The sequence below is a fragment of the Methylibium sp. Pch-M genome, from assembly GCF_004136295.1.
Lineage (GTDB): Bacteria > Pseudomonadota > Gammaproteobacteria > Burkholderiales > Burkholderiaceae_C > Methylibium > Methylibium petroleiphilum.
The window spans coordinates 3,344,010-3,401,086 of sequence record NZ_CP029606.1 but is presented as its reverse complement, the minus strand read 5'-3'; the positions used below and the strand labels follow the sequence as shown (position 1 = coordinate 3,401,086).

General features: G+C 69.7%; 47 protein-coding genes and 1 other RNA gene (1 of these 48 only partly in view). 24 read left to right on the top strand and 24 right to left on the bottom strand.

Features of this window, described 5'->3' with window-relative positions:
- Positions 1–38: 38 nt before the first annotated feature.
- Positions 39–1,529, bottom strand: a complete 1,491-nt coding sequence (locus tag C1M51_RS16375; protein WP_129451466.1) for a YHS domain-containing protein — start codon at positions 1,527–1,529, stop codon at positions 39–41.
- A gap of 260 nt (positions 1,530–1,789) precedes the next feature.
- On the opposite strand from C1M51_RS16375, the gene C1M51_RS16370 reads away from it, so the two are divergent.
- Together C1M51_RS16370 and C1M51_RS16365 are read left to right on the top strand one after the other, a co-directional pair.
- Complete coding sequence (locus tag C1M51_RS16370) at positions 1,790–4,711, top strand: ATP-binding protein (RefSeq protein ID WP_129451465.1); 2,922 nt, start codon at positions 1,790–1,792, stop codon at positions 4,709–4,711.
- Positions 4,711–5,325: a response regulator transcription factor gene (locus C1M51_RS16365; RefSeq protein ID WP_051511930.1), complete on the top strand. Its 615-nt coding sequence runs from the start codon at positions 4,711–4,713 to the stop codon at positions 5,323–5,325. The genes C1M51_RS16370 and C1M51_RS16365 overlap by 1 nt, the downstream gene beginning before the upstream one ends.
- An 85-nt stretch (positions 5,326–5,410) precedes the next feature.
- Here C1M51_RS16365 and ffs read toward each other — a convergent pair.
- An RNA gene (gene ffs, locus C1M51_RS16360) (signal recognition particle sRNA small type) lies at positions 5,411–5,508 on the bottom strand.
- Positions 5,509–5,563: 55 nt separating this feature from the next.
- Positions 5,564–6,679, bottom strand: a complete 1,116-nt coding sequence (locus C1M51_RS16355; protein WP_129451463.1) for an AIR synthase-related protein — start codon at positions 6,677–6,679, stop codon at positions 5,564–5,566.
- 120 nt (positions 6,680–6,799) lie between these two features.
- Here C1M51_RS16355 and dnaX point away from each other — a divergent pair, with 120 nt between their 5' ends.
- From dnaX to C1M51_RS16335, 4 genes are all read left to right on the top strand, one after another.
- Positions 6,800–8,644, top strand: a complete 1,845-nt coding sequence (gene dnaX / locus C1M51_RS16350) for a DNA polymerase III subunit gamma/tau (RefSeq protein ID WP_129451461.1) — start codon at positions 6,800–6,802, stop codon at positions 8,642–8,644.
- A gap of 25 nt (positions 8,645–8,669) precedes the next feature.
- On the top strand, positions 8,670–8,996 hold the full coding sequence (locus C1M51_RS16345) for a YbaB/EbfC family nucleoid-associated protein (protein WP_011830121.1): 327 nt from the start codon (positions 8,670–8,672) through the stop codon (positions 8,994–8,996).
- 152 nt (positions 8,997–9,148) lie between these two features.
- Positions 9,149–9,739, top strand: coding sequence for a recombination mediator RecR (gene recR, locus C1M51_RS16340; RefSeq protein WP_129451459.1), 591 nt, complete (start codon positions 9,149–9,151; stop codon positions 9,737–9,739).
- Positions 9,740–9,777: 38 nt separating this feature from the next.
- The gene (locus C1M51_RS16335; protein WP_129451457.1) at positions 9,778–10,179 is read left to right on the top strand and encodes an MAPEG family protein; all 402 of its coding nucleotides are present in this window, start codon (positions 9,778–9,780) and stop codon (positions 10,177–10,179) included.
- 24 nt (positions 10,180–10,203) lie between these two features.
- On the opposite strand, the gene C1M51_RS16330 is transcribed toward C1M51_RS16335, so the two are convergent.
- Together C1M51_RS16330 and gloB are read right to left on the bottom strand one after the other, a co-directional pair.
- Complete coding sequence (locus C1M51_RS16330) at positions 10,204–11,847, bottom strand: transglycosylase SLT domain-containing protein (protein ID WP_129451455.1); 1,644 nt, start codon at positions 11,845–11,847, stop codon at positions 10,204–10,206.
- Positions 11,844–12,623, bottom strand: a complete 780-nt coding sequence (gene gloB, locus C1M51_RS16325) for a hydroxyacylglutathione hydrolase (RefSeq protein WP_036234713.1) — start codon at positions 12,621–12,623, stop codon at positions 11,844–11,846. The genes C1M51_RS16330 and gloB overlap by 4 nt, the downstream gene beginning before the upstream one ends.
- Between gloB and C1M51_RS16320 the strand changes: the two genes are divergently transcribed.
- Positions 12,622–13,470 (top strand): class I SAM-dependent methyltransferase, encoded by an 849-nt coding sequence (locus tag C1M51_RS16320; RefSeq protein ID WP_129451453.1) that lies wholly within the window; start codon positions 12,622–12,624, stop codon positions 13,468–13,470. The two genes, gloB and C1M51_RS16320, sit on opposite strands and share 2 nt — an antisense overlap.
- A complete protein-coding gene (locus tag C1M51_RS16315; protein ID WP_129451451.1) occupies positions 13,467–13,919 on the top strand; it encodes a ribonuclease H in 453 nt (150 codons plus the stop codon). Before C1M51_RS16320 ends, C1M51_RS16315 begins: the two co-directional genes overlap by 4 nt.
- Positions 13,920–13,940: 21 nt before the next feature.
- On the opposite strand, the gene chrA is transcribed toward C1M51_RS16315, so the two are convergent.
- The 8 genes from chrA to C1M51_RS16275 all read right to left on the bottom strand — a co-directional run bounded on the left by chrA (position 13,941) and on the right by C1M51_RS16275 (position 22,029).
- The gene (gene chrA, locus C1M51_RS16310; RefSeq protein ID WP_129451449.1) at positions 13,941–15,278 is read right to left on the bottom strand and encodes a chromate efflux transporter; all 1,338 of its coding nucleotides are present in this window, start codon (positions 15,276–15,278) and stop codon (positions 13,941–13,943) included.
- Positions 15,279–15,343: 65 nt separating this feature from the next.
- A complete protein-coding gene (locus C1M51_RS19290; protein WP_242500056.1) occupies positions 15,344–15,796 on the bottom strand; it encodes a cytochrome c in 453 nt (150 codons plus the stop codon).
- A gap of 364 nt (positions 15,797–16,160) precedes the next feature.
- Positions 16,161–17,606: a dihydrolipoyl dehydrogenase gene (locus C1M51_RS16300; protein ID WP_129451447.1), complete on the bottom strand. Its 1,446-nt coding sequence runs from the start codon at positions 17,604–17,606 to the stop codon at positions 16,161–16,163.
- A gap of 58 nt (positions 17,607–17,664) precedes the next feature.
- Entirely contained in the window at positions 17,665–18,966 is a 1,302-nt protein-coding gene (gene glp, locus C1M51_RS16295; RefSeq protein ID WP_129451445.1) for a gephyrin-like molybdotransferase Glp, read from the bottom strand.
- Between the two features lie 16 nt (positions 18,967–18,982).
- Positions 18,983–19,564: a GNAT family N-acetyltransferase gene (locus C1M51_RS16290; RefSeq protein ID WP_129451443.1), complete on the bottom strand. Its 582-nt coding sequence runs from the start codon at positions 19,562–19,564 to the stop codon at positions 18,983–18,985.
- Positions 19,557–20,168, bottom strand: a complete 612-nt coding sequence (mobA, locus tag C1M51_RS16285) for a molybdenum cofactor guanylyltransferase MobA (protein ID WP_129451441.1) — start codon at positions 20,166–20,168, stop codon at positions 19,557–19,559. The genes C1M51_RS16290 and mobA overlap by 8 nt, the downstream gene beginning before the upstream one ends.
- Before the next feature lie 12 nt (positions 20,169–20,180).
- A complete protein-coding gene (gene moaA / locus C1M51_RS16280; protein ID WP_129451439.1) occupies positions 20,181–21,308 on the bottom strand; it encodes a GTP 3',8-cyclase MoaA in 1,128 nt (375 codons plus the stop codon).
- A gap of 43 nt (positions 21,309–21,351) precedes the next feature.
- Positions 21,352–22,029 carry a C40 family peptidase gene (locus C1M51_RS16275; RefSeq protein ID WP_129451438.1) on the bottom strand — a complete coding sequence of 226 codons (678 nt, stop codon included), beginning with the start codon at positions 22,027–22,029 and terminating at the stop codon, positions 21,352–21,354.
- 159 nt (positions 22,030–22,188) lie between these two features.
- Here C1M51_RS16275 and C1M51_RS16270 point away from each other — a divergent pair, with 159 nt between their 5' ends.
- Positions 22,189–22,854, top strand: a complete 666-nt coding sequence (locus C1M51_RS16270; RefSeq protein WP_129451436.1) for a TetR/AcrR family transcriptional regulator — start codon at positions 22,189–22,191, stop codon at positions 22,852–22,854.
- Between the two features lie 44 nt (positions 22,855–22,898).
- Complete coding sequence (locus C1M51_RS16265; protein WP_129451434.1) at positions 22,899–23,879, top strand: MDR family oxidoreductase; 981 nt, start codon at positions 22,899–22,901, stop codon at positions 23,877–23,879.
- Positions 23,880–23,889: 10 nt separating this feature from the next.
- Here the strand turns inward: C1M51_RS16265 and C1M51_RS16260 are convergent, their stop codons facing one another.
- Complete coding sequence (locus C1M51_RS16260) at positions 23,890–25,518, bottom strand: 4-hydroxyphenylacetate 3-hydroxylase family protein (RefSeq protein ID WP_129451432.1); 1,629 nt, start codon at positions 25,516–25,518, stop codon at positions 23,890–23,892.
- Positions 25,519–25,594: 76 nt separating this feature from the next.
- Here C1M51_RS16260 and C1M51_RS16255 point away from each other — a divergent pair, with 76 nt between their 5' ends.
- Genes C1M51_RS16255 through C1M51_RS16245 form a run of 3 tightly spaced genes read left to right on the top strand, consistent with a single transcriptional unit; the run spans position 25,595 to position 28,764 of the window.
- Positions 25,595–26,266: a TetR/AcrR family transcriptional regulator gene (locus tag C1M51_RS16255; RefSeq protein WP_129451431.1), complete on the top strand. Its 672-nt coding sequence runs from the start codon at positions 25,595–25,597 to the stop codon at positions 26,264–26,266.
- Positions 26,266–26,826 (top strand): isochorismatase family protein, encoded by a 561-nt coding sequence (locus tag C1M51_RS16250; protein ID WP_129452235.1) that lies wholly within the window; start codon positions 26,266–26,268, stop codon positions 26,824–26,826. Before C1M51_RS16255 ends, C1M51_RS16250 begins: the two co-directional genes overlap by 1 nt.
- Before the next feature lie 42 nt (positions 26,827–26,868).
- Positions 26,869–28,764: a propionate--CoA ligase gene (locus tag C1M51_RS16245; protein ID WP_129451429.1), complete on the top strand. Its 1,896-nt coding sequence runs from the start codon at positions 26,869–26,871 to the stop codon at positions 28,762–28,764.
- Positions 28,765–28,786: 22 nt separating this feature from the next.
- Here the strand turns inward: C1M51_RS16245 and C1M51_RS16240 are convergent, their stop codons facing one another.
- Entirely contained in the window at positions 28,787–29,416 is a 630-nt protein-coding gene (locus tag C1M51_RS16240; RefSeq protein ID WP_129451427.1) for a LysE family transporter, read from the bottom strand.
- 118 nt (positions 29,417–29,534) lie between these two features.
- On the opposite strand from C1M51_RS16240, the gene C1M51_RS16235 reads away from it, so the two are divergent.
- From C1M51_RS16235 to kdpE, 10 genes are all read left to right on the top strand, one after another.
- Positions 29,535–30,875 (top strand): HD-GYP domain-containing protein, encoded by a 1,341-nt coding sequence (locus C1M51_RS16235; RefSeq protein ID WP_129451425.1) that lies wholly within the window; start codon positions 29,535–29,537, stop codon positions 30,873–30,875.
- Positions 30,872–33,352 carry an EAL domain-containing protein gene (locus C1M51_RS16230; protein ID WP_129451423.1) on the top strand — a complete coding sequence of 827 codons (2,481 nt, stop codon included), beginning with the start codon at positions 30,872–30,874 and terminating at the stop codon, positions 33,350–33,352. Before C1M51_RS16235 ends, C1M51_RS16230 begins: the two co-directional genes overlap by 4 nt.
- A 43-nt stretch (positions 33,353–33,395) precedes the next feature.
- Entirely contained in the window at positions 33,396–34,496 is a 1,101-nt protein-coding gene (locus C1M51_RS16225) for a PA0069 family radical SAM protein (RefSeq protein WP_129451422.1), read from the top strand.
- Positions 34,497–34,702: 206 nt separating this feature from the next.
- Entirely contained in the window at positions 34,703–34,792 is a 90-nt protein-coding gene (gene kdpF / locus C1M51_RS16220) for a K(+)-transporting ATPase subunit F (RefSeq protein WP_129451420.1), read from the top strand.
- Positions 34,792–36,522 carry a potassium-transporting ATPase subunit KdpA gene (gene kdpA, locus C1M51_RS16215; protein ID WP_129451418.1) on the top strand — a complete coding sequence of 577 codons (1,731 nt, stop codon included), beginning with the start codon at positions 34,792–34,794 and terminating at the stop codon, positions 36,520–36,522. The genes kdpF and kdpA overlap by 1 nt, the downstream gene beginning before the upstream one ends.
- A 16-nt stretch (positions 36,523–36,538) precedes the next feature.
- Positions 36,539–38,635, top strand: a complete 2,097-nt coding sequence (gene kdpB / locus C1M51_RS16210) for a potassium-transporting ATPase subunit KdpB (protein ID WP_129451416.1) — start codon at positions 36,539–36,541, stop codon at positions 38,633–38,635.
- 15 nt (positions 38,636–38,650) lie between these two features.
- Positions 38,651–39,226 (top strand): potassium-transporting ATPase subunit KdpC, encoded by a 576-nt coding sequence (kdpC, locus tag C1M51_RS16205; protein ID WP_129451415.1) that lies wholly within the window; start codon positions 38,651–38,653, stop codon positions 39,224–39,226.
- 41 nt (positions 39,227–39,267) lie between these two features.
- Complete coding sequence (gene corA / locus C1M51_RS16200; protein WP_129451413.1) at positions 39,268–40,233, top strand: magnesium/cobalt transporter CorA; 966 nt, start codon at positions 39,268–39,270, stop codon at positions 40,231–40,233.
- A gap of 117 nt (positions 40,234–40,350) precedes the next feature.
- Positions 40,351–43,071 carry a two-component system sensor histidine kinase KdpD gene (gene kdpD / locus C1M51_RS16195; protein WP_129451411.1) on the top strand — a complete coding sequence of 907 codons (2,721 nt, stop codon included), beginning with the start codon at positions 40,351–40,353 and terminating at the stop codon, positions 43,069–43,071.
- A complete protein-coding gene (gene kdpE / locus C1M51_RS16190; RefSeq protein WP_129451409.1) occupies positions 43,068–43,772 on the top strand; it encodes a two-component system response regulator KdpE in 705 nt (234 codons plus the stop codon). Before kdpD ends, kdpE begins: the two co-directional genes overlap by 4 nt.
- Positions 43,773–43,782: 10 nt before the next feature.
- Here kdpE and C1M51_RS16185 read toward each other — a convergent pair whose 3' ends face one another.
- The 8 genes from C1M51_RS16185 to C1M51_RS16150 all read right to left on the bottom strand — a co-directional run bounded on the left by C1M51_RS16185 (position 43,783) and on the right by C1M51_RS16150 (position 55,694).
- Positions 43,783–44,502 carry a phosphatase PAP2 family protein gene (locus C1M51_RS16185; protein WP_242499800.1) on the bottom strand — a complete coding sequence of 240 codons (720 nt, stop codon included), beginning with the start codon at positions 44,500–44,502 and terminating at the stop codon, positions 43,783–43,785.
- Positions 44,489–46,210, bottom strand: coding sequence for a phosphoethanolamine transferase (locus C1M51_RS16180; protein ID WP_129451407.1), 1,722 nt, complete (start codon positions 46,208–46,210; stop codon positions 44,489–44,491). Before C1M51_RS16180 ends, C1M51_RS16185 begins: the two co-directional genes overlap by 14 nt.
- A gap of 85 nt (positions 46,211–46,295) precedes the next feature.
- A complete protein-coding gene (gene dnaJ, locus C1M51_RS16175) occupies positions 46,296–47,438 on the bottom strand; it encodes a molecular chaperone DnaJ (RefSeq protein WP_011830087.1) in 1,143 nt (380 codons plus the stop codon).
- 79 nt (positions 47,439–47,517) lie between these two features.
- Positions 47,518–49,479: a molecular chaperone DnaK gene (dnaK, locus tag C1M51_RS16170; RefSeq protein WP_129451405.1), complete on the bottom strand. Its 1,962-nt coding sequence runs from the start codon at positions 49,477–49,479 to the stop codon at positions 47,518–47,520.
- Positions 49,480–49,555: 76 nt separating this feature from the next.
- Positions 49,556–50,104, bottom strand: a complete 549-nt coding sequence (gene grpE, locus C1M51_RS16165) for a nucleotide exchange factor GrpE (RefSeq protein WP_129451403.1) — start codon at positions 50,102–50,104, stop codon at positions 49,556–49,558.
- 138 nt (positions 50,105–50,242) lie between these two features.
- The gene (locus C1M51_RS16160) at positions 50,243–50,656 is read right to left on the bottom strand and encodes an RNA-binding S4 domain-containing protein (protein WP_129451401.1); all 414 of its coding nucleotides are present in this window, start codon (positions 50,654–50,656) and stop codon (positions 50,243–50,245) included.
- Positions 50,653–51,744, bottom strand: a complete 1,092-nt coding sequence (gene hemH, locus C1M51_RS16155) for a ferrochelatase (RefSeq protein WP_129451399.1) — start codon at positions 51,742–51,744, stop codon at positions 50,653–50,655. Before hemH ends, C1M51_RS16160 begins: the two co-directional genes overlap by 4 nt.
- Positions 51,741–55,694, bottom strand: a complete 3,954-nt coding sequence (locus tag C1M51_RS16150) for a PAS domain S-box protein (RefSeq protein ID WP_129451397.1) — start codon at positions 55,692–55,694, stop codon at positions 51,741–51,743. Before C1M51_RS16150 ends, hemH begins: the two co-directional genes overlap by 4 nt.
- A gap of 127 nt (positions 55,695–55,821) precedes the next feature.
- On the opposite strand from C1M51_RS16150, the gene C1M51_RS16145 reads away from it, so the two are divergent.
- Entirely contained in the window at positions 55,822–56,529 is a 708-nt protein-coding gene (locus C1M51_RS16145; RefSeq protein ID WP_129451395.1) for an HAD family hydrolase, read from the top strand.
- A gap of 5 nt (positions 56,530–56,534) precedes the next feature.
- Here C1M51_RS16145 and C1M51_RS16140 read toward each other — a convergent pair whose 3' ends face one another.
- Positions 56,535–57,077: the 3' portion of an adenylate/guanylate cyclase domain-containing protein gene (locus C1M51_RS16140; RefSeq protein ID WP_129451393.1), read on the bottom strand. It continues 399 nt past the right edge of the window; 543 of the gene's 942 nt are visible here — the last part of the coding sequence; its start codon lies beyond the right edge, outside the window; its stop codon occupies positions 56,535–56,537.

The window sequence follows — 57,077 nt, the reverse complement described above, 5'->3', positions numbered from 1 at the left end:
CCTTCGGGGCGCTGCCCCAGGGGAACCCAGGCAATGCGCTAGGCGCGGCTTCTCTCGGGGGCCCGGTATGCCTCGACCCAGGCGTACGAATGGGCGTCGTCCCCGATCTCCCCGGGAGCCAAGCCCATGTAAGCCAGAGCGCCGGCGAGATTCGGAGGCTGGATATCCCCGGCCAGGAACCGATCAACGATGGAAAGATGGCCCTGGTATCGGGACGGTTCCTGCTCGAAACACCACTTGCAGCCCTTGGAACAGAAGTGATACCACCGGCCGTTGTGCTGAAGCGGGTGATCGGTCACCTTGTCCGGGGCCGAATTGATCGGCAGGTTGCACATGTTGCATACCACCGGGAGCGTTTCCGGGTAGGTCTTCTCTCGTTCGTGATTGAGAAGGTTCTCGGCGATCACGTCCCATTGCTCGCCCCATCGGTCATTCCACCCGGGGTACTTCTCCTCGAGCCAGGCGCGCTCCGATGGGGTCACGCCGGCAGCCGGATTCCACCAGACGGTCGAGCGCCAGAACCAGACGCCGAGATGCATCCCGTGATGCTGGTCATCGAGTTCTTCCAGGAAGAGATCCCAGTACCAGGGCCGGTCCAGTCCCAGGTCGAGGATCGATCGTTCGAACTGTCCGACGATCCACTCGAGCATGAATTCCTTGAAGGACTGCTTGCGATGCTCCAGCGGCGTGTAGTAGTCCATCATCGGTCCCGTCAGGACCGAGAAGAGCTTCCACGATCGCCAGAAGGCGATGTCGATCATCCTCTGCGCCTCGTCCTTCTTGCCGTTCGCAAGGAGAATCGGGATCAGCGGGCCGCCGATCTGCGCATGACGTGACTCGTCGGTCTGCAGGCTGGAGATCAGGTTCGAGAAAGTCCAGTCCCCTGCTTCCGCGGCATCAGCCGCCAGTCCCAGGAACTGCATGTTGGTGAAGCCGGTCTCGAAGGCGAAGGTCAGCATCAATCCGACACCGACCGCACTCCGCGTGTTCATGATGTCGTCGAACATGTGGCGCGCCGCGATCGCCGCCCACTCGTTGGTGCTGTATGCCTTGAAGGCCCAGTCGAACTGACGATCCTTCGGGCAGTACTCGTGAGGAAAGAACAGCTGGATCTGGCCATGGCGAATCTCATCCAGCATTCCCAGCGTCGCCATGTTGCGCTGACCGGGAGCCTTGGCGAATCGCGCCATGCGGGACTCTGCCGATGCCGCGGCGTACTCGGCACGTGCGATGGCACCGTAGTGCGCCTTCAGGACGCTGAGCCACCCCGGGTCGGCCCGCTCGAACATCTGGCTGCGCTCGAGCGCGGCCTTCACCGAGTAGGCTCCGGCGTCCTTCTCTCGCTGAGTCTTCACGTACTCCGGATACGTGACCTTGTAGGGCTCGTCGTACTTCTCCCATTCCGACATCGGGATGCCCATGTCACCCGAGAGCTCGGGGGGAAACAGTTCGGCCTCGGCAACATAGGAGGGCGTCCAACTCGTCGAACGAGCCAGGTCGTACCAATCCAGCCTCTCGAGCATGCCCATTTCGTCTCCGTCGATTGGGCCGCAGCGCGTGGTGCCGGCCCTGTTCTGATGACCATCCTTCCGACCCGCTGACCGGTCATCCGGTTGGCCGTCGATGGGGATCATTCTTGTTCGTCACATCGCGAAGTGAAACTGGCAAATGGTTCAACGGACCTATACTTTGGTTTAGTTTCAATCCAATTTAATAAACCATAAACTATCCACGCAAAGTTCCCCGGAAGGGCATTTCCTGAACCTCCGCATGCAGAGTGAGCAGAGCCATGGCCGACATCTCCATAAACCCACGTCAGTCGGATTCTCTGTGTGTGCGCAATGTGCAGTTGCATCCGGAAGACAGCGCGAGCACGCGACGGGAGAAGCTTGCGAAGATCGTTCTCGACGAGCTGTACGAGTTCGTCGGACTGCTCGACGCAAACGGGTTGGTCCTCGAGATCAACCGGGCCGCACTGGAGGGTGCGGGTATCGAACTTGCCGCCATCTATGGCCGACCGTTCTGGGAGACGCGCTGGTGGGCTGTTTCTCAGGAAACGCGCGAACTCCAGCGGGATCTGGTTCGTCGAGCAGGCCGCGGGGAATTCATTCGCTGCGACGTGGAGATATTCGGCCAGGCGGCCGGTGAGGACACGATAATCGTCGACTATTCCCTGTTGCCGATACGTGATCACGAAGGAAAAATAGTATTCCTGCTCCCCGAAGGTCGGAATATCACGGACAAGAAACGAGCCGAAGCCGAGATCGCGAGAAAGAACGAGGAACTCCAGAGGCTGCTCGCCAGGATCCAGCTTCTCGACAGCACGAAAAGCACGTTCTTCGCGAACGTGAGTCACGAACTGCGCACACCCCTGTCGTTGATCCTCGGACCGACGGAGTCACTTCTGTCGAACGGAACGAATCTCTCGGAAGCCCAGAGACAGGATCTCGAGGTCGTTCACCGCAATGCGTCGACACTCCTCCGGCACGTCAACGCGCTGCTCGATCTGGCGAAGGTCGACGCCGGGAAGATGGTCCTCAATTTCGTGAGGATCGATCTGGTTTCATTGATCAGGGCCGCCGCCGCTCACTTCGACGCCGTTGCGCGGCAGCGATCGATCTCCTACTCGATCGAGACGCCGACGATGCTGGTCGCGGAGGTCGATCCGGAGAAGATCGAGCGCGTGGTTCTCAATCTCCTGTCCAACGCCTTCAAGTTCACGCCATCGGGCGGGCGGATCCGCTGCACCCTCGAGCTCATCAGCGACGAGCGCGCGCTGCTGGTGGTGCAGGACAGCGGTCCGGGGATTCCGATCGAGTCCAGGAGCGAGATCTTCGAGCGCTTTCATCAGTCGAAGCCGTTTTCCCCGGACACGCAGGGAACGGGACTGGGGCTCTCCATCGCCAAGGATTTCGTGGACCTGCACGGAGGAACGATCTCCACCACCGACGCGCCGGGCGGTGGCGCCCTGTTCCAGATCGAGATACCTCGCCACGCGGTCCCGGGCACCTACGTCAGGATCGCCACGGACGATCCCTACGAATCGACCAACGACGTGCCGGCCGAGGAGCCCGTCAGGCATCTCGAAAGGCCGAAGGACCTCGCCGCGGCTTCGAGGCAGGAGAACCTTCCCACGATCCTGGTCGTCGAGGACAACATCGACATGATGCGTTTCATCACCGAAACGCTTCGAGACAACTACAGGATCCTCTGCGCGCGAGACGGATCCCAGGCACTGGGGATCGCGCTTTCCGCCACGCCACCCGACGTCATCGTCACCGACCTCATGATGCCCGTCCTGGATGGAGATCAGCTGATCAGCCAACTGCGTTCCCGCAGGACTCTTGGCAACATCCCGGTTCTGGTGCTTTCCGCCCGTGCCGATGACACCTTGAAGCTTCGGTTGCTGGCCGAGTCGGTCCAGGACTACGTGACCAAGCCTTTCTCGCCGCATGAGCTGCGCGCGCGTGTCCGCAATCTGGTGATGATGAAGCTCGCGCGCGATGCGCTGCAGATGGAACTGACCAGTCAGAGTGACGACATATCCCTGCTCACGCGCCAGCTGATCGACGATCGACGGTCACTGCAGAAGAACCACGCCGCCCTCCGCGAGTGGGAGCAACGGTGGAGAGCGGTCTACGAGAATTCTGCGGCGGGCATCGCACTGACCGACATCGAGGCGCGCGTCATCGCGGCGAACCCGGCGTTCCTGAGAATGCTGGGTTACTCCGAAGAGGAGCTCAAGGCCACCTCCCTTCTCGAACTGACGCCGGAGGAAGATCGCGAATTCACCCATGCAAGGATCAACCAGCTCGTCGACGATGGTTCGGGCGACTATCACGTCCAGAGAAGGTACCTTCGCCGGGACGGAAGCTACCTCTGGGCCAACACCAGTGTCTCGATCGTCCCCGGCCGGGAAGGGGTTGAACCCATGCTGGTCAGGGTCGTGGAGGACATCACCGAGCGCAAGGCCGCCCAGGATGCCCTTGCCGAGGCTCGAGTCGAGCTTGCCCGTGTGGCGAGGGTGACGATGATGGGTGAGCTGGCGGCGTCCATCGCGCACGAGGTCAACCAGCCGCTGGCGGCGGTTGTCGCCAATGCCCAGGCCTGCACGCGCTGGCTGGCCGGGAACCCCCGAAACGACCGCGAGGCACGGAAGGCAGTCGATCGCATCGTTCGGGATGCGAATCGCGCCAGCGAGGTCATTGCAAGGATCCGAGGATTCCTGCGAAGAGACGATCCGGACAGGGTCTTGCTGCATGTCGCGGACGTCATCACCGAGGTCTTCGACATGGTTCGTGATCTCGCGGACCGTGCTCGCGTGTCACTGCAGTTCCAGGCAAGGTCGGCACTGGACCCGACGTTCATCGATCGGGTTCGGATGCAGCAGATCGTCCTCAATCTCGTCATGAACGGCATCGAGGCCATGAGCTCGGTCGGTGATCGTCCCCGCGAGATGCTCGTGGAGGCCTACGACGACGGCAACGAGAACCTCGTCATCGAGATCCGCGACAGCGGCGTCGGCTTCACACCGGACATGGCTGACCGGATCTTCGATGCCTTCTACACGACGAAGCCCTCCGGGATGGGCATGGGACTGAGCATCAGCCGGTCGATCGTGGAATCCCAGGGCGGACGGCTCTGGGCACGCGTGAACGATGATTTCGGGGCGACCTTCATCTTCAGCATGCCCATCGTCCGGGCTTCATGATGGATGGCCTGTCGTCCCCGGTGGTCTACGTCGTCGATGACGACCTCTCGGTGAGAGAGGCCCTGAGCAGCTTGATCCGGTCGGTTGGTCTGCAGGTCGAGACCTTTTCCTCCGCCACCGAGTTCCTTCGATACCAGCGGTCGGCCGCAACAGCCTGCGTCGTCCTGGACGTGAGAATGCCAGGCCTCAGTGGCATCGATGTCCATCACGAGCTGAAGAAGCGCCTGGACTCCATTCCCGTCATCTTCATCACGGGACATGGCGACATACCGATGGCGGTCCGGGCCATCAAGTCGGGGGCGGTGGAGTTTCTTTCAAAGCCGTTTCGCGATCAGGATCTCCTGGACGCCATCGGACAGGCCCTCGAAAGAGATGCCGGCGAGAGGTTGGAGGCCGATCGACTGCGGGCGCTTCGAGAGGCCTATGAGACCCTCACACCACGCGAGAAGGAAGTTCTTGCATTGCTGATCGGCGGCGGACTCAACAAGCAGATTGCTGCCAGGCTGGGTGTCGCGGAGGTCACCATCAAGGTCCATCGACACAACATCATGAAGAAGATGTGCGTCCGCTCGATGGTTTCCCTGGCCCGGATCTTCGAGGAACTCGCCATCTAGGGGAGAGGGCCGCACAACGCGATCGATGGGTCGGAACTCTGCGCGAACGCTGGAGTGCGCGCCGTACCAGGGGTGCAAGGGAAAAGGTGACGAGCCCGACCCCGGCACTGGAGGCTAACGGTTAGGGCTGCTTCGTTCCCGACCTGACCCGGTTGGCCGCGCCCCCATGCGGGGAGGCCCGTCACCGACGATTGTAGGCGACCGGTCGCGCGTCCCGGACCCGACGAGGGAAAGACCGTCAGCGCAGCTGCAGGTCGTCGTCGCCGAAGCGCACGCCGATCGGTTCGATCAGCAACTGCTTGGGGCCTGCCTCGACCGTGCCCGCGACCCAGGCGGCAACGCCCTGCTGGTGCGCGACCTCGACGGTGCGCTGCGCATCGGCAGCCTTCACGAACAGCGCGAAGCCGGCACCCATGTTCAGGGTGCTGTAGGCCTCGCGCGCGTCGTGGCCGGCGTGCTCGGCGATGAAGCGCAGCACCGGCGGCACCGGCGGTACGCTGTGGATGCGGTAGGTGTGGTTGGCCGGGTGGCGCAGCAGCTTGCGCCAGCCGTGGCCGGTGATGTTGGCGCTGTAGTGCGGCACGATCTGCGCGTTCCACAACGCCTCGGTCACCGGCGAGTACAGCGTGGTCGGCGCGAGCAGCGCCTCGCCATAGCTCAGGCCCGGCGCCACCTCGGTGAGGTAGCCCTGCGGCAGCCGCTCGACCAGCTTGCGCGCCAGGCTCAGGCCGTTGGCATGGATGCCGCTCGACGCGAGCAGCACGATCGCATCGCCCGGTGCCAGCGCATCGCCGACCGACAGCCGCGACTTCGGATTGATCAGCCCGGTGCAGGAGGCCGCGAGGTCGATGCGGCCGGCCTCCACGATGCCGGCCAGCGCCGGCGTCTCGCCGCCGCCCCAGGCCACGCCGCAGGTGTCGCAGGCCTGCTTCCAGCCGGCCACCAGCGCCTGCGCGCGCTGCGCATCGCCGAACCATTCGCTGCCGCCGGCGGCCCAGTAGGCCTGCACCACCAGCGGCGTCGCGCCGACGGTGATCAGGTCATTGATCGCCATCGCGATGGTGTCCTGCGCGATGCCGGCGTAATAGCTGCGGCCGGTCAGGGCCTTCATCTCGTCGGCCACCAGGGCCTTGGATCCCAGGCATTCGACGATGCTGGCCAGGTAGAACGGCCCGACGTCGACCACGTAGGCCGACTCGCCACGCGACGCCGCCACTTCGCCGAAACCGTGCGCGGCGAGGTTCTTCGCGGTGTCCTTGGCGGCACGCTGCGCGGCCACTTTCAGCGGGTCGATCAGGTCGTAGTTGACGCCGGCCTGTTCGTAGCTCAGCGGGGTGGGGGTGGGCGTGGTCATGATCGGCAGGGCAGGGGCCCGAGAAGCGGGTGGCGCGGCGCGGGCAGACCGCGGATTCGCGTCGATTATCCGGCACCCCTGCGGCCGGGGGCTTCCACCCCGGCCGGTAAACTGCCGGGCATGAGCACCCTGGTCCTGGCCCGCAAGTACCGTCCACGCCACTTCGGCGAGATGGTCGGCCAGGAGCATGTGGTGCAGGCGCTGGCCAACGCGCTCACCTCGCAGCGACTGCACCACGCCTACCTGTTCACCGGCACGCGCGGCGTCGGCAAGACCACGGTGTCGCGCATCCTCGCGAAGAGCCTCAACTGCACCGGGCCCGACGGTCAGGGCGGCATCACTGCGCAGCCCTGCGGTGTGTGTCCGGCCTGCCGCGACATCGACGCCGGCCGCTTCGTCGACTACACCGAGCTCGACGCGGCCTCGAACCGCGGCGTCGACGAGATCTCGCAGCTGCTGGAACAGTCGGCCTACAAGCCGGTGGTGGGGCGCTTCAAGGTCTTCATGATCGACGAGGTGCACATGCTCTCCAGCACCGCCTTCAACGCGATGCTGAAGACGCTGGAGGAGCCGCCCGAGTACCTCAAGTTCGTGCTGGCGACCACCGACCCGCAGAAGGTGCCGGTCACGGTGCTGTCGCGCTGCCTGCAATTCAACCTGCGGCCGATGGCGCCCGAGACGGTGCTCGCGCACCTGGAGCAGGTGCTGGCGGCCGAAGGCATCGCCGCCGAGCCGGGAGCGCTGCGGCTGCTGGCGCGCGGCGCGCACGGCTCGATGCGTGACGCGTTGTCGCTCACCGACCAGGCCATCGCCTTCGGTGCCGGCACGCTCCAGGAAGCCGGCGTGCGCCAGATGATGGGCGCCGTGGGCCGCAGCCATGTCTATGCGCTGATCGATGCGCTGGCGGCCGGTGACGGCGCCGGCGTGGTGGCCACGGCCGATACCCTGCGCGCCGAGGGCCTGTCGGCAGAGGGTGCGCTGGAGGAGATGGCGGTGGTGCTGCAGCAGCTCGCGTTGCTGCAGGTGCTGCCCGATGCGCTGGACGCCGCCGATCCCGACACCGCGGCACTCGTGCAGCGCGCCGGCCTGCTGCCGGCCGACGAGACGCAGCTGCTCTACAGCATCGCGCTGCACGGCCGCGCCGAGCTGGCGCTGGCGCCCGACGAATACAGCGGCCTGGTGATGGTGCTGCTGCGCATGCTGGCATTCAGGCCGCCGGGTGCAGCACGCGCCGAGACGGTGGTGCGACCCGGCCAGGCCACGCCCGCAGCGGCGCCGCGTGCCACAACGGCCCTCGTGCGCGGCCCGGCGCCTGCCGTGCCGCTGGCCCGTTCGCCGGCAACCGCGAGCCTTGCCGTGGCGCCTCCGTCCAAGGCGGACCCCGTGCCGATCCGTCCGCCTGCGCCGCTGACGGCCAAGAGCCCGTCCAGCGTCCCGCCATGGGAGGAAGACATCCCGCTGGCGGAAGAAATGTCGCAGCCCCCGGCGACGATGGCACCGCGCCCCGCACCCCCGACCGCCGCGCGCGACGATGCCGCTGATGGTCCTGCGCCGACCGAGATGACCCGCGGTCCGCTCGGTGACCGCTGGGCCGCCCTGGTGCGCCAGCTGATCGATGCGAACGCGATCGCGGCGCTGGTCCGCGAGCTGGCGCTGCAGGCCGAGTGCGTGGCCATCGATGCCGGCGAGACACGGCTGCGGCTGCGCGTCGAGCGCGAGAGCCTGCGCAACCCGAACCATGCCGAACGCCTGCAGGCGGCACTGGCCACGGCGGTGGGTCACGCGGTGGTGCTGGACGTCGAGGCCGGCGTGGTGAACGACACGCCGGCGCGGCGCGATGCGGCGGCGCGCGAGCAGCGCCAGCGCGAGGCCGAGGCGCTGATCCACAACGACCCCCTGGTGCTGCAGCTCACGGCGCAGTTCAAGACGGCCCGCATCGTGCCGGGGTCGATCAAACCCGTCTGACCTATTCGAACCACCGGAGAACGACATGCTCAAAGGACAACTGGCTGGCCTGATGAAGCAGGCGCAGGCCATGCAGGACAACCTGAAGAAGGCGCAGGACGAACTGGCGCTGATCGAGGTCGAGGGCCAGTCGGGTGCCGGGCTCGTGAAGGTGCTGATGACCTGCAAGCACGACGTCAAGCGCATCACCATCGATCCCAGCCTGCTGGCCGACGACAAGGACATGCTCGAGGACCTGGTGGCCGCGGCCTTCAACGACGCCGTGCGCCGCGCGGCGGCGACCAGCGAAGAAAAGATGGGCAAGCTGACGGCAGGGATGCCGCTGCCGCCGGGCATGAAGCTGCCGTTCTGATGGCTCCCCCCCGTTGCGGCTGCGCCGCTCCCCCTCGAGGGGGCGACGCTGGCGGGCCGGCGGAGCCGGTCCCGCGGCGTCTGCTCGGTGGGGCGGTGGCGTGCGGCCATCACCGAACCGAAGACCGTTCGTGGTGATCGAGTCGTTGTTGTATGGCTGCGTCGTCCTCGCTTGATGCCCTGACCGAGGCCTTGCGCCGGCTGCCGGGCGTGGGCGTGAAGTCGGCGCAGCGCATGGCGTATCACCTGCTGCAGCACGACCGCGAGGGCGCGCTGCGGCTGGCGCGCGCGCTCGAGCAGTCGGTCGCGACGGTGCGGCACTGCGACCGCTGCAACACCTTCACCGAGGCTCCGGTGTGCAGCACCTGCCTCGATCCGTCACGCGAACGCCGGCAGTTGTGCGTGGTCGAGACGCCGGCCGATCAGGCAGCGGTCGAGCGCAGCGGCAGCTACCACGGGCTGTACTTCGTGCTGATGGGGCGGTTGAGCCCGCTCGACGGCATCGGGGTGCACGACATCGGACTGGAGAAGCTGCTGGCGCGTGCCACCGACGGCGAGGTGCAGGAACTGATCGTCGCCACCAACTTCACCGCCGAAGGCGAGGCCACCGCCCACGTGATCGCCCAGGCCCTGAAGGGCCGAGGCCCGAGCGTCACGCGGTTGGCGCGCGGCGTGCCGGTCGGCAGCGAACTCGAGTACGTGGACCTGGGCACCATCGCCCATGCATTGAGCGATCGGCGCTAGGGCCAGTGCCGGCGTCGACCCGAACCGGAGACGATGCGATGACGACGATCCTGCTCCTGAGCGTGCTCGCCGCTGCGCTGATGCCCATCGTCTGCGCCGGCATCGCGAAAGGGGGGCGCCTCGGCACGCCGCGCGACGAAGGCGGCTTCGACAACCATGCGCCGCGCGAGTGGCTGGCGCGGCAGAGCGGCTACCGGGCGCGCGCGAACGCGGCGCAGGCCAACTGCTTCGAGGCCCTGCCGTTCTTCGTGGGCGCCGTGGCGATCGCGCTGACGCTCGGGGCGCCGGCCGATCGCATCGGCATGCTGGCACTGATGTGGGTGGGACTGCGCGCCGCCTTCGTGGCGTGCTACCTGGCGGACCGCGCGATGCTGCGCTCGGCGGTCTGGACGCTGGCGCTCGCGGTCAACATCGCGATCCTGTTCACGCCGCGCGGCTGAGGCTCGCGGACCTGGCCCGGGGCCTCAGCGGCTGTTGGCGGCCACGCGGCTCTTGCCCTGCGCGGTCGGGCGCGCAGCCACCGGCTTGCCGGCCGACTTGCGCTGGGCCGTGGCTGACGTGGCGGCGCGGTTGCCGCGGGCCTTGGCCGTCGCGCTGGGGCTGCTCTTGCGGGCGGTCGCGGCCTTGCCCGGCAGGTAGAGCACCACCGCCTGGCCGGTCTTGAAGTGGGCACCGGCGGCCACCTTGTTCCAACCGGCCACACTGGCGGCGCTGAGCCGGTAGCGCGCGGCGATCGAGGCCACGCTGTCATTCTTGCGCGCCTTCACGGTGGTGCGGCGCAGCGCCGGGGCGTCAGGGGCGAGCAGCATCGTCGCGTTGTCGGCCACGCGCTCGGACACGTCGTCCTGGTGGCGGTGCGGGTGCCGGGGCACCATCAGCGTCGACCCGGCGCGCACCAGCATGCGCGGCGGGATGCGATTGGCCTGGCGCAGTTCCGCTTCGCTCATGCCCACCCGCTTGGCGGCATCGGCCGGCTTCATCGTCGTCGGCACGACCCAGGCGGTCCAGCTGGCCAGCGGGCCCTGGTAACCAGGCAGCGCGCGCACGAACTCGTTGGCGTTGTCGTAGGGCAGCAGCACCTGCGGCGTGCCGGCAGCCAGGATAACCGGCTTGTTGAGCGAGGGGTTCAGCGCGTGGAATTCGTCGAGCGGCAGGCCGGCCAGGCGGGCCACCAGGGCTGCGTCGATGTCGCGCTGGATCGGCACGCTCAGGAAGTAGGGGTGGTTCTCGATCGCGGGCAGCGTCAGTCCGAAGGCCTCGGGCCGCGCGATGAGGTTCTTCACGGCCTGCAGCTTGGGCACGTAGTAGCGGGTCTCGTCCGGCATCTTCAGGCTGAGGTAGTCGGTCGGCAGGCCGAGCTTCTGGTTGCGCGCGATCGCACGGCCCACGCTGCCTTCGCCCCAGTTGTAGGCGGCCAGCGCGAGATGCCAGTCGCCGAACATGCCGTGCAGCTTCTGCAGGTAGTCGAGCGCGGCGCGCGTGGAGGCCAGCACGTCGCGTCGGTCGTCGCGGAAGGCGTTCTGCGCCAGATCGAAGTGCTTGCCGGTCGATGGGATGAACTGCCACATGCCCGAGGCCTTGGCGGTCGACATGGCCTGCGGGTTGAAGGCGCTCTCGATGAACGGCAGCAGGGCCAGCTCGGTGGGCATGCCGCGCCGTTCGATCTCCTCGACCACATGGAACAGGTAGCGACTCGACCGCTCGGTCATGCGCTGCACGTAATCGGGCCGCGTGGCGTACCACTGCTCGCGGTCGCGGACCAGCGGCGTGTCGAGGTCGGGCATCGCGAAGCCGCGCCGCACGCGCATCCACAGATCGCGTTGCGCCGCGATGGCGTCGAGGTCGACCGGCTCTTCCGGGCGCACGGGATCGGTCGGTGAGCCGGCTGCGACGGCGGCATCGTTCGGCGCGGCGGCGCTGGCGGCGGCCACGCCGGGCGCTGCGGCCTCGGGGGGCGGCGTGGCACCGGACGCGGCGGTGCCGGCGTTGACGACGGGAGCCGTGACCGGTTCGGGCGACGGGGCGGTGGCGCAGGCTGCCAGCACGAGCGTCAGGGCCAGCACGGACAGCGTGGCGCGACGCTTCGGCGTGAGCAGCAGGGCGGTCATCGGAATTCGTTCTTCCACTGTCGCAACGCCGCGAGCACGCTCACCGCATCGTCGCCGGCGGCGCCATGCGCGCGGGCACTGGTTCGGACCTGCGCGCTCGTGACGCGCAGAAAGGGGTTGACCTGTCGTTCACGCGCCACCGTGCTGGGCAGCGTGGGCAGGTCGCGTTGTCGCAGCGACTCGCACTGCGCAACGTAGTCGATCAGATCGGCGTTGCCAGGTTCCACGGCGCACGCGAATTTCAGGTTGCCGAGTGTGTACTCGTGGGCGCAGCACACCCGCGTGTCGCCGGGCAGCGCGGCCAGGCGCGACAGCGACGCATGCATCTGCGCCGGCGTGCCCTCGAACAACCGGCCGCAGCCACCACTGAACAGCGTGTCGCCGCAGAACAGGATGGGTGCCTCGCCGGCCGGCTGGCCGAAGTAGGCGATGTGGCCAGCGGTGTGGCCGGGCACGTCGATCACCTCGAAGCGCGTGCCGAACAGCTCGATCGCATCGCCGTCGCGCAGCGGCAGGCAGGGCTGCGGGATGGTCTCGCGCGCCGGACCGTAGACCGGTCCGCGGCCGTCGGGCAAACGTGCACGCAGCGCGTCGACGCCGCCGACGTGGTCGCCGTGATGGTGGGTCACTACAATCGCCGCGAGCTTCAGTGACCGCTCGTCGAGCGCGCGAGTCACCGGCGCGGCTTCCCCCGGATCGACGACGATGGCCGACACGCCATCGTGGAGCATCCAGATGTAGTTGTCCGTGAAGGCGGGAACAGCGATCAGGTTCATGGTGCAGGAAGCGTCGAGTATAGATTTGCCCTTGTGGCTGCAGACCCCGCCCGGCCGGTACGTGTTGGCGTGGGAACAGGCGCGCATCGAAACGCATGTGGCCGATGTGTTCGGATTTCACGCATTGCAGCTCGGCCTGCCGGAGATCGATGCGCTGCAGGCCAACCGCATGCCGCACCGTTGGCTTGCGTTGTCGGCCCGCGAGGTCGCCGCGGCGACCGTTCAAGAAGACGGCGGCACCGCGCCGCGCACCGTGGCGCTGTCGTGCGATTTCGATGCCTTGCCGTTCGCGAGCCAGAGCCTTGACCTCGTGGTGCTGCCGCACACGCTGGAACTGACGCGCGACCCCCACCACACCCTGCGCGAGGTCGAGCGTGTGCTCGTGCCCGAAGGTCAGGTCGTGATCACCGGACTGAATCCGACCAGCCTGTGGGGTCTGCGCCAGGCGGGCGGACGTGCGGCGCAGCGCCTCGGCCGCCGCAGCGACGACGAGCGTCTGTTCCTGCCGCGTGCCGGCGACTTCATCGCCTACCGGCGCCTGCGCGACTGGCTGCGCCTGCTCAGCTTCGAGGTCGAGAGCGGCGGCTTCGGCTGCTACCGACCGGCCTTGCGCTCGCAGGCCTGGCTGGACCGCTACGCGTGGATGGAGCGCGCGGGCGAACGCTGGTGGCCGGTGTTCGGCGCGGTCTACCTGCTCAAGGCCGTGAAGCGCGTGCGCGGCATGCGCCTCATCGGCCCGGCCTGGAAGAAGGCGCCGAAGCCGCGCGCCGCGCCGGCCGTCGTCAGCCACAAGCACCACCGGGCAGGATCGTCGCCCGACGACAGAGAGAAGAGATTCGAGACATGAAGTGGATCGCCTACACCGATGGCGCCTGTGCGCCGTCGAATCCCGGGCCGGCGGCCTGGGGCGCCGTGCTCATCGCACCGGACGGCCGCACCGAGACCGATCATTTCGGCTTCATCGGCCACGGTACCAACCAGATCGCCGAACTGACTGCGGCGATCGAAGGCCTGACGCGCGTGCCGGCCGGCGCGCTGGTGGAACTGGTGTCGGACAGCCAGTACGTGCTCAAGGGCCTGAGCGAGTGGCGTGCCGGCTGGGAGCGCAAGGGCTACCGCAACTCCAAGGGCGAGCCGGTGGCCAACCTGGGCCTGTGGAAGCAGCTGTTCGCGCTGGCCGATGCGCGCAAGGTGTCGACGCGCTGGGTGCGCGGACACAACGGCGACCCGCTCAACGAGCGCGCCGATGCGCTCGCGAACAAGGCGCTGGCGCTGAAGTCGGGCAGCGCCGGCTGAGTCCGGTCGCTGCGTCCCCGCTCAGAGCAGCTGCCAGACCAGACCCAGCAGCCCGGCGGCCAGCACGACCGGGATCACGCCGATCCGCAAGCCGAACAGCGCGACGGCCGCCGCCGCGCCGATCAGTGCCGCGGGCCACTCGAAGCGCCCCGCCAGCCCGTCCGGCCACAGCACGTGGTAGGCGAAGAACACCGCGAGGTTGACGATCACGCCGACCACCGCGGCGGTGATGCCGGTCAGCGGCGCGGTGAACTGCAGCTTGCCGTGCGTGGTCTCGATGAAGGGCCCGCCCAGCAGGATGAACAGGAAGGACGGCAGGAAGGTGAAGTAGGTGACGACCACGGCGGCGGCGGCGCCGGCCGCGAACAGGGCGTCGGGCCCGAACACCGCATGAGTCCAGGCGCCGACGAAACCGACGAAGGCCACCACCATGATCAGCGGGCCGGGCGTGGTCTCGCCGAGCGCCAGGCCGTCGATCATCTGCGGCCCGGTCAGCCACTGGTAGTGTTCGACCGCGCCCTGGTAGACATAGGGCAGCACCGCGTAGGCGCCGCCAAAGGTCAGCAGCGCGGCCTTGGTGAAGAACCAGCCCATCTGCGTCAGCACCGCCGACCAGCCGAAGGCCAGGCTCAGCGCGCCGAGGACCACGACCCACAAGGCCACGAAGACCACCAGCACGCGCGTCGCATGCGGCCAGGAGAAGCGGGCGTGGGCCGGCGTCGGCGTGTCGTCGTCAATCAGCGCCGGCCCCAGGCGCGCTGCACCCTGGCCCTGGCCGCCGCCGATCGCGAAGCGATCCGGCAGGTAGCGGCCCCCGAGGTGGCCGAGCAGGCCGGCCGCCAGCACGATCAGCGGGAACGGCGTGTGCAGCGCGAAGATCGCCACGAAGGCCGCGACCGCGATGGCCCACAGCCAGGCGTTCTTCAGCGCGCGGGAACCGATGCGCCAGGCAGCGAACACCACGATCGCGGTGACCGCCGGCTTGATGCCGTACAGCAGGCCCGCCACCGCCGGCAGTTCGCCGTAGGCCAGGTAGACCCACGACAGCGCGATCAGGATGAACAGCGAGGGCAGCACGAACAGCCCGCCGGCCACCAGGCCGCCCCAGGTGCGGTGCATCAGCCAGCCGATGTAGGTGGCCAACTGCTGCGCCTCCGGACCGGGCAGCACCATGCAGTAGTTCAGCGCGTGGAGGAAGCGCTGCTCCGAGATCCAGCGGCGCCGCTCGACCAGCTCCTGGTGCATGATCGAGATCTGCCCGGCCGGACCGCCGAAGCTGATGAAGCCGAGCTTGAGCCAGAACGCGAAGGCCTCGCGGAGGCTGACTTCGGCGGGCGGGTCGGTGTCGCTGGGGTTCATCGGCGGCGTGCATCCTCACGGCATCGCGCCGTCGCACCGACAGTATCCCAGCGTTCCGCGATGGCTCAGGGCATCGCTTCGACGTGCGCCTTGGTGATCGCGCCGTCCGAGCGGCCCTTCAGGTAGGCGTAGAGCTGGTCGATGTTGCCGACCACGTTGGGCGCCTGCCCGAAGCTCGGCATGCCCTTCTCGAGGCGGCCCTGGGTCACGGTGGTCACGAACTCGGCCTTGCTCAGCGTCTTCAGGCTGTTGATCAGCGAGGGGCCGACCATGCCCTCCTGGTTGGCGCCATGACAGCGGTCGCAGGCCGCGGCGCGCCAGGTGCGGAAGCCCTTCATCGTTTCGGGATCGACCTTGTAGCCGTCGACCACCTTGTACGGTGCCGCGCCGCCAGAGGGCGTGGCCGCTGCAGCGGCGGGCTTGGCGTCGGCCGAAGGCGCAGCAGCCGGCGTCTCAGCGGTGGCCGCGGGTGGCTTGGCGGCGGGCGTGGGCGTGGCCTTCAGGTCGCGCAGGCACACGATGCGGGCGCCCCCTTGAAGCGATTCGCAGTAGGCGCGGTCGGCTTCCAGATCGGCCCGTGCCGTGCCGGTGACGAGCAGCATCGCCAGTGCCGCGTGCGGGGCGATGCATTGTTTCCACGAGGGCTTCATTCCACTGATGCGCATTCATTGACTCCTGGTTGGGTTCGGCCGGACGCCCGCATCGAACCGCGATGCGAGGGTGACAAGCGCACCGTAGGGCGTCCGTGCAGGCACCGTAGTCGGCGGGCGCCGCCGATATGTGTAGGCGGCTTCCCACATCAGGCAGATGTCAGCTCGTCGCGCGCGGCGCGACGGCGAATCGACAGCGTCGTGACGGTGCACTGTCAGGTGGCGCGGCGCATCAGTCGCCGGGTGCACAGCCCTCGCACGGCGCCGGCTCGGGGCGGTCCAGCGCCTGACGCAGCTGCCGCAACGCGGTGCGCACGCCTTCCTCGATCACCGGGTGATAGAACGGCTGGGCCAGGGCCTCGTCGACTGTTTCTCCGCGGCCGATGCTCCAGGCCAGCAGGTGGCCCAGGTGTTCGGCGGCAGGGCCCAGCATCTCGGCACCGAGCAGGCGGCGCGTGCCGCGTTCGCCGTACACGTGCAGGGCGCCGACGTTGCGCCCGATCACGCGGCTGCGGCCCTGGTTCGCGAAACTCACGGTACCGGTCGCGAAGCGCGTGCCGGCGGCGGTCAGCTCGCGGTGGCTGCGACCGGCCACCGCGATCTGCGGTTCGCAGAACACCACCGCCAGCGGCGTGCGGCGACGCCCGGCCTGCACGTCGGGATAGCGCCCGGCGTTGCGGCCGGCGATCAGACCTTCATCCGACGCTTCGTGCAGCAGTGGGCGGTCGTCGCCCGCATCGCCGGCGATGAAGACGTGCGAGCAGCCGATGCGCATCGTGGTGGGGTCGTGCAGCGGCACGCCGTCGGCGTCGCAGTCGAGGCCGGTGTGCTCGAGCCCGAGCGCGTCGGTGTTCGGTCGCCGGCCGATGGCGGCGAGCAGCACGTCGAAGCGCTCGCTGTGCGTGCCGGAGGCGCTGCACCAGTGGACGGCGACCTCGTCGCCGAGCCGCTCGACGCGCTGCACCGTGGCGTCGCGCTGCAGCGGCAGCGTCGCATCGAAGTGGCTGGCGGCCAGCGCCGCCAGCGCCGGATCGCTGAGCGGGCCGACCGTCGGTCCGCGGCCCAGCAGACGCACGCGCACGCCCAGCAGATGCAGTGCCTGCGCCAGTTCGAGACCGATCGCTCCGGTGCCGACCACGGCCACCGAACGCGGCAGGTCCTGCCAGTCGAACACGTCGTCGTTGACGATCAGGCGATCGCCGAGCGCGCTGCGCCACTCGGGTGGCAGGCGCGGCCGCGAGCCGGTGGCGATCACCACGCGGTCGGCGCGCACGGTGAGCGCGCCCCCGGCGCCGTCCACCTGCAAGTGGTGCGGGTCGAGGAAGCGGGCCACGCCGTCCAGCCGGTGGTCGGGGGCGATGCGCTCGATGTCGTCGAGCACGAAGCCGACGAAGCGGTCGCGCTCGGCGCGCACGCGTGCCATCACCCGCGCGCCGTCGATGCGCACGCCCTGCACGTCGATGCCGAAGCGCGCCGCGTCATTGACGGCGTGCGCGGCCTCGGCGGCGGCGATCAGCAGCTTGCTCGGCATGCAGCCGACGCGGGCGCAGGTGGTGCCGAGCGGGCCGGGGTCGATCAGCAGCACGCGCTCGGTGTGCTCGCGCGCCGCACGGTAGGCGCTCAGGCCGGCCGAGCCGGCGCCGAGAATGGCCACGTCGACGTCGCGCACCGGGGTCATGAGGGCTCCTTGCAGATCGATCGTTGCGGGCAGGCCGTCGGCGCGACGCGCCCCGGGCTCAGACGAGCCCGTCGAACGGCAGCACGTCGACGTACCCGCCGCGCTCGACCGAGGCCTGTTCATGGTGCAGCACGACCAGGCCGTTGGCCACGCTCATGCTGCGCAGGATGCCCGAGCCCTGGGCACCGGTGAGCTGCACGTCCCAGTCGCCGTCGGCGGCGCGCGAGACGATGCCGCGCTGGTACTCGGTGCGGCCCGGCTTCTTGCGGATGGCCTCGGTGGCGCGCGCGCGCAGCAGCGGCAGGCTCTGCGGCGTGGCGCCGGCCATCGCCAGCAGCGCGTCGCGCACGAAGGCGTAGAAGGTCACCATCACCGCGACCGGGTTGCCGGGCAGACCGAACAGCACCGCGGTGCGGCCGTTCGAGGCGACGCGGCCGAAGGCCATCGGCCGACCGGGCCGCATCGCGATGCGCCAGAACGCCACTTCGCCGAGCCGCGCCATCACCTGCTTGGTGTGGTCGGCCTCGCCGACGCTGACGCCCCCCGAGGTGATCACCGCATCGGCGTTCTCGCAGGCGCTGCGGAAGGCGGCTTCCAGCGCGGCCGGATCGTCGCGCACCACGCCCAGGTCGAGCAGGTCGACACCCAGGCGCGTGAGCATGCCGTGGATCGTGTAGCGGTTGCTGTCGTAGACGCAGCCGGCCTCGAGCGGCTCGCCGATCGAGCGCAGCTCGTCGCCGGTGGAGAAGAAGGCGACGCGCAGCCGGCGCCGCACCGGCACCTCGGCCTGGCCCAGCGACGCGAGCAGGCCGATGTCGGCCGGGCGCAGCACCCGGCCGGCCTGCAGCGCGGCCTCGCCGCGCGCGAGGTCCTCGCCGGCAAGACGGCGGTTGTCGCCGGTGCGCACCACGCCAGCGGGCAGCGTGACGGTGCCGTCGGCGACGCTGGTGAACTCCTGCGGCACGACGGTGTCCAGGCCGGCCGGCATCACGGCACCGGTCATGATGCGCACGCACTCACCCGCGGCCACGCGGCCCTCGAACTGCTGGCCGGCAAAGCCGGTGCCGGCCAGGCGCAGCGTGGTGGGCTGGCTGTCGCGCAGATCGGCACCGCGCAGCGCGTAGCCGTCCATCGCCGAGTTGTCGTGCGCCGGCACGTCGATCGGCGAGACGATGTCGCGCGCCAGCACGCGGCCGAGCGCACTGCGCAGCGCGAGTTGCTCCACCGCGCCGACCCGCGGCACGAAGCGCGCGATGAAGTCCTGCGCCTGCGCCACGGCCAGCGCATTGGGGTCGTAACCAGCGACGCAGGAGGCGATCTGTTCGATCGACGGCAGGGCGGAGGGGTTCGGTGAGTCCATCGTCAGGGCGCGTGCTTCACAGCGTGAGCTGCATGTGTGCGCGATCGAAGTAGTGTTCGCCGCGCGCGTCGACCAGCCGCACCGCGCGCGGCAGCAGGCCGTAGCGGCGGAAGCCCGCACGTTCGTAGAGCCGCAGCACGCGGTCGCTCGACGCGGTGACGCTGAGCACGATCATCTGCAGGTCGGTGGCCTGGTGCGCCGCGGTGACGCAGGCGCCGACGAGTGCGCTGCCGATGCCGTGGCCGTTATGGGTGGGCAGCACCATCAGCCCGATCAGGCGGCTGATATGGCGGGTCTTGTTGCGGGTGTCGCGCTCGAGGCCGACCGATCCGACGAGCCGCTCGCGTCCGCCGTCTTCCTTGACGAAGGCGCCCAGCAGGAAGCTGCCGCCCAGCGGCTCGTTCAGCCCGAGCCGGCCCAGATAGCTCTCGGGCGTGCGCAGGCGCTGGCTCTCGTGGTCGGAGGTGAAGGCCTCGGGGTAGCGGCGCAGCGCCTCGTCGCGCAGGTTCTTGTAGGCCAGCAGGTCGGCCGGGCCCAGGCGCCGGATCACCGCAGGCTGCTGCGCGTTCGGGCGCCGGGCCAGGGTCGGCTCAGACACGCTGCGTCTCCAGCCGGCGCAGCTCGTCCAGCGTGTTGGCGTTGAAGAACGGGGCGGCGTCGAAGTCGACCATCGCGCAGCGGTGCTGCGCCGTCCAGCGGTCGATCTTGCGGCCCCCGGCGTGGACGAAGCGGACCAGGCTTTCCAGCAGGGTGGCGCGCAGCAGGCAGAACACCGGCTGGGGCCGCGGCGCGGCGGGTGCGTCGGCGCTGTCGGGGGCGCGCACCATCGCGAGCTCGGCGTCCTCGGCCTCCAGTGCGTGGGCCAGGCGGGCCACCAGATCGTCTGGGAAGTCCGGCGTGTCGCAGGGCACGGTCACGACGAACGGCGTCTCGGCACGCTCCAGCCCGACCAGGAAGCCCGACAGCGGCCCGGCGAAGTCGGGATCGGCGTCGGGCCAGACCGGCACCCCGAAGCTCTCGTAGGCGGCCAGGTTGCGGTTGGCATTGATCATCGCCGCCCCGACCTGGGGTTGCAGCCGCATCAGCGCGTGCAGCGCGAGCGGGATGCCGCGGTAGGGCTGCAGGCCCTTGTCCACGCCGCCCATGCGGCTGCCACGCCCGCCAGCGAGGACGACACCCGTGATGTGTTCGGCGCCGATCATCGCGCTCGTGCCTCAACCACCGATGTAGCTCATCTCGACCTTGGCGGCTGCTGCCTCTGCGCCGGCCGCACTGCCGCGCAGTTCGGAGTAGCGGTCGTCGCGGCCCTGCCAGATCTGCCCGATCGCCGCGGCGATCTGCCGGTCGTCGTAGGCGGCCGGGTCGCGCAGCAGTGCGCGCAGGTCGTGGCCGCGCTGCGCGAACAGGCAGAGGTAGAGCTTGCCCTCGGTCGACAGCCGGGCGCGGTTGCAGTCGCCGCAGAAAGCGTGCGTGACGCTGGAGATCACGCCGATCTCGCCGCGGCCATCGACATAGCCCCAGCGCTCGGCGGTCTCGCCCGGCGCGGTGGGCTCGAGCGCACGCAGCGGGAAGGCCTCGTGGATGCGCTGCACCACCTGCGCCGAGGGCAGCACCTCGTCCATGCGCCAGCCGTTGGTGATGCCGACATCCATGTACTCGATGAAGCGCAGCACCACCCGGCCGCCGAACCGTTCGCGGAAGAAGCGCGCCATCGGCACGATCTCCTGGTCGTTGGTTCCGCGCTTGACCACCATATTGACCTTGATCGGCGCCAAGCCGGCGGCGATCGCCGCTTCGATGCCGGCCAGCACGTCGGCCACCGGGAAGTCGACGTCGTTCATGCGGCGGAACACGGCGTCGTCGAGTGCATCGAGGCTGACCGTGACGCGCCGCAGCCCGGCCATGCGCAGCGCCACCGCCTTGCGCGCGAGCAGCGAGGCGTTGGTGGTGAGCGTCAGGTCCAGCGGCTCGCCGTCGGGCGTGCGCAGCGCGGCCAGTTGCGCGACCAGGATCTCGAGGTTCTTGCGCAGCAGCGGCTCGCCGCCGGTCAGGCGGATCTTGCGCACGCCGTGCAGCGTGAACAGGCGCGCCAGCCGCGTGGTTTCCTCGAAGCTCAGCAACTCGCCGTGCGGCAGGAAGCGGTGGTCCTTGTCGAACACTTCCTTGGGCATGCAGTAGCTGCAGCGGAAGTTGCAGCGGTCGGTGACCGAAATGCGCAGGTCGTGCAGCGCGCGGCCGCGGCGGTCGCTCAGCAGCCCGCTCGGCGGCGGCGCCTGCGCGGGCACGGCCGGCCGCGCGGCGTGTTGCCGGTGGTCGATCAGGGGGATGCTGCGCTCGGCCATGCGGCATTGTGCCGCGGGCGCCGCACCGCGCCGTGCGCGCCGCTCAATGACCGGGGCTGGCGAGTGGCGAGGCGAGGGCGGTCGCGGCGACCGCGGGTGTCGGTGCCGGGCTCGCCACGGCGGCCGTTTCGGCCGGCTGCGGCGCGCGCCGTGCGCCGTCGTAGCGCTTGCTCCAGTAGGCGACGCGCATGTCCTCCACGCGCACCTTGCCGCCGGTGCGGGGGGCGTGGATGAACTTGCCGTCGCCGACGTAGATGCCGACATGCGAGAACGCCGTGCGCAGGGTGTTGAAGAACACCAGGTCGCCAGGCTTGAGATCGTCACGGTTGACGTTCAGCAGGCCCGGCGCCTTGGCCTGCTCGTTCGAGCGGCGCGGCAGCACCAGCCCGACGCTGGCCTCGAACACGTGGCGCGTGAAACCGCTGCAGTCGAAACCCTGCTCGGCAGTCTCGCCGCCGCGGCGGTAGCGCACACCCAGGAAGTTCATGGCCGAGAGCACGAGGTCCGAGGTCCAGTCGGCGGCGCGCTCGCGCACCTGCTGGGCGAACGAGGCATCGGCCGGGATCGGATCGATCAGGCCGCGCTCGGCGAGGAAACGGGCCACGCTGTCCGGCGCGCTGTCGGTGGCACCCGGCTCGGCCTGCGCGCCCGTGCCGGCCAGGCACAAGGCCAGGCACAGGCCGGCCCATGGCGGCCGCAAGCTCCGGGGCAGTCGGATCATGGCCGCGAAGATAGCGGCCGCCGGGCGCTGACGTCAAGGCGGAAACTTCTTGTTTCACAAACACTTAGCTGGCTTTCTCGGTCGATCGACGGTGCCCGGCAGGGGCTTGCGGCGGTCGGTCTTGAAAAATGTAGACGATCGGTCTAATCTTCGGGCGCCATGCCTTCCTCTTCCCTTGCGCCAGATCGCGCGCGTCCCGCCGCCGTCCGGCGCAGCCATGCCGAACGTGGCGACGCTCGTGATGGCACGCGGGCCCGGTTGGTGCGCGCCGGCATCGAGGCCGTGCTCGAACGCGGCTGGGCCGCCAGCGGCGTGGACGCCGTGCTGCGTTCGGCCGGGGTGCCGAAAGGCTCGTTCTATCACTACTTTCCCAGCAAGGACGACTTCGGCTACGCGGTGCTGGAGGGCTACCAGGCGTTCTTCCTGAAGCGGCTCGAGCGCTGCTTCGGCGGCGAAGCGCCGGCGGCGCGCAGCCTCGATGCGCAGTTCGCCGACTTCCTGGCCGAGTCGCTCGACGGCATGGCCCGGCACGGCTGGCAGCGCGGTTGCCTGGTCGGCGCGCTGGGCCAGGAACTGGGCGGGCTGCACGAGGGCTTCCGGCGGCGTCTGCTGGCCTCGCTCGACGAATGGGGCGAGGTCCTGGCGCGTGCGCTGGCCGCGGCGCAAGCGCGCGGTGAGGTGCGCCGCGGGCTCGATCCCGCGCTGGCCGCGCGCGGCTTCTGGGCGGCCTGGGAAGGCGCCGTGCTGCGCGCCCGCCTGGCGCGCGACGGCGCGCCGCTGGAGGCCGCCATCGCCGACTTCCGACGGCTCGTCGCACCCGACTGAGCCCCGACCGACCCCGACCATCCACTCACGAGGAGACGAGAGACATGTTCAAGGCTTTGGTGCTCGACAAGAGCGAGGGTTTTCGCGCCGAGGTGCGCGAGGTCGACGACAGCTTCCTGCCGGACGGCGACGTCACGGTGGCGATCGACTACTCCACGCTCAACTACAAGGACGGCCTGGCGATCACCAACCGCCTGCCGGTCGTGCGCAGCTGGCCGATGGTCGCCGGCATCGACGGCGCCGGCACCGTGATCGAGAGCCGCCACCCCGCCTGGAAGGCCGGCGACCGTGTGGTGCTGAACGGCTTCGGCGTCGCCGAGGTCCACAAGGGTTGCCTGGCCGGCAAGGCGCGACTCAAGGGGGACTGGCTGGTGCGCCTGCCCGATGCCTTCACGCCCCGGCAGGCGATGGCGATCGGCACGGCCGGCTACACCGCGATGCTGAGCGTGCTGGCGCTCGAGCGCCATGGCATCCAGGCCGGCGACGGCGAGGTGCTGGTGACCGGCGCGACCGGCGGCGTGGGCTCGGTCGCGGTGGCACTGCTGCACAAGCTGGGCCATCGCGTCGTCGCGGCCACCGGCAAGGCCAGCGAGGCCGACTACCTGAAGCAACTGGGGGCCGAGTCGGTGATCGACCGTGCCGAGCTGAGCGCGCCCGGCAAGCCGCTGCAGACCGAACGCTGGGCCGCGGTGGTCGACGCGGTGGGCAGCCACACGCTCGTCAACGCCTGCGCCCAGACGCGCTACGGCGGCGCCGTGACCGCCTGCGGCCTGGCGCAGGGCGCCGACCTGCCGGGCACGGTGATGCCCTTCATCCTGCGCAGCGTGGCGCTGCTCGGCGTGGACAGCGTGATGGCGCCGCTGGCGCTGCGCCAGCAGGCCTGGGCGCGTCTTGCGAAGGATCTGGACCCCGCGCTGCTGCAGTCGATGACCACCGAGATCGGCCTCGACGAGGCGATCGACGCCGCCGGCAAGCTGATGCGCGGCGAGGTGCGTGGCCGCATCGTGGTGCGCACGCAGGGCTGAGTGCGGCCTCTCAGTCCTTCTGTCGCGTCGGCTCCGGCAGCGCCACCATCACCGGCTGGCCGGGCACGGTGCAGCCGCTGTCGCAGCAGCGGCCCGGCTGGCGGTTCCGGGTGATCGCGCGCGTCTCGTCATGCAGTACGCCGCGATCGAGCAGGCGCTCGACCAGCTCCACCTTGCTGCCCACCGGGTAGTTGCGCCAGATCTCCTGCTTCAGCGCGGCCGGCGAGCCGCCGCCGTGCAGGCTGATCACCGAGTACCAGCCGCCCTGGTAGGAGGCGGTCAGGTCCTCGATGAAGCGCGCGACCTCGATGCGCTTGTCGTACGGCACCGCCGGGTTGGCGCGCAGCACCTCCGACAGCGTGGCGGCGGTGGCCGGGTTGTGGTCCTCGTCGGGGCCGGGCAGCGCGACGACCAGGCCGCCGGAGACCTCGTGTGCCAGGCGGTGCATGTCGTAGATCTGGGTCGACATCAGCAGCTTGCCGATGTTGCTGAACACCGGCTCGGGCATGAAGCTGCCGCTGTAAGGGTCGGCCGCGCCGTAGACGCTGGCCGCCACGCCGCAGGCGAAGAAGCCCTCGGTGATCTTGATCAACTCGACCATCGGCTCGCGCAGGTTGCTCTTCTCGCCCGGATCGAAGCCGTTGGCCTCGCACATCAGCGCGCCGGCGCCGATCAGCAGGTCGCCGAAGCCGGCGCGCGCGGCGATGCAGCTGTGGCGATGGTGGGTGGCGTAGCTGTAGGTCAGCACGCCGCTGTGTTCCCACTCTCCGTCCTGGCCGGCGTAGAACACGCGCTCCCAGGGCACGAACACCCGGTCGAAGATCACCACCGCGGTGGCCTGGCCGTAGCGGCGCGAGAACAGCGCCGCGCCGTGCTCGAGCTTGTCGCCCGGCCGGCCCGCCGGGCGCGACACCAGCGTCATGCCCGGCGCGTCGATCGGCACCGCGCAGCAGACGGCGAAGTCGGCGTCCTCGGCACCCATGTTGCGCCCCGGCATGACCAGCAGCTCGTGCATGTAGGGCGCGCCGGTCACGATGGCCTTGGTGCCCGAGATCACGATGCCCTTGCCGTTGCGCTCGACCACGTGCACATAGGTGTCGGGGTGGGCCTGCTGGTGCGGACGCTTGCTGCGGTCGCCCTTGGCGTCGGTCATCGCGACGCCGAGGCTCAGGTCCTCGTCTTGCACGCGCGCCAGGTAAGCCTGGAAGCGGGCGCGGTGCTCGGTACTGCCCTTGGCGTCGTCCAGGCGCGCGCTGACCTGGGCGATGCCGTTCAGCGCATCGTGCATCAGGTAGCGCTGCGCGCAGCCGGTCTCCTGGCACAGCAGGCGCACCGCCTCGAGCTTGTTGAGCAGGTCGCCGGCCGACTCGTTGATGTGGGCCATGCGGTTCACGGTGAGGCCGCGGTCCGACTGCACGGCCAGCGCCAGCGGCGCCATCGCCGGGTCGCGGGCGAAGTCGTAGGTGTAGGCGAGGGCGTTGACGCCCGGGCGCAGCGACGGCGCGTCGGCCACCGAGTCGACCCGCTGGCCGTCGACGTAGACCGTCGGCTTGTAGCGGCGCAGCGAGTCGCGGTAGTCGGCGCCGGACATCAGGGAGGCCGGGCGGGCCGGCGGGGCGATGGAGGTCGGAGCGTTCATGGCGGCAGGTCTTCGCGGTGGGAGGAGCAGGGAATTGAACAGTGTTTAAAGAATTGATCAACTGTATATTCGAGCGATGCCGAAATCAACCACCCTGCCCAGCGCCGAGCGCGGGATCCGCCAGCGTGCGGTGGCCGATGCGCGCCGTGCGCTGGTGCTGGACGCCGCGCGCGCCGCCTTCTTCGAGCTCGGCCTCGAACGCGCCAGCGTGCGCGAGATCGCCCGCCGCGCCGGCTACACGCCGGGTGCGATCTACAGCTACTTCGCGAGCAAGGAGGAGATGTACGGCGCGCTGCTCGGCGAATCGCTCGAGCGCTTGAACCAGGCCGTGGCCGCGGCCCGCCCGGCGGCGGCGCGACGCGGCGAGCCGGCCGAGGCGGCGACCCTGCGCAGCGCCGCCAATGCCTTCTTCGGCTTCTACCGCGAGAACCCGCGCGACCTGGATCTGGGCTTCTACCTGTTCCAGGGCCTGCAACCGCGCGGCCTGACGCCTGAGCTCAACGAGCAGCTCAATGCCCGCCTGCGCGCGGCGCTGGCGCCGGCGCAGCGCGCGCTGGCGCAGCTGGGCCTGGGCGAGCGCGACGCCCTGGCGGAGGTGACCGCACTGTTCGCGCACACCGTGGGTCTGCTGCTGTTGAGCCACACCGGCCGCATCCGCATGTTCCACCAGGAATCGCAGGGCCTGTTCGATCGCTATCTCGACGCGCTGGTCGAGCGTGCCCTGGGCCGGTCGAAAGGAGCCGCATGATGATGACGAACGCGATGTCCGCACCGGGCAGCACGCTGGTGCTGGTGGATTTCCAGCAGCGGCTGATGCCGGCCATCGCCCACGCCGACGAGGTGCTTGCGCAGGCGACGCTGCTGGCTCGGGCCGCCCAGCTCCTGGGCATCCGCACCCTCGGCACCGAGCAGAACCCGACCGGGCTGGGACCGAGTGTCGAGAGCTTGCGTCAGTTCTGCGAAAGTAGCCTGTCGAAAATGCACTTCGACGCCTGCGCCGACGGCCTGTCGGAGCGCATCCGCGAGGCGGTGGGCGCGAGCGGCGACGTGGTGCTGGCCGGCTGCGAGGCGCATGTGTGCCTGCTGCAGACCGCGCTGGGGCTGTTGCGGGCCGGACATCGCGTGTGGGTGGTTGCGCCGGCCTGCGGATCGCGTAAGGTCGCGGACCACGGCCTCGCGATGCAGCGGCTGCGCGAGGCGGGTGCGGGGGTGGTCAGCACCGAGATGGTCGTTTTCGAGTGGCTGCATTCGTGCCGCCATCCGCGTTTCAAGGAGGTGCTCGCGCTGCTGAAGACCCCGGCCGCCTGAGCCCCCCGACAAGAAGACAGACAGAACACTGGAGACAAGCGCATGACCGACTACGCCACCTTCTACCGCCGCTCGATCGAAGACCCGAAGGGGTTCTGGGCCGAGCAGGCCGAGCTGATCGACTGGCACCGCCCGTTCGACGAGGTGCTCGACGACAGCAAGCCGCCGTTCACCCGCTGGTTCGTCGGCGGCCAGACCAACCTCTGCCACAACGCCGTCGACCGCCACGCCGCGCAGCGCCCCGACGCCAACGCCCTCATCTGGGTCTCCACCGAAGTCGGGCAGGAACGCACCTACAGCTACGCCGAACTCCAGCGCGAAGTCGAACGCATGGCCGCCGGCCTCGTCGAACTCGGTGTCGGCCAGGGCGACCGCGTCCTCATCTACATGCCCATGATCCCCGAGGCCGCCTTCGCCATGCTCGCCTGCGTGCGCATCGGCGCCATCCACTCCGTGGTCTTCGGCGGCTTCGCCAGCGTCAGCCTCGCCAGCCGCATCGACGACGCCCAGCCCAAACTCATCGTCAGCGCCGACGCCGGCAGCCGCGCCGGCAAAGTCGTCCCCTACAAACCCCTCCTCGACGAAGCCATCCGCCTGGCCAGGAACAAGCCCCAGCACGTCCTCATGGTCGACCGCGGCCTCGCCCCCAGCCAACCCGTCGAAGGCCGCGACATCGACTACGCCGCCCTCCGAGCGCGCCACCTCGACAGCCGCGTCCCCTGCACCTGGGTCGACGCCACCCACCCCAGCTACACCCTCTACACCAGCGGCACCACCGGCACCCCCAAGGGCGTGCAGCGCGACACCGGCGGCTACGCCGTCGCGCTGGCCGCCAGCATGAAACACATCTACCTCGGCAACGCCGGCGAAACCTACTTCTCCACCAGCGACATCGGCTGGGTCGTCGGCCACAGCTACATCGTCTACGGCCCGCTGCTGGCCGGCATGGCCACCATCATGTACGAAGGCCTGCCCATCCGCCCCGACGCCGCCATCTGGTGGAGCCTGGTCGAGAAGTACAAAGTCACCGCCATGTTCAGCGCCCCCACCGCCGTGCGCGTGCTCAAGAAACAGGACCCCGCGGCCCTCAAGAAACACGACCTCAGCAGCCTGCGCGCCCTGTTCCTGGCCGGCGAACCGCTCGACGAACCCACCGCCCAGTGGATCGCCGACGCCCTGGGCGTGCCCATCGTCGACAACTACTGGCAGACCGAATCCGGCTGGCCCATCCTCAGCATCGCCAACGGCGTGCAGCGCCAGCCCAGCAAGTTCGGCAGCCCCGGCATCCCCACCTACGGCTACAAGGTCAAGCTCGTCGACGACACCAGCGGCGAAGAACTGCACGGGCCCCACCAGAAAGGCGTGCTCGTGGTCGAAGGCCCGCTGCCGCCCGGCTTCATGCAGACCGTCTGGCGCGACGACGACCGCTTCGTCAACACCTACTGGAAGAGCGTGCCCGGGCGCAGCGTCTACAGCAGCTTCGACTGGGGCATCCGCGACGAGGACGGCTACTACTACATCCTCGGGCGCACCGACGACGTCATCAACGTCGCCGGCCACCGGCTGGGCACGCGCGAGATCGAGGAAAGCGTCTCCAGCCACGCCAACGTGGCCGAGGTCGCGGTGGTGGGCGTGGCCGACCAGCTCAAGGGCCAGGTCGCCGTCGCCTTCGTGGTGCCCAAGGACGCGCGCGGGCTGGAGGAGCCGGCGGCAAGGACGAAGCTCGAGGGCGACATCATGAAGACGGTGGACCAGCAGCTCGGGGCGGTGGCGAGGCCGGCGCGGGTGCACTTCGTGACGCTGCTGCCCAAGACCCGTTCGGGCAAGCTGCTGCGCCGGGCGCTGCAGGCGGTGGCCGAGGGCCGCGACCCGGGCGACCTGACCACCATCGAGGACCCCTCGGCCCTGCAGGCCATCCGGGAGCTGCTCGGGCGGTGAGGCGCGGCGGGCGGCGCGCGCCTCAGGCGCCGCGCCGGAAGCTCGCCAGCAGCGCGCCGGCCGCGATGAACAGGCTGCCGAACACGCGGTTGATCCAGCGGATCTGCCGCGGCGTCTGCAGGGCCCGCAGCACGCGGGCGGCCAGCGCGGTGTAGACCGCCATCACGACCAGGTCGGTGAAGCCCAGCGTCGCCGCGATCACCAGGTACTGCGGCGCCAGCGGCGCGGCCAGGTCCAGGAACTGCGGCACGACGGCCAGCAGGAACACCGTGCCCTTCGGGTTCACCGCGTTCACCATCCAGCCGCGCAGCACCAGCGTGCCGACGCGCGGCGCGGCGGCTTCGGCGGCGGCCTGCACCAGCGGCACCGCCGGCGTCCGCCACTGCTGCACCCCCAGCCACAGCAGGTAGGCGACGCCCAGCCACTTGATGACTGCGAAGGCCGTCGCCGACGTGGCGATCAGCGCGCCCAGGCCCAGGCCGACCGCGAGCACCTGGGTCAGGATGCCCAGCACCAGCCCGAAGGTCATGCAGTAGCCGCGCACGAAGCCGTAGCGCGCGCCAGCGCTCATGGCTGCCACCGCGCCGGCTCCCGGCGAGATGCTGATGGCCCAGGCGGCCAGGAAGAAGGTCAACCAGACGGTGAGTGACATGGGGGCTCGGCAGGAGTTCGAGACCAGGACTTTAGCGGGGCCGGGTTTGTGACGCTCAAGGAAGGCCGGCAAGTGCCGAAAAAGGGGCACGCCAGGGCCATTCCCCGGCCAGAACCTCATGCACGACAGCCCCACCATCGACGTTCGGAAGCTGCGGATCGGACTCCACGTTCACCTCGACCTGGGGTGGATGGAGCACCCGTTCCCGCTCAACAACTTCCGCATCTCGACCGAACAGCAACTCGAGACGCTGCGCGGGCTGGGCCTGGACCGCGTGCGCATCTCGCCGCAGCGCAGCGACAGCACGACGCTGCAGAGCCTTGTCGGCGAGGGCGTGCTGAGCGCCGAGGTCGCTGGCGTCGAGGCGCCGGTGGCTGCGGCTGCCGACGCCGATGCGGCGCCGGTCGTGCCGGTGGAAACGCCCGAAGCCGCTGAGCGCCGACTGCGCCGCGAGGCCTTGCTGGCTGAGCAGGCGTGTGCGGCCCAGGCCGAACGCCACTACAGCGAAGCAGGGCGTGTGCTGAGGCGCAGCTTCGAACTCGCGAGCAGCCAGCCGCAGGCCGCGCGCGAACAGACCGAGGCGCAGGTCAACGGCTTCCTCGACAAGGTGCTCGGCGCCCAGGAAATGGCGATCCGCCTGCTCAACGAGGGCGCGGGCGACCGCGGCTCGATGCACGCGATCAACGTCACCGTGATCTCGCTGCTGCTGGGCAAGCAGATGGAACTCGGCAAGGCTGAGATGTTCGACCTGGGCACCGGTGCGATGCTGCACGACATCGGCAAGACGGAGCTGCCCGATCGCGTGCGATGGATCGACCCGCTGTCGCCCAGTGTGTCCAGCCACGAGCGGCAGTTCTACCAGGAGCATGTCTCGCACGGCGTGACGCTCGGCCGCAAGATGGCGCTGTCGCCCGGCGCGCTGCTGGTGCTCGCGCAGCACCACGAATACGCCGACGGCACCGGCTTCCCGCTCAAGCTCGGCGCCGACCGGATGAGCGCCGCCGCGAAGATCGTCGCGCTGGTGAACCGCTACGACAATCTGTGCAATCCGGCCACGCCGGCCCAGGCGCTGACGCCGCACGAGGCGCTGGCGCTGATGTACGGGCAGATGAAGGCCAAGTTCGACAGCGCGGTGTTCGGTGCCTTCGTCAAGATGATGGGGGTGTATCCGCCAGGCTCCGTGGTGCAGCTGACCGACGACCGTTACGGCATGGTCGTCTCCGTCAACTCGGCCCGGCCGCTCAAGCCCTGCGTGCTGGTGCACGAGCCCAGGCAGCCGCGCAACGAGGCGGTGCCGCTGAACCTCGAGACCACGCCGACGCTCGGCATTCGCCGCAGCCTGAAGCCGCAACACCTGCCGCGCGCCACGCTCGACTACCTGTCGCCGCGACCGCGCGTCTGCTACTTCTTCGAACGCGCCCGCGAGACCGGCGCGCTCGACGCGCGGGGCAGCGCATGACGACGCCCCCGCCCGTGTGGGAGCCGCTGATCGGCAGCCTGCTCGAGGCCGTCTGCCTGGTCGAGCCGTTGACGCTGCACATCGTCGCGGCCAACGAGGCCGCGGCCTCGTTGTTCGGCCTGCCGGTGTCGGCGCTGGTCGGCCGACCGGCGATCGAGCTGTCGGCCACGCCCGAGGACGAGTGCTTCTGGGAGGACATGGCCGCCGGCGTCGGCACCGCCGAGGGCCCGCAGATCCACTCGGACAGCTTCGTGCGCCATGCCGACGGCCGCATGATCCCCGTCGAGCGGCGCGTCAACCGCATCTGGATGCGTCCCGGCCAGGCGATCTTCGTGCTCGGCCTGCGCGATCAGAGCGCCCAGCGCCAGGCCGAGGACGAGCTCGAGAAGCTGGTGGCCGAGCTGCGCGCCACGCTCGAGTCGACCGCCGAGGGCATCCTCGTCACCGACCTGCACGGCGCGATCCGCGGCTGCAACCAGCTGTTCGCGCAGCTGTGGGACATGCCGGTCGAGCTGCTGACGCAGCGCGACGACAGCCAGATCCTCGAATGGATGCGCGGCCATGTCATCGACGAGCAGCGTTTCGTCGAGCGTCTGGGCGAACTGGACCGCGATCCGCTGCTGCGGGCCAGCGATGTGCTGCGCCTGCGCTCCGGGCGCGTGCTCGAGCGCGTGGTGCTGCCGCAGTATGGCCGCGGCCAGCCGATCGGCCGGGTCTGCTCGTTCCGCGACATCACCGAGCAACTGGCCAGCGCCGCGCGCCTGCAACTTGCCGCGCAGGTGTTCGAGTCCAGCCTCGACGCGATCTTCGTGACCGACGGCGAGCACCGCATCGCCGCCGTCAATGCCAGCTGCGAGCGCATCACCGGCCTCGGCCGCGAGCAACTGGTCGGCCTGCGCACCGAGGCCCTGCTGCATCCGCCCGGCGCCGACGACGCCGACACCGCCTGGTTCGAGCTGGTGCGTGAGCAGCTTGCGCACCGCGGCGTCTGGGAGGGCGAGCTGTGGCATCGCCGTGCCGACGGCAGCACGCTGCCGGGGCAGGTGTCGCTGGTGCGGCTGGCCGCGGAAGGCACCGATCCGGGCGAGGCCGGCGTGCGCCACGTCGGCTTCTTCAAGGACCTGACCGAAACCGTGGCGGCGCAGAAGCGCATCGAGGAGCTGGCCTTCACCGATGCGCTGACGGGCCTGCCCAACCGCGTGATGCTGGCCGAGCGCCTGGACTTCGCGCTGGCGATGTCGCACCGCCACCAGGCGCCGTTCGCGCTGCTGTTCCTCGACCTCGACCGCTTCAAGCAGATCAACGACTCGCTCGGTCACGTGTTCGGCGACCGCGTGCTCGTCGAGGTGGCCGAACGGCTGAAGACCTGCCTGCGTCAGATCGACACCGTGGCGCGGCTGGGCGGCGACGAATTCGTGATGCTGCTGAACCAGACCGACGCGCGCGGCGCCGAGGCCATTGCGCGGCGCGTGCTCGAGGTGCTGGGGCAACCGTTCACGCTGGAGGGCATGAGCTTCAGCGTCACCGCGAGCATCGGCATCGCGATGTACCCGAACGACGGCGAGTCGATGGACGACCTGATCAAGAACGCCGACGCCGCGATGTACCGCGTGAAGGAGCGAGGCCGTGCCGGCTTCCGTTTCTACCAGCCTCAGATGAACGTCGACCTGCTGGCGCGCATGAAGCTGGACCACTCCATGCGCCTGGCGCTGGAGCGCGGCGACTTCCGGTTGCACTACCAGCCGCAGATCGACATCGCCTCGAACGCGGTGGTGGGCGCCGAGGCGCTGCTGCGCTGGCGCGACCCGGGCCTCGGCGACGTGTCGCCGGGCGAGTTCATCCCGGTGGCGGAGGAGAGCGGCTTCATCGTCGCGTTGGGTGACTGGGTGCTGCGCGAGGCGGTGCGGCAGGCCGCGCTGTGGCGTGCGCAGGGCCGCTCGATGGTGGTGTCGGTGAACGTCTCGGCGCTGCAGTTCCAGCAGGCCGACTTCGTCGATCGCGTGGCGACGGCGCTCGCCGAGGCCAAACTGCCGGCGGCCTGGCTCGAGCTCGAACTGACCGAGTCGATCCTGATCCGCGATGCCGACGAGGCCCTGCAGCGCCTGCGCGCGCTCGACCGGCTCGGCGTGCAGCTCGCGATCGACGACTTCGGCACCGGCTACTCGAGTCTCGGCTACCTGAAGCGCTTCCCCATCCGGAAGCTCAAGATCGACCGCAGCTTCATCAAGGGCCTGCCGGGCGACGAGAGCGATGCCGGCATCGCGCAGGCGGTGATCCAGGTGGCGCGCGCACTGCGGTTGCGCGTGATCGCCGAAGGCGTGGAGACCTTGGCGCAGCGCGACTTCCTGCAGCGCGCCGGCTGCGACGAGATCCAGGGCTTCCTGTTCGCGCCGGCCCTGCCGGTCGCGGAGTTTGAGGCGCGGACCGCCAGGATGCTCGATCTGCCCAGCGGGGCGAAGGCCCGCGCGCTGGCCTGAATCCCGAGAAGACTGTACATAAATACAGTATTCTGTGGCCCTCATGGCCACGATCCGCCCCGCGCCACCGGCCGACCCGATCAAGGGCCGAGGCATCGCCGTGCGCATCGCCCACCGCTATGAGCGCGACGAGCGGGAGACCGTCGACGACGGATGGGAATCACCGGCCGCCGAAGATGACGGCGAACGGCCACCGCCGGTGACCCAGGTCAGCGAGGAGCACGTCAAGACCCTGCTCAGCGCGAACGACTCGCCGGACATTCCCTTCAGTTTGTCGATCAACCCCTACCGGGGCTGCGAGCACGGTTGCAGCTACTGCTATGCGCGGCCGACTCACAGCTACCTGAACCTGTCGCCCGGCCTGGACTTCGAGACCCGGCTGGTCGCCAAGGTCAATGCCGCCGAGCGACTGCGCGCCGAACTGGGTCGGCCGGGCTACCGGCCCAGCGCCATCAACATCGGTTCCGTCACCGACGCCTACCAACCCGTCGAGCGTCGGTTGCGCCTCACCCGCGCAGTGCTGGAGGTGCTGACCGCCTGCGAGCACCCGTTCAGCATCGTCACCAAGTCGGCCGGCGTCGAACGCGACCTCGACCTCATCGCGCCGGCTGCGCGCCGCGGGCAGGCGATGGTGTTCATCAGCGTCACCACGCTCGATGCTGGCCTGTCGCGCCGGCTCGAGCCGCGGGCGGCCTCCCCGCAACGCCGTCTGCAGGCCGTGCAGCGACTGGCCGAGGCCGGCGTGCCGGTGGGCGTGAACGTGGCGCCCATCATTCCCTTCGTCAACGAGCCCGAGATCGAGCGCCTCGTCGAGGCTGCCGCGCGGGCCGGGGCGAAGTCCATCCACTACACCGTGCTGCGCCTGCCCTGGGAGGTGGCGCCGCTGTTTCGCCAGTGGCTGGAGCAGCACGTGCCGGAGCGCGCGGCGCGCGTGATGGCGCGGGTGCAGGAGATGCGCGGCGGCAAGGACTACGACGCCGACTTCGCCACCCGCATGAAGGGCGACGGGCCGTGGGCCGACCTGATCCGCCAGCGCGTGCGCAAGGCCGAGGCACGACAGGGCCTGGTGCGCGAGCGCGTGGTGCTCGACACGAGCCGCTTCCGTCCGCCGCCCGGCGATCCGGCGCAGCAGACGCTGTTCTGAAGCCTGCGCCGCCCGTCTTTACGCTTTCTTGATGCGCCCGGCGCGGCTTTGTACGCCGTCCTGAGGCGGCGATTCCTAGCATCTCGTGCATGGAATCATCGTTGCCCGGAGGTGCACATGGACGTCGTGATGCTGGGGCTGCTGGCCCTGTTCGTGGCGGCGATTGCGGGGCTGGTGCGGGTCTGCGATTCGCTCGGAGCCCGGCCGTGAGCGGCCTCTACCTGCTCGGCGGCGCGGTCGCCGCCGGCCTGCTGGCCTACCTGCTGCATGCCCTGCTGAAGGCCGAGGACTTCTGATGAACTCGCAAGCCTGGATCCAGCTCGCGGTCTTCCTCGCGCTGCTGATGCTGCTGGCCTGGCCGCTGGGCCGCTGGCTCGCCGCTGTGGCAGAAGGGCGCCTGCCGCAGGGGTTCGCGCCGCTTTGTCGTGTCGAGACGGCGCTCTACCGCGCGGCCGGCATCGACGCTGCAGCCGGCATGGGCTGGAAGGCCTATGCGCTCGCGCTGCTCGCCTTCAATGCGCTGGGCGCGCTGGCGGTCTATGCGTTGCAGCGGCTGCAGGGCGGGCTGCCGCTGAACCCCCAGGGACTGCCCGGCGTCGGCGCCGACTCGTCACTCAATACCGCGGTCAGCTTCGTCAGCAACACCAACTGGCAGGGCTATGCCGGTGAAACGACGATGAGCTACCTGACGCAGATGCTCGCGCTCGGCGTGCAGAACTTCCTGTCGGCCGCGACCGGCATCGCGGTGGCCTTCGCGCTGATCCGCGGCTTTGCGGCGCGCTCGTCGTCGGCCATCGGCAACTTCTGGGTCGACGTGACGCGCATCACCGCCTACGTGCTGCTGCCGCTGTCGCTGGTGTTCGCGGTCTTCCTGGTGAGCCAGGGCGTGATCCAGAACTTCCAGCCCTACCAGGACGTGTCGACGCTGGAGGGCGCGGCGAGCACCCCGCAGACGCTGGCGATGGGCCCGGTCGCGTCGCAGGAGTCGATCAAGATGATCGGCACCAACGGCGGCGGCTTCTTCAACGCCAACTCGGCGCACCCTTACGAGAACCCGACGCCGCTGTCGAACTTCGCGCAGATGCTGGCGATCTTCCTGATCCCGGCCGGCCTCGTGTTCGCCTTCGGTCGCCTGGTGGGCGACGTACGCCAGGGCGGCGCGCTGCTGGCGGCGATGACGGTGATGTTCGTGCTGGCGGTCGTCGCCGTCACGAGCCTGGAGCAGCGGGGCCATCCGCAGCTGGCCGCGCTGGGCGTCGACCCGGTGGCGAGCGCGCTGCAGTCGGGCGGCAACATGGAGGGCAAGGAGGCGCGCTTCGGCATCGCGGCCTCGGCGCTGTTCGCGGCGATCACCACCGCGGCCTCGTGCGGCGCGGTGAATGCGATGCACGATTCGTTCATGCCGCTCGGCGGCGCGGTGCCGCTGCTGCTGATCCAGCTCGGCGAGGTGGTGTTCGGCGGCGTCGGCTCTGGCCTGTACGGCATGCTGGTGTTCGCGATCCTGGCCGTCTTCATCGCCGGGTTGATGATCGGCCGCACGCCGGAGTACCTGGGCAAGAAGATCGAGCCCTACGAGATGAAGATGACGGCCGTCGTCATCCTCGTCACGCCGCTGCTGGTGCTGCTGGGCACGGCCATCGCGCTCACCGCCCCCGCCGGCCCGGCGGGGCTGGGCAACCCGGGACCGCACGGCTACACCGAGATCCTCTACGCGCTCAGCTCCGCGGCCAACAACAACGGCAGCGCCTTCGCCGGCCTGTCGGCCAACACGCCGTTCTACAACCTGCTGCTCGCGGTGGCCATGTGGTGCGGCCGCTTCGGCGTGATCGTGCCGGTGCTGGCGATCGCCGGCAGCCTGGCAGCCAAGAAGCGCCTGCCGGTCACGGTCGGCACGCTGCCCACCCACGGGCCGCTGTTCGTCGTGCTGCTGATCGGCGCGGTGCTGCTGGTCGGGTTGCTGAACTATGTGCCGGCGCTGGCGCTGGGTCCGGTGGTCGAGCACCTGATGCAGGCCGCGGCGCGCTGAGCCCGCGGAGAACCCCATGAACAACGACAGGACCTCCCTCGCGCTCCTCGACCCGGTGTTGCTGCGGCCGGCCATCGGGGCGGCGTTCCGCAAGCTCGATCCGCGCGTGCAGTGGCGCAATCCCGTGATGCTGGTCGTCTACGTCGGCAGCCTGCTGACCACCGGGCTGGGCGTCCAGGCGCTGCTCGGTGCCGGCGAGGCACCGCCGGTCTTCATCCTGGCGGTGGCCACGGGGCTGTGGTTCACCGTGCTGTTCGCCAACTTCGCCGAGGCGCTGGCCGAGGGCCGCAGCAAGGCCCAGGCCGCCTCGCTGCGCGGCATGAAGCGCAAGGGCATCGCGAAGAAGCTCGAGCAGCCGCGCCATGGGTCGTCATGGCATCCGATGCCGGCCGATGAACTGCGCCGGGGCGCCGTGGTGCTGGTGGAGGCCGGCGACACCATCCCGCTCGACGGCGAGGTGATCGAGGGCGCGGCCTCGGTCGACGAGAGCGCGATCACCGGCGAATCCGCACCGGTGATCCGCGAGTCCGGTGGCGATTTCGCATCGGTGACCGGCGGCACGCGCGTGCTGTCCGACTGGCTGGTGGTGCGCATCGCGGTGAACCCGGGCGAGGCGTTTCTCGACCGCATGATCTCCATGGTGGAGGGCGCGAAACGCCAGAAGACGCCGAACGAGATCGCGCTGAACATCCTGCTGGTCACGCTGACGCTGGTGTTCCTGGTGGTCGTGGTGACGCTGCTGCCGATGTCGATCTTCGCCGTGGAGACGGCGAAGCAGGGCACGGCGGTAACGATCACCGCGCTGGTCGCGCTGCTCGTCTGCCTGATCCCGACGACCATCGGGGCACTGCTGTCGGCCATCGGCGTGGCCGGCATGAGCCGCATGATGCAGGCCAACGTGATCGCCACTTCGGGGCGCGCGGTCGAGGCGGCCGGCGACGTCGACGTGCTGCTGATGGACAAGACCGGCACCATCACGCTCGGCAACCGGCAGGCCTCGGCCTTCCTCGCCGCGCCGGGCGTGAGCGAGCCGGTGCTGGCCGATGCGGCCCAGCTCGCGTCGCTCGCCGACGAGACGCCCGAGGGGCGCAGCATCGTGGTGCTGGCCAAGCAGAAGTTCCGGCTGCGCGAGCGCGAGCTCGCGGCGCTGGGCGCGAGCTTCGTGCCCTTCAGTGCGCAGACCCGCATGAGCGGCGTGGACTGCACCATCGACGGCGCTGCGCGGCAGCTGCGCAAGGGGTCGGGCGAGGCGATCCGCCAGTGGGTCGAGGCGCAGCGCGGCCACTTCCCGGCCGAGGTGCAGCGCATCGCCGACGAGGTGGCGCGCCGGGGCAGCACGCCGTTGCTGGTGGCGCAGTCCGACGGGCAGGGCGCACGCGTGCTCGGCGTCGTGGAACTGAAGGATGTCGTCAAGGGCGGCATCAAGGAGCGCTTCGCCGAACTGCGCCGCATGGGCATCCGCACCGTGATGATCACCGGCGACAACCGGCTCACCGCGGCGGCGATCGCAGCCGAGGCCGGTGTCGACGACTTCCTGGCCGAGGCCACGCCCGAGGCCAAGCTGAAGCTGATCCGCGACTACCAGGCCGAAGGGCGGCTGGTGGCGATGACCGGCGACGGCACCAACGACGCGCCGGCGCTGGCCCAGGCCGACGTGGCGGTGGCCATGAACACCGGCACGCAGGCCGCGAAGGAGGCCGGCAACATGGTCGACCTCGACTCCAATCCGACCAAGCTGCTGGAGATCGTCGAGACCGGCAAGCAACTGCTGATGACGCGCGGCTCGCTGACCACCTTCTCGATCGCCAACGACGTGGCGAAGTACTTCGCCATCATCCCGGCGGCCTTTGCCAGCACCTACCCGCCCTTGCAGGCGCTCGACGTGATGCATCTCGCCAGCCCGTCGTCGGCCATCCTGTCGGCGGTGATCTTCAACGCCGTGGTGATCGTGTTCCTGATCCCGCTCGCGCTGAAGGGCGTGGCCTACCGCGCCATCGGCGCGGCCGCGCTGTTGCGTCGCAACGTGCTGGTCTACGGCCTGGGCGGGCTGGTGGTGCCCTTCGCCGGCATCAAGGCGATCGACCTGCTGCTGGGTGCGACGCACTGGGTCTGACACGGAGAGTTCGACATGAAAACCCTGCTGCGCGCCTCGCTGGTGCTGTTCCTCGCGCTGACGCTGCTGACCGGCGTCGTCTACCCGCTGCTCGTCACCGGGCTCGGCCAGGCGCTGTTCCCGGCGCAGGCGGCCGGCAGCCTGCTGTTCCGGGATGGGCGGCCCATCGGCTCGTCGCTGATCGGCCAGCCGTTCGGTGCAGTCCGCTACATCTGGAGTCGTCCGTCGGCCACCATGCCGACGCCGAACAACGCCCAGGCCTCCGGAGGATCGAACCTGGGGCCGTCGAATCCGGCACTGCTGCAGGCCGTCGAGGCGCGCATCGTGGCGCTCCGGGCGGCGGACCCCGGCAACACCCTGCCGATCCCGATCGATCTGGTCACGGCCTCGGCGAGCGGGCTCGATCCGGAGATCAGTCTCGCCGGCGCCCGCTACCAGGCCGCTCGGGTGGCCCGGGCGCGCGGCCTGAGCGAAGCCGAGGTCCTGGCGCTCATCGATCGGCATGCCCGGGGCCGGTGGTTCGGTTTCCTCGGCGAGCCGCGCGTCAACGTCCTGGCGCTGAACCTGACGCTGGACGGGCGGCGGCCCTGAGGGGTCCTTCCGGGGCCGTCGCGCGCGAAGCACAATCGCCCATGCTCATCAATTGCGTGGCCTACCAGGACGGCAGCAAGCTCGCGGACCTGCCCGTCGAACAGATCAGCGACTACATCTCGCGGCCCGGCTGCTTCGTCTGGGTGGCGATGCAGGACGCCAGCACCGAGGAGCTGGAGGAGATGCGCCAGGAGTTCGGCCTGCACGAACTCGCGGTCGAGGACGCCCGGCACGGCCACCAGCGTCCCAAGATCGAGGAGTACGGCAACTCGATGTTCGCCGTGCTGCATCTCGTCGAGGCGGTGGGCCAGGACCTGAACGTCGGCGAGGTCGACGTGTTCGTCGGGCCCAATTACGTGCTGTCGGTGCGCAACCGCAGCACGCAGGGCTTCCTCGGCGTGCGCGACCGCTGCGAGCGCGAGCCGCACCTGCTCAAGCGCGGATCCGGTTTCGTGCTGTACGCGCTGATGGACGCCGTGGTCGACCGCTACTTCCCCATCATCGACACGCTCGAGTCCGAGCTCGAGACCATCGAGGAGCAGATCTTCGTCAAGGGCACGGCGCGGACCAACATCGAGCGGCTCTACGACCTGAAACGCCGCGTGATGGTGCTCAAGCATGCCGTCGCGCCGCTGCTGGAGGCGGCGGCCAAGCTGCACGGCGGCCGGGTGCCGCAGATGTGCGCCGGCACGCAGGAGTACTTCCGCGACGTGGTGGACCACCTGACGCGCATCAACGCCTCCATCGAGTCGATCCGCGACACGGTGGGCACCGCGATCCACGTCAACCTGTCGATGGTGGCGATCGAGGAGAGCGAGGTCACCAAGCGCCTGGCGGCCTGGGCCGGCATCTTCGCGGTAGCCACCGCCTTCGCCGGCATCTGGGGCATGAACTTCGACTCCATGCCGGAGCTGAAGTGGAAGTGGGGCTACCCCCTGGCGCTGGCGCTGATCGCGTCGACCTGCGGTTTCGTGTGGTGGCGCTTCCGGCGGTCGGGCTGGCTGTGAGGACGACCGTCCCCGTTGCGGCTGCATCGCTCCCCCTCCACGGAGCGACGCCGGCGGGCCGCCGGAGCCGGACCTGCGGCATCTGCGGGTGAGGCAACGTGGCGGCGTGGGTGCCGTATGACCGAATCGCGGCCCGATCCTGACCAACTGCTGGGGCAACTTCGCGACGACGAAGCGCGGGCCGCGCGCGGCAGGCTGCGCATCTACTTCGGGGCGTCGGCCGGGGTCGGCAAGACCTGCGCCATGCTGACGGCGGCGCGCAAGCTGCGCGACGAAGGCGTCGACGTGCTGGCCGGGGTGGTGGAGACGCACGGCCGCGCCGAGACGCAGGCACTGCTGCACGGCCTGGAACTGCTGCCGCCGGCCTGGGTGCGCCACCGCGACCGCGCGCTGCCGGAGTTCGACCTCGACGCCGCGCTGGCGCGCCGGCCTGCACTGCTGCTGGTCGACGAGCTGGCCCACTCCAACGTCCCGGGCTCGCGCCACCCCAAGCGCTGGCAGGACGTGGAGGAACTGCTCGATGCCGGCATCGACGTCTACACCACGCTCAACGTGCAGCACCTGGAGAGCCTGAACGACGTGGTGGGCGGCATCACCGGCATCCGCGTGCACGAGACCCTGCCCGACACCTTCTTCGACCGCGCCGACGAGGTGGTGCTGGTCGACACGCCGGCCGACGAGCTGATCGAGCGGCTCAAGGCCGGCAAGGTCTACCTGCCGGCGCAGGCGGAGCGGGCGGTCGGGCACTTCTTCCGCAAGGGCAACCTGATGGCGCTGCGCGAGCTGGCGCTGCGGCGCACCGCCGACCGCGTCGAGGACGACGTGCAGGCCTATCGCGTCGAGCAGGCCATCGCGCCGGTGTGGAAGACCGAGGCCGCGCTGCTGTGCTGCATCGGGCCGCGCGACGACTCCGACCACGTGGTGCGCAGTGCCGCGCGCCTGGCGCAGCAACTCGCGGTGGCCTGGCACGCGGTCTACGTCGAGACACCGGCGCTGCAGCGCCTGCCCGCCGCGCAGCGCGAGCGCATCCTGCAGACCGTGAAGCTCGCCGGCGAGCTGGGCGCGGTCACGGCGGTGCTGTCGGCGCAGGATGTGGCGACCGCGCTGGCCGCGCATGCGCGCGAGCACAACCTCTCCAAGCTGCTGATGGGCCACAACCGCGAACGCCCCTGGTGGCGGCGCGACACCTTCTCGCAGCGGCTGGCGCGGCTGGCGCCCGACGTGGACCTGATCGAGGTCGGCGAAGGCCAGCGACACGCCATGCCGGCGCCGCGCGAGCGCCAGGGCGAAGGCCGCCTCGCGCCCGGCCGGCCCGAGGGCTACCTCTGGGCGGCGGCGGCCTGCGCCCTGACCACGCTGGTGGCGCTGCCCCTGCAGCCGGTGTTCGAGCTCGCCAACATCGTGATGCTGTTCCTGCTCGCGGTGGTGGGCGTGGCGCTGCGCTTCGGCCGCGGCCCGGCGGTGCTGGCGGCCTTCCTGAACGTCGCCGCCTTCGACTTCTTCTTCGTCGCGCCGCAGCTGTCGTTCGCGGTGTCCGACGTGCAGTACCTGCTGACGTTCGCGGTGATGCTGGTGGTCGGGCTGCTCACCGGTCAGCTCACCGCCGGCCTGCGCTACCAGGCCAGCGTCGCAACGCACCGCGAGGCGCGCTCGCGGGCGCTGTTCGAACTGGCTCGCGACCTGTCGGGTGAGCTGCTGACCGACCAGGTCGTCCACACGGCCGAACAGGCGATCGAACGTGAATTCCGCGGCCGTGCGCGCACCTTCCTGCAGGACGACGCGGGTCGCCTGCAGTGGCCGCGCAGCGGCGCCGATGCGCCCGGCCTGGACCTCGGCACGGCCCAGTGGGTACTCGACCACGGCGACGCGGCCGGGCTCGGCACCGACACCCTGCCTGGCACCGCCTGGCTCTACCTGCCGCTGAAGGCGCCGATGCGCTCGCGCGGCGTGCTGGCGCTGCAGCCCACGCAGCCGCGGCTGCTGCTGGTTCCCGAGCAGCGCCGCCAGCTCGAGACCTTTGCGGTGCTGACCGCGATCGCCCTGGAACGCGTGCACTACGTCGAGGTGGCGCAGCAGGCGACGGTGCAGATCGAGTCGGAGCGCCTGCGCAACTCGCTGCTGTCGGCGCTGTCGCACGACCTGCGCACGCCGCTGGCGGCGCTCTACGGCCTGGCCGACACCCTGGTCGACGGCACGCAGGGCGAGGCGCAGGAGATGGCGCGGGCACTCGGCGCGGAGGCGCGGCGCCTGAACGCGATGGTCGGCAAGCTGCTCGACATGGCGCGACTGCAGAGCGGCGCGGTGCAGCTCGACCGGCAGTGGCAGCCGATCGAGGAGGTGGTGGGCAGCGCGCTGCGCTCGCTCGGCCCGGCCCTGGTGCGCCACCCGGTGCGGACCGAGCTGCCGGACGGCCTGCCGCTGGTGTGCTTCGATGCGGCGCTGATCGAGCGCGTGCTGTGCAACCTGCTGGAGAACGCCGCGAAGTACACGCCCTCCGGCAGCGTGGTGACGATCAGCGCCCGGGTGCAGGGCGAGGAGTTGGTCGTCAGCGTGAGCGATCGCGGCCCCGGCCTCCCGGCCGGCCGGGAGGAGGCGCTGTTCGAGAAGTTCGTGCGCGGCGAGCGCGAGTCGGCCACCGCGGGCGTGGGCCTGGGCCTGGCGATCTGCCGCGCGATCGTCGAGGCGCACGGCGGCCACATTCGCGCCGGCCGTGGCGACGGCCCGCCCGAGCGGCCGGGCGCGAACTTCGGCTTCAGCCTGCCGCTCGGCACGCCGCCGGCGCTGCCGCAGCCCGAGGCCGTGACGGGGGACGCCGCACTCGACGGTGCCTTGCCATGAGCGATCTCGCGCCCACCGCGATCATCGTCGAGGACGAGCCGCAGATCCGCCGCTTCGTGCGCATCGCGCTGGAGGGCGAGGGCTGGCTGGTGTTCGATGCGGCGACCCTCAGGCAGGGACTGGTCGAGGCCGGTACGCGGCGGCCGGACCTGATCGTGCTCGACCTCGGCATGCCCGACGGCGACGGGGTCGGCTACCTGCAGGACCTGCGGGCCTGGTCGCAGGTGCCGGTGATCGTGCTGTCGGCACGCGCCGACGAGGCCGACAAGATCGCCGCGCTCGATGCCGGCGCCGACGACTACCTGACCAAGCCCTTCGGTGTCGGCGAACTGCTGGCGCGCGTGCGCGTGGCGCGGCGGCGCGCGCAGGGCGTCTCGGACACCGGGGCCGTGCACGTTCGCTTCGGCGCAGTCGATGTCGACCTTGCGTCACGCGTCGTGGCGCGCGACGGCGAACCGGTGCACCTGACGCCGATCGAGTACCGGTTGCTCACGCTGCTGATCGCCAACACCGGCAAGGTGCTGACGCACCGGCAGCTGCTGCGCGAGGTCTGGGGCCCGAACGCGGTGGAGCACAGCCACTACCTGCGCATCTACATGAGCCAGTTGCGGCGCAAGCTGGAGGCCGACCCGGCGCGGCCGGAGCACTTGCTCACGGAGACCGGCGTCGGCTATCGCTTCGTGACCCGGGCGATGGGCTGAAGGCTCCGGCTCAGTCCGCTGGCCGGTGGTGCGGCAGCGGCAGTGCCCGCGATGCCGGCCGCTGCAGCGCCTGCCACGACAACGCGGTCAGACTGGCGCACAGCCACGCGGTGTAGAGCGTGTGGCTCAGGTAGTGCGCGCCGCGCGCCATCTGCGCGAGGCCGAACACGGCGCCAACCGCGCACAGCGCGATCAGCACGGCGCGCGCCGCCGCGGGGCGCCGCGTGCGCAGCAGGACGGCCAGTGCCAGGAAGGAGAACGCGCCGGAGGCGTGGCCCGAGGGAAAGCAGTGGCCCGGACCGCCGTCGCCGATGCCGAAGCGCCAGTGCGAGACGTAGCGCGCCACGCCGCCGAACTCCTGCAGCTCCCAGGGACAACTGGTGAGGCTGTGACGCTTGAGCAGCGGGATCAGCACCAGGCAGACGATCGTGATGCCCAGGGCCCACAGGCGTTCGCGTGGCGTGGCGCCGCGCCAGGGACCGAAGGGGCGCAGCGTGATCGCGACCGTGAGCACGAACAGCGCCACGCTGAGCCAGCGACCGCCCTGGTGCAGCAGCCCGGCGGTCAGCCAATGGTTGCGCCAGGCGAATCCGTCGGCATCGCCGACCTGCCGCAGCAGCGCCATGTCGAGGCCACTGCTGTCCCAGAGCATCAACAGCGCCAGCCCGGCCAGCGCGAGCAACAGGTCACGTTGTGCGCCCGACAGGCGCGCGACATCAGGACGCGGCACGGCAGGGGGCCAGCGCGTCGAGCGCGGGCTGGTACTCGCCAGACCGCACGCGCGCCAGACCCAGCACGGTGTGGAACAGGTTGTCGTGGCTCAAGGCGGTGTCGAGCCGGCCGCGCAGGCAGCCCAGGTCGAGCCGGTCGGCCTGCAGCCGCTGCGGTGGCAGCCAGGCGATCATCGGCACGTGCTTCTGCTCGCGCGGCGCGATCGCGTAGGGCAGGCCGTGCAGGTAGAGGTTGTTCTCGCCCAGCGACTCGCCGTGGTCCGACAGGTAGAGCATCGCCGGGTCGTAGCTGGCGGTCTGCTGCCGGAGCCAGCGCACCGATTGCGCCAGCACGTGATCGGTGTAGGCGATCGAGTTGTCGTAGGCATTGACGAGCCGCTGGTGGTCGCACTGCTGCAGCACGGTGCTCGTGCACTCGGGTGTGAAGCGCTTGCGATCGGCCGGTGAGCGTTGCGAGTACGCCGGACCGTGGCTGCCCATCTGGTGGATCACCAGCACCACGCCGCGCGCACGCTGGGTCGCCGGCAGTGCGGCAAGGCGGGCATCGAGTCCATGCAGCATCGCCTCGTCCAGGCATTCGCCGTTCGGGCACAGGCGGGCGTCGGGCGGTGTCGCGCCTGGTGCCGGCTGCTCGGGGCGGGTGTGCGGCACGCGATCGCACACCTCCTTGCAGCCTGCCTGGTTCTCGATCCACAGCACCGCGAGGCCGGCGTGCTGCAGCAGGTCGAGCAGGTTCTCGTAGTTGTGCGAGCGCGCCTCGTGGGCCGTGCGGCCGAGGTGCGACACCATGCAGGGCAGGGACGCTGCTGTGTTGGTGCCGCAGGACGTGACGTTGCGGAAGCTCAGCACGTCGAGCGCGCGCAGTTCCGGGTCGGTATCGCGCGGATAGCCGTTCAGTGCGAAGTGGTCGGCGCGGGCGGTCTCGCCGACCACCAGCAGCAGCAGCGGCGTGCGCTGGCCGGCCAGCGGCGCCAGCGGGCGGGCATCGAGGCCGATCGGCATCGGCGGCCCGGCGGGCCTGGCCTGCTTCGCGTAGGCGACGCGGCCCACCGAATAGAAGCCGTTGAGCGGATTGACAAGGTAGCGGAGCTCCTTGTGATTGCGCATCGTTCCCGACAGGTCCTGGAAACACAGCAGCGTCATCGCCGCCAGCACCACCAGCGCGCCTGCCAGGCCCGCCAGATTGCGGATCGCCCGCACCGACCAGCGTCGGTAGTCGACGGGCTGACGCCACAGCCACCACAGTGGCAGCGCGGCCAGCAGCAGCAGCGATTCCAGCAACCGCAGACTGAGCAGGTCGCGTGTCTCGCGCACGTCGGTGCCCAGCACATTGAGGATCATCGTGGGGTCGATGACGACGCCGTAGCTGCCCATGAAATGCGCGCTCACCGCCGCCGTCAGCAGCACCACGGTGAGGGCCGGCTTGAAGGTCGGGCGCCACGCCAGCAGGCTCAGCAACGCGGCCATTGCTGCGGCGATCATCAGCCCGAATCCGATGCCGAACAGCAGACCGCGCGTGCCGGTGACATCGGGCAGGCCCGCGAAGGCTTTCCAGAGTGGCCAGTTGGCCGGGCCGGCGATCCATAACGAGACCCACCAGGCCAGGGCCAGCGGGCTGCGGGATGGGGCCGCATGGGTCTCGGTGTCGGGGGCGTTGCGCCGGCGGAGCAGGAAAGGGGCGCGGGGCAGCGAATGGGGCAACAGCATCCGGCTGACTGTGCCGGCGCCGCATTAGCGGGGCCTTAAGGCCGTGGCACCGCGCGGCGGCCGGGGGAGGCCCGGCCGCTCTCGGTCACTTGAACAGGTCCTTGACCCGGTCGGTCCAGCTCTTGGCATTCGGCGAATGGCGCTCGCCGCCCTTCTTCAGGCTCTCGTCAAGTTCCCTCAGCAGCTTGCGTTGGTGTTCCGTCAGCTTGATCGGGGTCTCGACCGCCACGTGGCAGTACAGATCGCCCGGGTAGCTGGACCGCACGCCCTTGATGCCCTTGCCGCGCAGCCGGAAGGTCTTGCCGTGCTGCGTGCCTTCGGGCAACTCGATCTCGGCCTTGCCGCCCAGCGTCGGCACCTCGATCGCACCACCCAGTGTCGCCGTCGCGATGCCGATCGGGATCGTGCAGTGCAGGTCGTCGCCGTCGCGCTCGAAGATGTCGTGCGCCTTGATGCGGATCTCGATGTACAGGTCGCCGGCCGGGCCGCCGTTGGTGCCGGGCTCGCCGTTGCCGGCCGAGCGGATGCGCATGCCCTCGTTGATGCCGGCCGGGATCTTGACCTCCAGCGTCTTGTTGCTCTTGATGCGGCCGGCGCCGTTGCAGGCCGTGCAGGGCTCGGGAATGATCTTGCCGGTGCCGTGGCAGCTGGGGCAGGTCTGCTGGATGCTGAAGAAGCCCTGGCGCAGATGCACCTGGCCGGAGCCGCTGCAGGTGGGGCAGGTCTTCGCGCTGGTGCCGGGCTTGGCGCCGGTGCCGTCGCAGGTGCTGCAACTGTCCCAGCTCGGGATGCGGATCTGCGTGTCCTTGCCGCGCGCCGCTTCCTCGAGCGTGATCTCCATCGCGTAGCTGAGGTCGTTGCCGCGGTACACCTGCTGGCCGCCCGGGCCGCGGCGCTGGCCGTTCTGGCCGAAGATGTCGCCGAAGATGTCACCGAAGGCCTCGGCGAAGCCGCCGTAGGCCTCGGGACCGCCTGCGCCGCGGCCGCCCATGTTCGGGTCGACGCCGGCGTGGCCGTACTGGTCGTAGGCGGCTCGCTTCTGCGCGTCGGACAGCATCTCGTAGGCCTCCTTGGCCTCCTTGAAGCTCTCCTCGGCCTTCTTCGCCCCGTCGCCCTGGTTGCGATCGGGGTGGTGCTTCATGGCCAGCTTGCGGTAGGCCTTCTTGATGTCTTCTTCGCTGGCGTTCTTGGCGACGCCGAGGGTCTCGTAGTAGTCACGCTTCGCCATGAGGGCTGCCTTCTTAATGTGCAAAGCCCCCGTGCGCCGATGACGGCTCACGGGGGAGGCTCACCGGGGTGGGCTCGTCTTACTTCTGGTCCTTGACTTCCTTGAACTCGGCGTCGACGACGTTGTCGTCGGCCGGCTTCGATGCGGTCGCCTCGGCCGCCGGCGCTTCGCTGCCGCCCGCTGCCGCACCGGCCGCGGCCTGAGCCGCCTGCATGTCGGCATAGACCTTCTCGCCGAGCTTCTGGCTCGCGGACATCAGCGCCTCGGTCTTGGCCTCGATCTCGGCCTTGTCCTCGCCCTTGAGTGCGGTCTCGGCGTCCTTCAGCGCGGACTCGATCTTCTCCTTCTCGCCGGCGTCGAGCTTGTCGCCATGCTCGGCGAGGCTCTTCTTCACGCTGTGCACCATGGCGTCGGCCTGGTTGCGCGCCTGCACGAGCTCGAGCTTCTTCTTGTCCTCGGCCGCATTGAGCTCGGCGTCCTTCACCATCTTCTGGATCTCTTCCTCGCTGAGGCCGGAGTTCGCCTTGATGGTGATCTTGTTTTCCTTGCCGGTGCCCTTGTCCTTGGCGCCGACGTGCAGGATGCCGTTGGCGTCGATGTCGAAGCTCACCTCGATCTGCGGCATGCCGCGCGGCGCCGGCGCGATGCCCTCGAGGTTGAACTCGCCCAGCATCTTGTTGCCCGAGGCCAGCTCGCGCTCGCCCTGGAACACCTTGATCGTCACCGCCGGCTGGTTGTCGTCGGCGGTGCTGAAGGTCTGCGCGAACTTGGTCGGGATGGTGGTGTTCTTCGTGATCATCTTCGTCATCACGCCGCCCAGCGTCTCGATGCCGAGCGACAGCGGGGTCACGTCGAGCAGCAGCACGTCCTTGCGGTCACCGGCCAGCACCTGGCCCTGGATGGCGGCACCGACGGCCACCGCCTCGTCCGGGTTCACGTCCTTGCGCGGCTCCTGGCCGAAGAACTCCTTCACCTTCTCCTGCACCTTGGGCATGCGGGTCATGCCGCCGACCAGGATCACGTCGTTGATCTGGCTGGTGGAAACGCCCGCGTCCTTGATGGCGGTGCGGCAAGGCGCGATCGTGCGTTCGATCAGCTCCTCGACCAGCGCCTCGAGCTTGGCGCGCGTGAGCTTGATGTTCAGGTGCTTCGGGCCGCTGGCGTCGGCCGTCACGTAGGGCAGGTTGATGTCGGTCTGCGTGCTGTTGGACAGCTCGATCTTGGCCTTCTCGGCGGCTTCCTTGAGCCGCTGCAGCGCCAGCACGTCCTTGCTCAGGTCGACGCCTTGCTCCTTCTTGAACTCGGCGATGATGTAGTCGATCACGCGCTGGTCGAAGTCCTCGCCGCCGAGGAAGGTGTCGCCGTTGGTCGACAGCACCTCGAACTGCATCTCGCCGTCGACATCGGCGATCTCGATGATCGAGATGTCGAAGGTGCCGCCGCCGAGGTCGTAGACGGCGATCTTGCGGTCGCCGCCCTTGCCGTCGTTGTGCTTGTCCAGGCCGAAGGCCAGCGCGGCCGCCGTCGGCTCATTGATGATGCGCTTGACGTCCAGACCGGCAATGCGGCCGGCGTCCTTGGTGGCCTGGCGCTGCGCATCGTTGAAGTAGGCCGGCACGGTGATCACGGCCTCGGTCACCGTCTCGCCGAGGTAGTCCTCGGCGGTCTTCTTCATCTTGCGCAGCACCTCGGCGCTCACCTGCGGCGGCGCGAGCTTGTTGCCCCGCACCTCGACCCAGGCGTCGCCGTTTTCGGCCGCGGCGATGGTGTAGGGCATCAGGTCGATGTCCTTCTGCACTTCCTTCTCGGTGAACTTGCGGCCGATCAGACGCTTCACCGCGTACAGCGTGTTGCGCGGGTTGGTGACGGCCTGCCGCTTGGCCGAAGCGCCGACGAGCACCTCGCCGTCCTCCTGGTAGGCAATGATCGACGGCGTGGTGCGCGCACCTTCGCTGTTCTCGATCACCTTGGTGGTATTGCCTTCCATGATGGCGACGCACGAGTTGGTGGTCCCCAGGTCGATGCCGATGATCTTGGCCATGGTCAAAACTCCTTCAAGCTGAAATCTGTTGCTGGGAAGCTGTGGATAACTTCCGTCGATTCAAGAGGGCGCGGTGTTATTTCGGCGCCGCGACAGTGACGAGCGCCGGGCGCAGCACGCGGTCGGCGATCAGGTAGCCCTTCTGCAGCACGGCCACCACGGTGTTGGCCTCCTGCTCGACCGGCACCATCGTGATCGCCTGATGCTGGTGGGGGTCGAACTTGGTGCCGGCCGGCGGCGAGATCTCGATCACCTTGTTGCGCTCCAGCGCGGTGGCCAGCTGGCGCAGCGTGGCGTGCGTGCCCTCGCGCAACTGCTCGACGGTGGCACCCTCGATCGCGAGGGCGGCCTCCAGGCTGTCCTTCACGGGCAGCAGGCTGTCGGCGAAGCCTTCGACCGCGAACTTGCGGGCCTTGCTCATTTCCTCTTCGGCGCGGCGGCGAGTGTTCTCGGCCTCGGCCTTGGCGCGCAGGTAGGCGTCTGCCATCTCGGAATGCTTGGCTTCCAGTTCGGCCAGGCGCTGCTCGGGCGTCGATGCGGCGGGGGTGGTGCTCAAGTCCGGCGTGTCCGCGGCAAAGGACGGTTCGGGCGCGCCAGGTGCTTGATTTTCTTCAGGTTTTTCCATTTTCAGGGTGAGCTTCTGCGGGATCGGACAGCAACTTGGGCCGGAGTCCGCATTTTCAAGAGGGGCATTTTGATCTGTGGCAGGCCCCAGCGACGCCCGGTGCGGCGACGATGCCCGGGCTGGAGCCTGCCGGCCGCGCTACCTGTCCAGCGCGGCGCTCCAGCGGTCCCAGTCGGCGAGCTGACGCCGGTCGCGCTTGGTGGGGCGGCCCTGGTCGATGCTGAGGGCGGGCTCGGGCGCGATGCGCTGCTGCGCAGCGCGGGCTTCACGTTTCGCGAGGCTGGCTGCGGTCTCGTCGTACAGGGCCTGGGCCTGGGGGGCCGGGCCGCGCATGCTGGACACGCCGCGCACGATCACCGTGCGCGACAGGCCACCGCTCTGGCGCAGGTGCAGTTCGTCGCCGACCCGGACTTCGCGCGAGGCCTTGGCCGGTACGCCGTTGACCTCGATCCGGTGCTTGCCGATCTCCTCGGCGGCGAGGCTGCGCGTCTTGTAGAAGCGCGCGGCCCACAGCCATTTGTCGAGGCGAACCCCCGGGCTGGTGGCGCTCATGCCTGGGCCCCCAGTTGGCGGGCCCGAAGGGCCTGGGCCTGCAGGGCCGCCGGATCCGGCGCCGTCTGGGTCGGCCAGCCTTGCAGGTGGCGGATCGCGATGTCGCTCAGCGCGGCGATCCACTCGTGCCGATCGTTCAGGCAGGGGATGTAGTGGAATGCCTCGCCACCGGCATGCAGGTAGGCCTGACGGGCTTCCTGCGCAATCTCCTCCAGCGTTTCGAGGCAGTCCGAGGTGAAGCCGGGGCAGGCCACATCGACGCGCCGGATGCCCTGCTGCGCCAGTTGCACCAGCGTCGGCTCGGTGTAGGGCTCCAGCCACTTGGCCTTGCCGAAGCGGCTCTGGAAGGTCACCAGCACCTGCTCCGGCTTCAGTCCCAGCCGCTCGGTCAGCAGCCGCGCTGTCTTCTGGCACTCGCAGTGATACGGATCACCGAGGCGCAGCGTGCGTTCGGGCACGCCGTGGAAGCTGAGCACCAGCCGCTCGGCGCGGCCGTTGCGCATCCAGTGATCCTCGATGCAGCGACCGAGCGCAAGGATGTAGCCCGGGTCGTCGTGGTAGTGGTTGACGAAGCGCAGCTCCGGCACGCGCCGGGTGCGAGCGGCCCAGGCGTAGACGGCGTCGAACACGCTGGCGGTGGTGGCGGCGGCGTACTGCGGGTACAGCGGCAGCACGAGGATGCGCGTCGCGCCATCGGCCTTCAGCGCGTCGAGCTGGCTCGCCACCGAGGGCTGGCCATAGCGCATCGCCGCGCGCACCAGCACCGGGTGGCCGCGCTCGCCCAGATAGCCGGTGAGCAGCTTGGCCTGCTTTTCGGTCCAGACCTTCAGCGGCGAGCCCTCGGCCGTCCAGATGCTGGCGTACTTGGCGGCCGACTTGGCGGGTCGCACCCGCAGCACGATGCCGTGCAGGATGGGCAGCCACACCGCGCGCGGGATCTCGACGACCCGCGGGTCGCTCAGGAATTCGGCGAGGTAGCGGCGCAGTGCGGGGGCGCTCGGTTCGTCCGGCGTGCCCAGGTTGACGAGCAGGATCGCGCAGCGTTCGGCGCCGCCGTGACGGTGCCCGGGTTCGGGGGCATGCTTCATGAGCGGGCGGCGATGCGCAGGGCGTCGAGGTCGTTCATCACGCGGTCGATGTCGATCGGTTTGGTCCAGTAACCGGCGAATCCGGCGTCGGTCGCGCGTTGCAGATCCTGCGGCATCGTGTCGGCGGAGCACATGAAGGCCGGTGTGCGTTCGAAGTCCGGCCTGCGGCGCAATTCGGCCAGCACGTCATAGCCCGTGGTGCTGGGCAGGTGGGCATCGAGGACCAGCACGTCGGGTTGCCATTCGTCCGCCATTGTCAGCGCTTCCGGGCCATCCTCGGCGATTCGCAGATCGATCCCGCCGCGCAGCTTGATCGCTTCTTCGAACAGGATGGCGTTGATGCGGTTGTCCTCGACGTAGAGCATGCGCAGCGGCAGGGCGGTCGAGGGGGGCGCTGCAAGCGGTGGAGCGAGGTCCGCCGCCGCGGCATCACCCGCCGGGTCGACGGGCGCCTGCAGCGGCAGCTCCAGCCGCGCCTGCGTGCCGTGCCCCGGGCGGCTGCTCAGCGACAGGCGCCCGTTCATCTCCTCGGCGAGCCGACGCGAGATGACCAGACCGAGTCCGGTGCCCTCGATGGCCGATGTCTCGCGGCCCAGGCGCTCGAACGGTTGGAACAACCGCGCAAGGTCGTCCGCCTCCAGGCCGAAGCCTTGGTCCTCGATCAGCAGCGTGCAGTACGGGATCGTGCCGTCGAGCACGGCTGAACAGTGCAGTTCGCCGCCCTCCCGGTTGTACTTGACGCCGTTGGACAGCAGGTTCAGCAGCACCTGCCGCAGGCGCTGCGGATCGGCCTGCACCGACAGGTCCGGTTCGATGCGGTTGCACACCGTCACCCGGCGCTGCGCCGCCTGCGGGCGGATCAACTCGAGTGCCGCGTCGACCGCCGCTCGCAGAGGCAGCGATTCGAGCCGGATCGACAACCGGCCCTCCTCGACCTGCTGCAGGTCGAGCACATCGTTCACCAGCGCCAGCAGGTGCTCGCCGGCCTGCAGGATGTGGTCGCCGAACTGGGCGACGCGCGCGCCGCCGGGCGCGTCGTCCTTGCGCAGCAGCTGCGCGAAGCCGATCACCGCATTCAGCGGGGTACGCATCTCGTGGCTCATGCGCGAGAGGAATGCGCTCTTGGCCTGGCTCGCCAGCTCGGCTGCGGCCTTGTCGCGCAACGCCTGTTCGGCCATCTTCTGGCGCGTGACGTCGGTGTGCGTGCCGACGATGCGCCGCGGGCTGCCGTCGGCCCGGCGCTCGACGATCTTGCCGCGCTCGTAGACCCAGATCCACTGGCCGTCCTTGTGGCGCAGTCGGTGTTCGGTGCGGTATTCGGTGATCTCGCCGGCGCGGTAGCGCCGGATGGCGTCGATCACGCCCGGGCGATCCTCGGGGTGGATGCGGCGCGACCACTCGCGGGTCGAGGTGCCGATCTCGTCATCGCGGTAGCCGAGCATGGCCTTCCAGCGCGGCGAGTAGAAGACCAGTTGCGTATCTTCGTCGTAGTCCCAGATGCCGTCGCCGGCGCCTTCGAGCGCGAACTTCCAACGCGCCTCGGCCTGGGCCAACTCGGCCTCCGCGCCACGCTGGGCGGTGATGTCGCGGAAAGTCACCACGCAGGAAAGCCGGCTGTCGTCGGGATGGGCGCGCAGCGGCTGCACGTTCAGGCGCAGCAGGCGCTCGCTGCCGTCCGGCCGTCGCAGCCGATGCACCCGGTCGAGCGCACTCCGGCCACTCAGGAGCACCTCGCGAACCGGATGCCGGTCGTGCTCGACCAGGCGCCCGTCTTCCTCCAGCAGCTTGTAGCCCAGGCGCCCGAGGCGCTGTCCAGCCAGCGTCGTTGCGCGGGCCCCCAGCAGCGTACAGGCGGACGGGTTCGCGGTGACGATCCGGCGATCCGGCCCGATGACCAGCAGGCCGTCGGTGATCGACGCCGCCACCGAGCGGTAGAGCGTCTCGCTGAGCGCGAGCTGCTGCTCGGCGCGGCTGCGCTCCGTCACGTCGTGCTGCACGCCGACGTAATGGGTCACGCGGCCCAGCGCGTCATGTACCGGTGCCACGTGCAGCTCGTTGATGAAGGAGGTGCCGTCGGCGCGCTGGTTGCGCAGCGTGACGGTACACGCGCGTTCGGCGGCAAGCGCCTCGCGCAGCCGGGTCAGTCCGGGCTGGTCGCGATCGCCGGCCTGCAGAAAGCGACCGTTGCGACCGATCACCTGGTCGAGCGGCAGGCCGCTCAGGCGCTCGAAGGCGGTGTTGGCGTAGATCAGCGGCAGATCAGGCTGGGTGGCGTCGGCGACCACCATCGGCAGGGCAGCCTCGGCCTCCAGCGCGCGCTGCATCAATTGGACATTGCGTTCCAGGTGGCGCAATTCGGTCAGATCGCGCGTCAGGTACAGCACGCGGTCGTCGCCCATCGGCGAGATGCGGGCTTCGAAGTTGCGAACCCGGCCGTCCAGCGTCGGCAGTTCGTACTCGATTCGCTGCACTTCGCCGCTGCGCAGCGCCTCGGCAATCGAGCGCATGGCCAGGCTCGCCAGCGGTTCGGGCACGGCCTCGGCGAAGTGCTTGCCGCGCAACTCCCCGAAAGGCCGAAGCAGGCTCGGGTGCCGTTCGTCGCTGCACTCGACGTGGCGGCCCTCGGCATCGATCACGAACCACAGATCGGGCAGTGAACGCAGCACGGCTCCGAGCCGGGCCTGCTGCTCGGCGAGTTCGAGCTCGGTGCGGCGCCGCCGCGTGATGTCGATCGACAGGTGAATGACGCTGCCATCGGCCAGCAACTGGTCGGTCACCAGCACGTGCTGCTGGCCGAAGCGCAGCTCGTGCTGGCGACCCTCGGCGGTCGTGAGCCCGAGCCGCCATGCGGCGAACTCGGCCTCACGGCCGCTGGCGTCGGGATAAGCGCCGGCCCGCAGCAGCGCGTGGACGAGATCCGGCCAGTGGGACGGCCACTCGGGCAGGAAGCGCTGCATGCCGGTGCGCCAGGCGGTGTTGCTCAGCACGATGCGGCCGCTGGGGTCGCTGACCATCACGCCGGCGGCGACGCCTTCGATGGCCGCCTGCAGCAGTGCCTGGGTGCGCTGTTCCTGGGTGCGCCGGTTCAGTTCCTCGGTGATGTTGCGCGCGGCGCCGCGATAGCCCTTGAACTGTCCCGTGGCATCGAAGACCGGGTCGCCGCTGGTGGAGATCGTGATCGTGCCGTGCGCCGCGTCGCGATCGGCGACGGCGTTGCGAAAGGGCCGCCGTTGCGCCCGTGCGGCCACCAGGGCCTCCCAGGAAGCGCGATGCTCATCGTCGCGCGCGCGGTGCATGCCCTGGCCGAACCGGCCCACCTCATGACTGGGAAGGTGACCCGTGTGGGCTTCCACGCTGTCGGACACCCAGCTGATGGTGCCGTGCTCGTCGGTCTCCCAGAGCCAGTCGCTGCCGGCGCGGCTCGCACCGCGCACGCGGCTTTCCTGCAGGCGCGAGCGCTGTTCCTGAAGCCGCGCCTGAAGCAATGCACTGGTCAGCGTCGCCAGATCGCGCAGGGTGGCCAGGGCATCGGGGGGCAGTCGCCCAGGTCGTGCGTCGATCGCACAGACGGTGCCGATCCGTTGGCCGTCGACCTGCACGGGCACCGCGGCATAGGCACGAAGGCGCGGGGCGCCGACGACGAGCGGGTTGTCGGCAAATCGTTCGTCCCGCTGCGCATCGACGACCTCCATCGCATCGTTCCCGAGGACGGTGTGTGCGCAGAAGGCGACCTTGCGCGGCGTCTCGCGAACCTCGAGGCCGACCGACGCGGGGAACCACTGGCGGTCGGCGGCGACCAGGCTGATCGCGCCGACGGTCCAGCCGCTGTGCTGCTGGGCGAGCCGCGCGATCGCCGCGAAAGCGGGGTCTACCTCGGTGTCGAGGATGCGCAGTTCGTGCAGGACGCGCAGGCGCTCGGCATCGTCGGCGGGCGCTGGGGCCGATTTCATTCAGCGGTCGGTCACCGGTTGGAGAGGCAACGTAATGTAGCGGAGCGTCACGCCCGGAGGCGGCGATGGTCGCGGCCGGCCCCATGGCGCCGTGCTTCGGTCACACTGCGTCCGGGGGCGATCTGCAATGAACCTGGACACGGGCAAGCTCCGCGCGCTGACGCTGGATCTGGACGACACGCTGTGGCCGATCTGGCCGACCATCGCGCGCGCCGAATCGGCCTTGCAGGCCTGGCTGCAGCGGCATGCGCCGCGCGTCACCGAGCGGTTCGACCTGGCCGCGATGCGGGCCGACCGCGAGGCGGTGGCGCGCGAGCGACCTGACTGGGCGCACGATCTCAGTGCCCTGCGGCGCGAGAGCATCCGGCGCCTGCTGGTCGCGGCGGGGGAAACGGAATCCTTGCTAGACGCCGCGTTCTCGGTCTTTCTCGCCGAGCGACAGCGCGTCGATCTCTATGCCGATTCGCTGCCGGCTCTGCAGCGGCTGGCTGCGCGCTGGCCGCTGTTCGCACTGAGCAACGGCAACGCCGATCTGGCGCGGATCGGGCTGCAACCCTGGTTCCGAGGCAGCCTCGCGGCGAGAGAATTCGGGGTCGGCAAGCCCGATCCTCGCATCTTCGCCGCGGCCTGCGAGCGTCTGGGTTGCGCACCGGATGAAGTGCTGCACGTCGGTGACGATCTGCGGCTCGACGTGCACGGTGCGCTCGACGCTGGCATGCAGGCCGCCTGGGTGCGCCGCGACGGTGAGGGGGGAGAAGGCGACATCATCAGGCCCGGGGTGCGCTGCTGGCAGGGGCCCGATCTGCTCGCACTGGCCGACCGATTGGGTGTCTGAGGAGCTCAGTCGGTCGAGCGCGGCTCGGTGTCCTGGAAGCTCAGCACGTCGAAGTTGACGGTCGGGGCCGTCGGGTCGGTCGGCGAGGCACCGAGGCAGATCACGCCGCGGCCGTGCAGCGTGCAGCTGCCGCGGCGCAACGCGATCACCTCGTCGCGACCGGCGAAGCGGACGTAGGTGCCGTTGTAGCTGAGGTCGCTCACCTGGAAGGTGCCGCCGTGCCATTCGACGCGGGCGTGCGAGCGCGAGACGCGCGTGTCGTCGATGCAGTAGGTCGCCTGCGGGCTTCGGCCCAGCACGGCGGGCAGATCGACGCCGGCGAACACCCGGGTGACGTCCAGCCAGGCCAGGCGGATACCGTCCGGCGCCGGCATCGGCACCGAGCCCTCGAACAGCGTGGCCACGGTCTCGCCGAAGCGCCGCGCATCGAGCCGGTAGACCTGCACCGGCTCCTGGCGGCCACGCAGCTGCAGCTTGCTGAGGGAGCGGAAGCGGCTGCGGTGCTCGGCGTCCAGTCCGTCGAGCACCTGCTGGGTGGAGAGCGTCTC

Bases quoted from the DNA above. Each gene is read 5' to 3' on its own strand.
- C1M51_RS16375 (WP_129451466.1), bottom strand. From the start codon at position 1,529: ATGGGCATGCTCGAGAGGCTGGATTGGTACGACCTGGCTCGTTCGACG.
- C1M51_RS16370 (WP_129451465.1), top strand. From the start codon at position 1,790: ATGGCCGACATCTCCATAAACCCACGTCAGTCGGATTCTCTGTGTGTG.
- C1M51_RS16365 (WP_051511930.1), top strand. From the start codon at position 4,711: ATGGATGGCCTGTCGTCCCCGGTGGTCTACGTCGTCGATGACGACCTC.
- C1M51_RS16355 (WP_129451463.1), bottom strand. From the start codon at position 6,679: ATGACCACGCCCACCCCCACCCCGCTGAGCTACGAACAGGCCGGCGTC.
- dnaX (WP_129451461.1), top strand. From the start codon at position 6,800: ATGAGCACCCTGGTCCTGGCCCGCAAGTACCGTCCACGCCACTTCGGC.
- C1M51_RS16345 (WP_011830121.1), top strand. From the start codon at position 8,670: ATGCTCAAAGGACAACTGGCTGGCCTGATGAAGCAGGCGCAGGCCATG.
- recR (WP_129451459.1), top strand. From the start codon at position 9,149: ATGGCTGCGTCGTCCTCGCTTGATGCCCTGACCGAGGCCTTGCGCCGG.
- C1M51_RS16335 (WP_129451457.1), top strand. From the start codon at position 9,778: ATGACGACGATCCTGCTCCTGAGCGTGCTCGCCGCTGCGCTGATGCCC.
- C1M51_RS16330 (WP_129451455.1), bottom strand. From the start codon at position 11,847: ATGACCGCCCTGCTGCTCACGCCGAAGCGTCGCGCCACGCTGTCCGTG.
- C1M51_RS16320 (WP_129451453.1), top strand. From the start codon at position 12,622: ATGGTGCAGGAAGCGTCGAGTATAGATTTGCCCTTGTGGCTGCAGACC.
- gloB (WP_036234713.1), bottom strand. From the start codon at position 12,623: ATGAACCTGATCGCTGTTCCCGCCTTCACGGACAACTACATCTGGATG.
- C1M51_RS16315 (WP_129451451.1), top strand. From the start codon at position 13,467: ATGAAGTGGATCGCCTACACCGATGGCGCCTGTGCGCCGTCGAATCCC.
- chrA (WP_129451449.1), bottom strand. From the start codon at position 15,278: ATGAACCCCAGCGACACCGACCCGCCCGCCGAAGTCAGCCTCCGCGAG.
- C1M51_RS16300 (WP_129451447.1), bottom strand. From the start codon at position 17,606: ATGACCCCGGTGCGCGACGTCGACGTGGCCATTCTCGGCGCCGGCTCG.
- glp (WP_129451445.1), bottom strand. From the start codon at position 18,966: ATGGACTCACCGAACCCCTCCGCCCTGCCGTCGATCGAACAGATCGCC.
- mobA (WP_129451441.1), bottom strand. From the start codon at position 20,168: ATGATCGGCGCCGAACACATCACGGGTGTCGTCCTCGCTGGCGGGCGT.
- moaA (WP_129451439.1), bottom strand. From the start codon at position 21,308: ATGGCCGAGCGCAGCATCCCCCTGATCGACCACCGGCAACACGCCGCG.
- C1M51_RS16275 (WP_129451438.1), bottom strand. From the start codon at position 22,029: ATGATCCGACTGCCCCGGAGCTTGCGGCCGCCATGGGCCGGCCTGTGC.
- C1M51_RS16270 (WP_129451436.1), top strand. From the start codon at position 22,189: ATGCCTTCCTCTTCCCTTGCGCCAGATCGCGCGCGTCCCGCCGCCGTC.
- C1M51_RS16265 (WP_129451434.1), top strand. From the start codon at position 22,899: ATGTTCAAGGCTTTGGTGCTCGACAAGAGCGAGGGTTTTCGCGCCGAG.
- C1M51_RS16260 (WP_129451432.1), bottom strand. From the start codon at position 25,518: ATGAACGCTCCGACCTCCATCGCCCCGCCGGCCCGCCCGGCCTCCCTG.
- C1M51_RS16255 (WP_129451431.1), top strand. From the start codon at position 25,595: ATGCCGAAATCAACCACCCTGCCCAGCGCCGAGCGCGGGATCCGCCAG.
- C1M51_RS16250 (WP_129452235.1), top strand. From the start codon at position 26,266: ATGATGACGAACGCGATGTCCGCACCGGGCAGCACGCTGGTGCTGGTG.
- C1M51_RS16245 (WP_129451429.1), top strand. From the start codon at position 26,869: ATGACCGACTACGCCACCTTCTACCGCCGCTCGATCGAAGACCCGAAG.
- C1M51_RS16240 (WP_129451427.1), bottom strand. From the start codon at position 29,416: ATGTCACTCACCGTCTGGTTGACCTTCTTCCTGGCCGCCTGGGCCATC.
- C1M51_RS16235 (WP_129451425.1), top strand. From the start codon at position 29,535: ATGCACGACAGCCCCACCATCGACGTTCGGAAGCTGCGGATCGGACTC.
- C1M51_RS16230 (WP_129451423.1), top strand. From the start codon at position 30,872: ATGACGACGCCCCCGCCCGTGTGGGAGCCGCTGATCGGCAGCCTGCTC.
- C1M51_RS16225 (WP_129451422.1), top strand. From the start codon at position 33,396: ATGGCCACGATCCGCCCCGCGCCACCGGCCGACCCGATCAAGGGCCGA.
- kdpA (WP_129451418.1), top strand. From the start codon at position 34,792: ATGAACTCGCAAGCCTGGATCCAGCTCGCGGTCTTCCTCGCGCTGCTG.
- kdpB (WP_129451416.1), top strand. From the start codon at position 36,539: ATGAACAACGACAGGACCTCCCTCGCGCTCCTCGACCCGGTGTTGCTG.
- kdpC (WP_129451415.1), top strand. From the start codon at position 38,651: ATGAAAACCCTGCTGCGCGCCTCGCTGGTGCTGTTCCTCGCGCTGACG.
- corA (WP_129451413.1), top strand. From the start codon at position 39,268: ATGCTCATCAATTGCGTGGCCTACCAGGACGGCAGCAAGCTCGCGGAC.
- kdpD (WP_129451411.1), top strand. From the start codon at position 40,351: ATGACCGAATCGCGGCCCGATCCTGACCAACTGCTGGGGCAACTTCGC.
- kdpE (WP_129451409.1), top strand. From the start codon at position 43,068: ATGAGCGATCTCGCGCCCACCGCGATCATCGTCGAGGACGAGCCGCAG.
- C1M51_RS16180 (WP_129451407.1), bottom strand. From the start codon at position 46,210: ATGCTGTTGCCCCATTCGCTGCCCCGCGCCCCTTTCCTGCTCCGCCGG.
- dnaJ (WP_011830087.1), bottom strand. From the start codon at position 47,438: ATGGCGAAGCGTGACTACTACGAGACCCTCGGCGTCGCCAAGAACGCC.
- dnaK (WP_129451405.1), bottom strand. From the start codon at position 49,479: ATGGCCAAGATCATCGGCATCGACCTGGGGACCACCAACTCGTGCGTC.
- grpE (WP_129451403.1), bottom strand. From the start codon at position 50,104: ATGGAAAAACCTGAAGAAAATCAAGCACCTGGCGCGCCCGAACCGTCC.
- C1M51_RS16160 (WP_129451401.1), bottom strand. From the start codon at position 50,656: ATGAGCGCCACCAGCCCGGGGGTTCGCCTCGACAAATGGCTGTGGGCC.
- hemH (WP_129451399.1), bottom strand. From the start codon at position 51,744: ATGAAGCATGCCCCCGAACCCGGGCACCGTCACGGCGGCGCCGAACGC.
- C1M51_RS16150 (WP_129451397.1), bottom strand. From the start codon at position 55,694: ATGAAATCGGCCCCAGCGCCCGCCGACGATGCCGAGCGCCTGCGCGTC.
- C1M51_RS16145 (WP_129451395.1), top strand. From the start codon at position 55,822: ATGAACCTGGACACGGGCAAGCTCCGCGCGCTGACGCTGGATCTGGAC.